The sequence below is a fragment of the Streptomyces sp. M92 genome (assembly GCF_028473745.1).
Lineage (GTDB): Bacteria > Actinomycetota > Actinomycetes > Streptomycetales > Streptomycetaceae > Streptomyces.
Genome location: NZ_CP101137.1, coordinates 3,290,854 through 3,348,524, shown reverse-complemented (window position 1 = coordinate 3,348,524; position 57,671 = coordinate 3,290,854). Strand labels below are relative to the sequence as shown.

At 69.7% G+C, this 57,671-nt stretch carries 31 protein-coding genes (2 of these 31 only partly in view); 15 read left to right on the top strand and 16 right to left on the bottom strand.

Features of this window, described 5'->3' with window-relative positions:
- On the top strand, positions 1–906 hold the 3' portion of the coding sequence (gene bla / locus M6G08_RS15285; RefSeq protein ID WP_272587721.1) for a class A beta-lactamase. 33 nt of this gene lie to the left of the window's left edge; the window shows 906 of its 939 coding nt (coding positions 34–939); its start codon lies off the left edge, out of view; its stop codon occupies positions 904–906.
- 82 nt (positions 907–988) lie between these two features.
- Here bla and M6G08_RS15280 read toward each other — a convergent pair whose 3' ends face one another.
- The 14 genes from M6G08_RS15280 to lat all read right to left on the bottom strand — a co-directional run bounded on the left by M6G08_RS15280 (position 989) and on the right by lat (position 29,561).
- The gene (locus M6G08_RS15280; protein WP_272587720.1) at positions 989–1,756 is read right to left on the bottom strand and encodes an AfsR/SARP family transcriptional regulator; all 768 of its coding nucleotides are present in this window, start codon (positions 1,754–1,756) and stop codon (positions 989–991) included.
- Between the two features lie 524 nt (positions 1,757–2,280).
- Positions 2,281–3,582 (bottom strand): NAD(P)/FAD-dependent oxidoreductase, encoded by a 1,302-nt coding sequence (locus M6G08_RS15275; protein ID WP_272587719.1) that lies wholly within the window; start codon positions 3,580–3,582, stop codon positions 2,281–2,283.
- Positions 3,583–3,614: 32 nt separating this feature from the next.
- On the bottom strand, positions 3,615–4,979 hold the full coding sequence (locus M6G08_RS15270) for a cation:proton antiporter (protein ID WP_272587718.1): 1,365 nt from the start codon (positions 4,977–4,979) through the stop codon (positions 3,615–3,617).
- Between the two features lie 27 nt (positions 4,980–5,006).
- Entirely contained in the window at positions 5,007–6,128 is a 1,122-nt protein-coding gene (gene metX / locus M6G08_RS15265) for a homoserine O-acetyltransferase MetX (protein WP_272587716.1), read from the bottom strand.
- A gap of 46 nt (positions 6,129–6,174) precedes the next feature.
- On the bottom strand, positions 6,175–7,776 hold the full coding sequence (locus M6G08_RS15260; protein WP_272587715.1) for a long-chain-fatty-acid--CoA ligase: 1,602 nt from the start codon (positions 7,774–7,776) through the stop codon (positions 6,175–6,177).
- Positions 7,773–8,516, bottom strand: coding sequence for an O-methyltransferase (locus M6G08_RS15255; protein ID WP_272587714.1), 744 nt, complete (start codon positions 8,514–8,516; stop codon positions 7,773–7,775). The genes M6G08_RS15260 and M6G08_RS15255 overlap by 4 nt, the downstream gene beginning before the upstream one ends.
- Before the next feature lie 54 nt (positions 8,517–8,570).
- Positions 8,571–9,512 carry a 2OG-Fe(II) oxygenase family protein gene (locus M6G08_RS15250; protein ID WP_272587713.1) on the bottom strand — a complete coding sequence of 314 codons (942 nt, stop codon included), beginning with the start codon at positions 9,510–9,512 and terminating at the stop codon, positions 8,571–8,573.
- Between the two features lie 44 nt (positions 9,513–9,556).
- Positions 9,557–10,429, bottom strand: a complete 873-nt coding sequence (locus tag M6G08_RS15245; RefSeq protein WP_272587712.1) for a CmcJ/NvfI family oxidoreductase — start codon at positions 10,427–10,429, stop codon at positions 9,557–9,559.
- 42 nt (positions 10,430–10,471) lie between these two features.
- Positions 10,472–11,170: a CmcI family methyltransferase gene (locus M6G08_RS15240; protein ID WP_272587711.1), complete on the bottom strand. Its 699-nt coding sequence runs from the start codon at positions 11,168–11,170 to the stop codon at positions 10,472–10,474.
- Positions 11,171–11,300: 130 nt separating this feature from the next.
- Entirely contained in the window at positions 11,301–11,693 is a 393-nt protein-coding gene (locus M6G08_RS15235) for a hypothetical protein (protein WP_272587710.1), read from the bottom strand.
- 104 nt (positions 11,694–11,797) lie between these two features.
- Positions 11,798–15,775, bottom strand: coding sequence for a golvesin C-terminal-like domain-containing protein (locus tag M6G08_RS15230; protein ID WP_272587709.1), 3,978 nt, complete (start codon positions 15,773–15,775; stop codon positions 11,798–11,800).
- Positions 15,776–15,870: 95 nt separating this feature from the next.
- Positions 15,871–16,860: a 2OG-Fe(II) oxygenase family protein gene (locus M6G08_RS15225; protein ID WP_272587708.1), complete on the bottom strand. Its 990-nt coding sequence runs from the start codon at positions 16,858–16,860 to the stop codon at positions 15,871–15,873.
- A 23-nt stretch (positions 16,861–16,883) separates the two neighbouring features.
- Positions 16,884–27,998 (bottom strand): non-ribosomal peptide synthetase, encoded by an 11,115-nt coding sequence (locus tag M6G08_RS15220; protein ID WP_272587707.1) that lies wholly within the window; start codon positions 27,996–27,998, stop codon positions 16,884–16,886.
- A 198-nt stretch (positions 27,999–28,196) separates the two neighbouring features.
- Positions 28,197–29,561, bottom strand: a complete 1,365-nt coding sequence (gene lat / locus M6G08_RS15215; RefSeq protein ID WP_272587706.1) for an L-lysine 6-transaminase — start codon at positions 29,559–29,561, stop codon at positions 28,197–28,199.
- A gap of 258 nt (positions 29,562–29,819) precedes the next feature.
- Between lat and M6G08_RS15210 the strand changes: the two genes are divergently transcribed.
- The 4 genes from M6G08_RS15210 to M6G08_RS15195 all read left to right on the top strand — a co-directional run bounded on the left by M6G08_RS15210 (position 29,820) and on the right by M6G08_RS15195 (position 35,430).
- On the top strand, positions 29,820–31,013 hold the full coding sequence (locus M6G08_RS15210; RefSeq protein ID WP_272587705.1) for an aminotransferase class V-fold PLP-dependent enzyme: 1,194 nt from the start codon (positions 29,820–29,822) through the stop codon (positions 31,011–31,013).
- A 42-nt stretch (positions 31,014–31,055) separates the two neighbouring features.
- Positions 31,056–31,991 (top strand): 2OG-Fe(II) oxygenase family protein, encoded by a 936-nt coding sequence (locus M6G08_RS15205; RefSeq protein ID WP_272587704.1) that lies wholly within the window; start codon positions 31,056–31,058, stop codon positions 31,989–31,991.
- Between the two features lie 12 nt (positions 31,992–32,003).
- Entirely contained in the window at positions 32,004–33,542 is a 1,539-nt protein-coding gene (gene amaB, locus M6G08_RS15200; protein ID WP_272587703.1) for an L-piperidine-6-carboxylate dehydrogenase, read from the top strand.
- A 163-nt stretch (positions 33,543–33,705) separates the two neighbouring features.
- Positions 33,706–35,430, top strand: a complete 1,725-nt coding sequence (locus M6G08_RS15195; protein ID WP_272587702.1) for a D-alanyl-D-alanine carboxypeptidase — start codon at positions 33,706–33,708, stop codon at positions 35,428–35,430.
- Positions 35,431–35,601: 171 nt separating this feature from the next.
- On the opposite strand, the gene M6G08_RS15190 is transcribed toward M6G08_RS15195, so the two are convergent.
- Positions 35,602–37,239 carry a penicillin-binding transpeptidase domain-containing protein gene (locus M6G08_RS15190; protein WP_272587701.1) on the bottom strand — a complete coding sequence of 546 codons (1,638 nt, stop codon included), beginning with the start codon at positions 37,237–37,239 and terminating at the stop codon, positions 35,602–35,604.
- A 144-nt stretch (positions 37,240–37,383) separates the two neighbouring features.
- Here M6G08_RS15190 and M6G08_RS15185 point away from each other — a divergent pair, with 144 nt between their 5' ends.
- From M6G08_RS15185 to M6G08_RS15160, 6 genes are all read left to right on the top strand, one after another.
- Positions 37,384–39,264, top strand: a complete 1,881-nt coding sequence (locus M6G08_RS15185; RefSeq protein WP_272587700.1) for an ABC transporter ATP-binding protein — start codon at positions 37,384–37,386, stop codon at positions 39,262–39,264.
- Positions 39,261–41,132: an ABC transporter ATP-binding protein gene (locus M6G08_RS15180; protein ID WP_272587699.1), complete on the top strand. Its 1,872-nt coding sequence runs from the start codon at positions 39,261–39,263 to the stop codon at positions 41,130–41,132. The genes M6G08_RS15185 and M6G08_RS15180 overlap by 4 nt, the downstream gene beginning before the upstream one ends.
- Positions 41,129–42,943 carry an ABC transporter ATP-binding protein gene (locus M6G08_RS15175; RefSeq protein WP_272587698.1) on the top strand — a complete coding sequence of 605 codons (1,815 nt, stop codon included), beginning with the start codon at positions 41,129–41,131 and terminating at the stop codon, positions 42,941–42,943. Before M6G08_RS15180 ends, M6G08_RS15175 begins: the two co-directional genes overlap by 4 nt.
- Positions 42,940–44,709, top strand: coding sequence for an ABC transporter ATP-binding protein (locus tag M6G08_RS15170; RefSeq protein ID WP_272587697.1), 1,770 nt, complete (start codon positions 42,940–42,942; stop codon positions 44,707–44,709). Before M6G08_RS15175 ends, M6G08_RS15170 begins: the two co-directional genes overlap by 4 nt.
- 294 nt (positions 44,710–45,003) lie before the next feature.
- The gene (locus M6G08_RS15165) at positions 45,004–47,049 is read left to right on the top strand and encodes a M4 family metallopeptidase (protein ID WP_272587696.1); all 2,046 of its coding nucleotides are present in this window, start codon (positions 45,004–45,006) and stop codon (positions 47,047–47,049) included.
- A 77-nt stretch (positions 47,050–47,126) separates the two neighbouring features.
- On the top strand, positions 47,127–47,636 hold the full coding sequence (locus M6G08_RS15160) for a DUF1990 domain-containing protein (RefSeq protein ID WP_272587695.1): 510 nt from the start codon (positions 47,127–47,129) through the stop codon (positions 47,634–47,636).
- 39 nt (positions 47,637–47,675) lie between these two features.
- On the opposite strand, the gene M6G08_RS15155 is transcribed toward M6G08_RS15160, so the two are convergent.
- Positions 47,676–50,294, bottom strand: a complete 2,619-nt coding sequence (locus tag M6G08_RS15155) for a glycosyltransferase family 1 protein (RefSeq protein WP_272587694.1) — start codon at positions 50,292–50,294, stop codon at positions 47,676–47,678.
- 311 nt (positions 50,295–50,605) lie between these two features.
- Here M6G08_RS15155 and M6G08_RS15150 point away from each other — a divergent pair, with 311 nt between their 5' ends.
- From M6G08_RS15150 to glgB, 4 genes are all read left to right on the top strand, one after another.
- A complete protein-coding gene (locus tag M6G08_RS15150; protein WP_272587693.1) occupies positions 50,606–52,705 on the top strand; it encodes an alpha-1,4-glucan--maltose-1-phosphate maltosyltransferase in 2,100 nt (699 codons plus the stop codon).
- Positions 52,702–54,402 (top strand): maltose alpha-D-glucosyltransferase, encoded by a 1,701-nt coding sequence (treS, locus tag M6G08_RS15145; protein WP_272587692.1) that lies wholly within the window; start codon positions 52,702–52,704, stop codon positions 54,400–54,402. Before M6G08_RS15150 ends, treS begins: the two co-directional genes overlap by 4 nt.
- Positions 54,403–54,509: 107 nt before the next feature.
- Positions 54,510–55,910, top strand: coding sequence for a maltokinase N-terminal cap-like domain-containing protein (locus M6G08_RS15140; protein ID WP_272587691.1), 1,401 nt, complete (start codon positions 54,510–54,512; stop codon positions 55,908–55,910).
- Between the two features lie 69 nt (positions 55,911–55,979).
- On the top strand, positions 55,980–57,671 hold the 5' portion of the coding sequence (glgB, locus tag M6G08_RS15135; RefSeq protein WP_272587690.1) for a 1,4-alpha-glucan branching enzyme. 729 nt of this gene lie beyond the right edge of the window; the window shows 1,692 of its 2,421 coding nt (coding positions 1–1,692); the start codon lies at positions 55,980–55,982; its stop codon lies off the right edge, out of view.

Genomic DNA, 57,671 nt, shown 5'->3' with positions numbered 1-57,671 from the left:
CTGGGGGCGGCAGCGGTTCTGTCACTGGCCGGGTGCACCAAGGAGGGCGCGTCCGCGTCCCCCACCTTCACCACTGCGGGAAAAGGGCCCGCCTCTTCCGTCTCCCCCTCGGCCACCCCCGCGAACAGGCGGCACGAGAGACTCGTTCAGCTCGAGCGGGAATTCGACGCACGGCTCGGGGTTTACGCCCTCGCCACCGGCACCGGCCGTGTCATCGCCCACCGGGCGGACGAGCGGTTCGCGTTCTGTTCGACGTTCAAGGGGCTGGCGGCGGCAGCAGTCCTTGACCGCAATCCGATCTCGCATCTCGGTAAGCTCGTCAGCTACACCAGTAAAGAGCTCATGCCGCACTCCCCGCTCACCCGGGAGAACGTGGACAAAGGAATGACCATCCGCCAGTTGTGCGATGCGGCGGTCCGCTACAGCGACGGCACGGCCGGAAATCTCCTTGTCCGGGAGCTGGGCGGTCCGGGAGAGATCACGGCGTACGCGCGCAGCCTCGGCGACACGGTGACTCGCATGGACCGCGTCGAGCCGGAGATCACGCAGGCCGTACCGAACGATCCCCGGGACACGTCCTCCCCCAGGGCCATGGGCAGCGATTACCGGAAGATCCTCCTGGGGAACGCCCTGTCGACCGACAAACGGGCCTTTCTCCGTGATCTCATGGAACGCAACACCACCGGGGACCAGCGCGTCCGGGCCGGTCTGCCGAAGGGGTGGCGGGTGGCCGACAAGACCGGGACCGGTCAGTACGGCACACTCAACGACATCGCCGTCGTATGGCCCCCGGGAACCGAGCCACTGATCATCGCGATCATGTCCAGCAAGGCCGCACAGGACGCCGAACGGGACCAGGCCCTGCTCGCCGAGACTGCCGCGTACGTGGCGAGAACGCTGCTCTGACCACACCCTTCCCTCCTCGGCCCTCTCACCGGCGTCACTCCGCGGGAGAGGGCCGACGCCACGACAACGTTGTGCCGGAGCCCTACGCCGGAGCGCCGGACAGAGCCTTCTCGTCCTGACGAAGGATGGCCTGCATGGCGGTCGTCATCCTCTCCCCCGGGCTGATCCCGATCTGCTCCCGCAGGATTTCCTTCGCCCGGTGGAAGACCTGGATCGCGTCGGTCTGCCGGCCCTCCGCGTAGTAGGCCCTCATGAGGCTGACGTACAGGTCCTCCCGGTAGGGGTCGCGGTGGACCAGGTCCGACAGCCGTGCGATGGCGTCGCTGTAGTGCCCGAGACCGAAGTCGACCAGGGCACGCAGTTCGGCCGCCGCCGTCCGCTCCTCTTCCAGGGACTTCGCCGTCACGTGCAGCCGACTGGAGGTGACGTCGGCGAAGGCCGAGCCCTTCCACCGGCTCAGCGCGCCGTCGAGCAGCTCGGACGCGTCCTCGAACCTTCCTTGCTTGTGTGCTTCGCGAGCGCTGCGCACGGTCTCCCGGAAGGCGAAGAGGTCGACAGACGCCGGCGGCACCCGCAACTCGTAGCCGCGGTCGTTCGAGCCGAGGGCATCACGGCCGACCCCGGCCTCCCCCAACGCGGTACGGATCATCCAGGCGGTGGTTTGCAGCTGCCCCGAGACGGTGACCGGCGGCTCGTCGCCCCAGGAGTCCTCGATGATCGTTTCCTTGGAGATGACCTGGTTGGGTCTCAAGGCCAGCGAGGCGAAGAAGCGGCGCTGCCGCTGTCCCCGGATCGGTATCCGTGCCGGTCCCTTCAGGAGAGTAACCGGCCCCAGAAGCTGGATCGTCACACCGTTCCAAGTGTTCACTGAGGTTCCCCCTTGTGAAATCATGCCGTTTCCGTTTTTGACGGCTACGCGGACAGGGCGGCGTCGAACATCGGATGGCGTGCAGGACTTTCTGGCCAGAAAATTACCCCCCGTAATCGGGCGAAATATTCGCCCGTGGGAGGAACGGTCCGGCAGCTTTCGCCTGCTGTGGCCTTCCATGGGGAGTTGTGGCTTGACAACCGATTCACCCGCGGAAGGTGGCACGGCATCAGAACCTGTGCCCTTGCCTACCTCCTTCTGTCGAGCACGGCTTCAGGGCATGCGTCGGCAGGCCGCCCAACGCGTCGAAGGCTCCGGCCGGGAGCTCATACCCTCCGAGACCTGGCCGGCAGCCTCCATGACAAAGATTTTGCTCACACACCTCAGATTAATCACATGTATCAGCCGGTGTCTCCCCCCGGCGGGGGCGCTTTCAAGACAGCGGAAGAGCGAGCCGTGTCCGACAAGCGAGGGACTGTGCCGATCTCCGTGCCGAGTCGCCCCTGTCAGCTGCCCGCTTCGGCACGCGACGCGGCCTCCAGCTCCGGGTACACCGGGCAGCCGTAGGAAGGCTCAAAAGGTTCGAACACCTCCCAGCGAGACTCTTTCCTCAGGTGTTCCGCGAGAGCGTTGCCCCGGCTCCAGAAGTCGCCGGAGAGCATCAGCGCCATGTCCCGCCTCTCGATGGTCTCCGGCAGCTGGTCGTGATACTTCCCGAGATCGAAGTCGAACTCGTAAAAGGCATGGATGAGACGGAAGTAGGTGTCGTAGCCCGTTTTGTAGAAGGACTCGTAGGCGTCCCTCGCCGCATCCTCCAGGGACGGGTTCTCGATGGCCTCCAGAACCTTGCGCCCCGCCGTCCGACCGGTCACCATCGCAAGGAACACACCGCTCGAGAAGATGGGGTCGACGAAGCAGCCGGCGTCGCCCACCATGAACCAGCCGGGGCCCGTCACCTGGTTGGACAGATAGCAGTAGTCGGTCTCGACGCTGACCTCGGTGAGCGCCTCGGTGCCCTTCAGTCGCTCCACGATCCGCGGGATGCGGTTGCGGTGGTCCTCGAAGATCTCCTCGCGATCGCCCTGCCGGAACGTCTCCTTGCGCATCACCGTGCCGATGCTGATGGTGTCGTCCCGGATCGGGATCGCCCAGACCCAGCCCTCGCTGTGGTTGCCGATCTGGATGTCGCCCAGGCGGCCGGGGTTGACGTCCTCGTCGAGCCCCGTGTAGTGCCGGTAGGCCGCGACCATACGCAACTGGTCGACGCTGCGGCGCAGGCCGAAGGCGTGGGAGATCTTTCCGCTGCGCCCGCTGGCGTCCACGACATAGGTGGAACGGATCTCGTAGGGCTTTCCCTTGTAGCGGTAACGCACCCCGACCGCCCGGCCGTCCTCGAAGACGACCTCGTCGACGGTGGCGGGTATCAGCACGTCCGCGCCTGCCTCACGGGCGTGCTCCAGCAGAGCGTTGTCGAAGTGGGCGCGCTCCACCTGGAACGTCTGATGATGCCGTCCCGGCCCCTGGGTCGTGAAGTCGACCTGCCAGAAATCGCCGGCGGTATCGGTGAACTCCGCCCCCCGCTTCGGCACGTACCCGTTCTCGGAGAACTTCTCCAGCAGGCCCATCCGGTCGAGAAGTCCCGCCACGTACGGCAGCAGCGATTCGCCGATGTGGAACCGGGGAAACGCCGTCTTCTCCAGCAGGAGCACGGACCGGCCCTGAGAGGCGATCGTCGCCGCGGCGGTCGAACCGCCCGGTCCGCCGCCGATCACGATCGCGTCGTAACTCGCACGCAGTTTCTCACTCATGTCCTTGCCTCTCTTTTCCGGCCCGTCTTCCGCTACCGCTGGGACTGCTCGAGATCTCGCGGCGGCCCCTCGAGAGCGGAGGGATCGAGCACATTGTCTTCTTTCGAGATCAATTCGCGTGTGGATGCATTCTTCTCAAGACGTTCGGGCAAAGACCATCGATACAGCGGTATGGCCGTCGCTGTGGTGATCACGGCGACCAGTACCAGCATGGAGAAGACTTCCTGGGTAATCATATTCTGGGCCAGGCCGACGTTGATGAAGATGAGGATCATGAGCCCGCGGGCGTTCATCAGACCCCCGACCGCAAACGACTCGCGCCAGGACAGGCCGATCGATCGAACGGCAAGCCCGCATCCGAAGTACTTGCCCACGAACCCAGCCAGCAGAAACAGCAGGAAGGGCATGATCATAGCCCAGCCGGCCAGGCCGTTCAATTGGGTGTTCAGGCCCGAGAAGGCGAAGAATATGGGGAGGAGAAGCACACAGACAATGTCCATCATACGGTCGTGCAGGGCGGTCCTGAACGCCGAGTTGCGCGGCATGGCAAGCCCGGCGATGAACCCGCCGAACACCGAATAGATTCCGATGTAGTCGGTGAACAGACCGGCGAGCAGAACGACGCCCATGACCAGATACATCTGGTCGAACCCGAATTCCTTGGTGCGTTCGACGCGGTCCCCGAGCGGCTTCAGCAGACGGGACACCCCGAAGAGCATGGCGATCACGAACACCACGGCCAGGCCGATCGTCCGCAGCGCCTCGGCGCTGCCGGCGTCGGCGCTCATGGCGGTCAGCACGGCAAGCAGGCACCACGCGAACGCGTCGTCGAGCGACGCCCCGAGCAGGGAGATCCGTCCCAGCCGGGAGTTCTGCAGATTCCGCTCGTAGAGGATGCGGGCGAGCATCGGGAACGCGGTGACGGACAGGGCTCCACCGATGAACAGGGCGAACTCGAGCTCGCTGACGTCGGGCCGGGACACCCTCTCGTGCAGCAGGTACCCGGCCCCCGCACCGAGCGCGAGGGGGAAGGCCACTCCCGAGACGGCCAGCACCCCCGCGTGTCTGGCCTCGCGCTTCGCCTCACTGCCGCCGGGCTCGAGGCCGGATCCGACGAGGAACATGAACAACGTGAGGCCGATGGTGCTCAGCACGTACAGGATCGGCTTCACCTCATCGGTGAAGATCTGCTGCTGAACCCCGGGGAAGAGCGCTCCGAAAAGGGTCGGGCCGAGAAGCACGCCTGCGACCATTTCTCCGAGTACCCGCGGCTGCTTCACCAGGATCGCCAGTCGGCCGCAGACGGCGGAGGTAATGAGGATCACGATGATCGCCGGAAGAACTTTCAGAACCAGTGCCAGGTTCTCGTCCTCGGCGAGGGTAACGGTTTGCGACATGCCTGCCCTCGTGTCAAAAAGGGTCCTCTACCCGAGCACAGTACGCAGGTGAGGCTCCAGCAACTTGGGAGAGAGAAGGAAACTGTAGTGCCCGAGTTCCGACTCCAGAATGTGTGCCTGCGCTCCTCGAATTCCGCTCGCCAGTTCGCGCTGTGTCTCACTGGGGTAGGCGCGGTCCGTGGAGAAGCCGACGACATGAGTGGGACAGGTGATGCGTGCGAGCGCTTCGGCGATGTTTCTGCGGCCGCGCGCCACGGTGGCACTCAGCGCAGTGCGGGAAAGCACCAGGAAGCAGTTGGCGTCGAAGCGCTCCCACACCTTGTCACCCTGCGCCAGTACGTATTCACGGAACTCGGCATGGCAGTCGTCCGATGCGTGGTACCACGCCTGTCCGCCGAACCGTTCCTGCCAGTAGGCCTCCGTTCCATAGCGAATGTGCGAGAAGCTACGGGCGAGCGAGAGGCCGGTACGGGGCCCGCACCCTTCGGGGAGATGGTAGAAATCACCTCCGTGGAAATGGGGGTCCTGCCGGATCATCTCCAGTTCCACCTGGGTGTGCCCGGCCTGTTCGACGCGGGTGGCCGCCGCCACGGCCAGGAGCAGGAGCCGGCCCACCCGCTCGGGACGCGAGACCGCCCATTCCAGAGCCCGTGCCCCGCCGATGGACATGCCGATGACGGTGTGCCAGCGCTCGATTCCCAGGGCGTCGGCCAGCGCCGCCTCGGCGTTGACCTGGTCCACCACGTCGAGCGCGGGGAACCGTGAGGCCCAGACTCTTCCCTCCGCGTCGAGACTGGCGGGCCCGGTGCTGCCGTCGCAGCCGCCGAGGTTGTTGACGACGACGACGTGGAAGCGGCTGGTGTCGACGGGTTTGCCGGGTCCGACCAGGCTGTCCCACCAACCCTCCGCGGGGTGTCCCGGTCCCTCCGGTCCCGCCGCGTGGCTGCTCATGCTCAGCGGGGGCAGGATCAGTACCGCGTTGCTCCGGTCCGCGTCGAGGTCGCCCCAGGCCTCGTAGGACATCGTCACCGGTCCCAGGGTCTCCCCGGAGATGAGCGTGAGCGGGTGGTCCGCCGAGTGGGTCGTGACGAAGCGTCGGTTGCCCTCCGGGTCGCCCGGTTGCCAGGCTCCGGTGTTGTGCAGTCGCATGCGCGATGCCTCCGTCGTCTACGGCTGAGCGGTGTGGCCGCCTGGGTCAGTGACCTGTGAAACGGCTGCGCAGCGCCTTCTTGTCGAACTTGTTGGTGGCGGTCTTCGGGATCTCGGACACGAACTCGAAACGGTCCGGCATCCACCACTTGATCAGCCGGTTCCGCAGGAAGGCCCTCAGGTTCTCGGCCGCGACCTCGGCGCCCGGGCGCGCCACGACCACGGCGAGCGGGCGCTCCTGCCACCGGTCGTCCGGCATCGCCACGACGGCCGCCTCACTCACGTCGGGGTGCTCCATGAGTGCGGACTCGACCGCGATGGAACTGATCCACTCCCCACCCGACTTGATGAGGTCCTTGCTGCGGTCGGTGATGCGAACGTACCCCTCGGTGTCGATGGTCGCGATGTCGCCGCTGCGCAGCCAGCCGTCGTGGAACCTCGAGCCGTCGACGCGGTCCGGGTTCTCGTAGCGCGTCGCTCCCCAGAGTGACCTGACCTCCAGTTCTCCCTGGGTCACTCCGTCGTGCGGCAGCACCTCGCCCGAGTCGCCGACCAGCCGCAACTCGACTCCCGGAACGGCCAGGCCCTGGGTGTGGTGCAGTTCGAGCCGCTTGTCCAGGGGCAAGGACGTATGGGAGCTCCGGACGTCCGTCAGGGCGACCAGCGCCATGTTCTCCGTCATGCCGAGCCCCTGCCGCATCGTCACGCCGCGGTCGGCGTACCGGTGGACCAGGCCCGAAGGAATCGCCGAGCCACCGCAGATGATGCGCTCCAGGGAGGCGAACACCTCTTCGGCGGGCTCCATCTTGTCCAGCGCCAGCCAGAAGCTGGGGACGCCGGCCGAAAGGGTGACCCCTTCGCGCTTCAGGGTCTCCCCGATGGCCTTGGGGTTCAGGTGGGGTCCGGCGAACACCAGGCCGGCGCCGGTCATGGCCGCCGCGTAGGGCATTCCCCAGGCGGCGGCGTGGAACAGGGGGGTCAGCGGGAGGACCACGTCACGCTCGGAGATCGCGTAGGCGTCGGCCGCGCACACGGCGAGCGAGTGCAGGACCAGTGACCGGTGCGAGTGCGCGACACCTTTGGGGTTGTCCGTGGTACCGCCCGTGTAGCAGACGCAGGCGACCCGGTCCTCTGCCACGTCGGGCGGCTCGACCGGCTCGGCTTCGGCCAACAGGCGCTCGTAGTCGACCGCGTCGGCGAACGCGGGATCCACCTCGCCCCCGTCCGGCAGCACGACGAACACGTGCACCGAGCCGAGGCGGGGCAGCAGCTTCGCCACCTGTCCGGTCAGCGAGGCATCGACCACCATCACCCGGGCGTTCGCGTGGGCCACGACCCACTCGATCTGTTCGTCGGAGAACCGGACGTTGACCGGCACCAGCTTGGCGCCCGCCATCGGCACACCGAAGAACCATTCGAGGTGACGTGTGCTGTTCCAGGCGAACGTCGCCACCGCGTCGCCCTCGTCGACGCCGAGACGCGACAGGGCGTCGACGAGCCGTCCCACGCGCTCTCGCAAGGCTCCCCAGGACTTCCCCATGGGTCTCCCGGCGAGGTCCACCTCGCGTATCTCCTTGCCGGGTGCCACAGCGCCCGCCCGCCGCAGCATCATGCCCACCGAAAGCCCTATACCGCCCTGCCCGGTCACGACGCCAGCTGAACGACGGTCATACCGTCGTGGACGGTGAGCAGCGCGGTGCGCACCCGCGGGTCCTGGACAATGTGCTTGTTGAACCTGACCACGTCGTGCGCCCAGCTGGCGAACATGCGGTCCACCCACTCCTCGCCGGACGTCGCCTCCTCGAGGGGCGGCAGCTCGCGCAGTTCGAGAACCTCACCGCCCCACATGGTGTTGTCGACGACGAGCAGGCCCCGCGGTCGCAGGAGACCGCGGGCGAGGATGGTCTCGAAGTACGTGATGTAGTTGGGCTTGTCCGCGTCGAGGAAGATGAGGTCGAAGTCTCCGGTGACGTTCTGGAGAGCCGGCAGAGCCTCCTCCAGCACGGTCTTGATCTTGTGCTGGTGCGGGCTACGGGCGAACGCCTGGTTCGCCACGTCCTGGGCGCGCTTGTCCGCCACGTAGTTGTCGATGGTGATGATCTCGCCGTCGTCCGGCAGGGCCGCGGCCATGGCGACCGTGCCGTGGCCGGTGAAGGTGCCCACCTCCAGCACGCGTTCCATTCGGCCCGTGGTCAGCAGCATCTGCAGGAAGGCCACCTGCGTGGGAGCCGTCGAGATGTCCGCCCACTCGGGAACGGCCCGCGCGGTCTCCGCGGCTATGTCCGCCAGCTCGGCCGAGAGCGGCGAAGAGGACCGCTCCGCGTACTCCCGTATGCCCTCCCTGAAGATCGAAGGCTTCCGGAAAACGGCATCGGACCTGTGCTCCATGTACTTGCTCCCTCAACGTGTGGCATACGGAGTGCGTGATCAGGAACGTGACCCTCAGGCCTTGGGCGTGGAGTGCATCGTGACGTAGTTGGTGCCGATCCAGTCCCCGAACGTCGCGGTCTCCGCGTCGAGACTGACATCGAGGCCGTACTGCCGGGCGTCGGGCACCGAGAAGGTGAAGTCCGTCGAGGGGCGCAGGAAGAAGACACTCGACGTACGGTCGCTGCCCTCGCGCCGGCCGGCGTCCGGGGAGCGCACATGGTGTTTGGGGGCGGGCACCGCGCCCTGGGTGACCAGGGGTGCGATGGCCCCGCACAGCACGACGACCGCATCCGGCACGGTCGGCAGGTCCACCATCTCGCCGCCGATCTCGGCCTGCAGACTCACGAAACCGTTCTCGCAGGGCGTCTGGTGAATCAGCGTCACGATGGACAGGTCGTAGTGCGGCGCCATCCGCCGAGGCTCCTGCTCGGCGGTGCGGTGCTCGGGGACCTCCGGGAAGTACCGCAGCCGCAGGACGGGGTCACAGTCCAGCAGCGTGTCCATGTCCCCCGCGTCGTACGTTCCGGTCGAGTTCAGCACGACGCGTGCCGTCTCCCGGGAGGCGGCGTACAGGAGGTCGAAGTAGCGCTGCCACGTGGACTGGAACTCCGTCGAGGGGAAGAGGTTGCCCGACCGCCCCATCGAGAACGACATGGAGTAGTCCGTGTAGTGACCGGTCCGGGTCACCTGGGCCGTGCTCTCCGCCTCCAGCGCGGAGTATCCACGGCGCATGGTCGGGTCCTTCGTGGTCACGGCCTGCTTCTGCTCCGGTGTGCCGTGCTCGAAGAACCGCATGGCCGTGTCCGTGGCCAGCCGATGGTCCGCGTCCGACGCACCGTAGTCGGTGAGGTAGAAGACCCCCGTCTCTGTCACACACTTTCGCAACCGCTCGTGCTCGACGCCCTCACCCTTCTGCAGATCGGAAAGGCTGAAGAGGGGTACCGTCGTTTCCATGGTGTCCACCTGTTCCTTCCTCGGCTCAACCACCGAAGAGACGGTCAGTCGTAGAAAAGCAAGGCGCGCATTTCCACCGAAGTGCGCAGAGTTCCGTCAACCGGTCCGCCGTCGTCGAAGAATGCCGTGTGCGGGCAGAGGCCGGCGACGTCGATCAGGTCACTGTGCTCCGGCCCTTCGGCCGGCGACGCCAGACTGCGGCTCGCGCTGTCATAGCACTTGAAGACCAGCACCTCGTCGGGTGACATTCCGTTCCAGTAGTACCAACGGTGGTCTGGGTTGTGCTTCACAGAAAAGGTCTCGCGGTCCTTCAACCAGTCCGGAAAAAGCAGCCGAGTCGGCACCAGATCGGCCGAAACATGCAATGACCGGTAGTCGCACACCGCGAGTGGGTAATTCCGGACCGGCCCGAACAGTGGCCGCCAGGCGTTGACGATCTGGACCCGGCTGAACCGGCGTCCCGGCTCGCCGTGACGCGCCGCGCGAGCCAGGGCACTCTTCGGACTCTGGTCGACGTGGACACGCTGATGCGGTGCCTGACTGGGCGAGCCCTTGACCCTGCCGTCTTCCTGTCGCCGCACGGTGACATCGAAGAACCGCACCAGATCGGCCCCGGTCAGCGCGGTCAACAGCTCGCTGAGCTCGCTGCGGTACCGCTCCAGCGACGAGTCGGACTTCGCCGCCAGAGCATGGTGGTCGACCCGCGTCGGAGACACGAGCTTCTCGAATCCCGTGCGGTCGAGCCCGGGCGAGAGTGCGCCGTTCCTCAGGTCGGTGACGGTCGCCTCGACGCCGACGACACGGAAGTTCAGGTGCACCTTGGGCGACTGGGAGACCGCGTCGATGCACCAGTCGTCGTCGCGGCCCGCCGGCTCAAGAGGCGCGCTGTAGTACAGAAGAGTCGATACGTTCGTCACGGTGCCCTTCCCGCGGCCCTGCCCCGCACGCCTGCTCACATGTCATGTCCGCCGGAACACACCGCGGTCCAGCTGCGCGCTCGCGTTCGCGTACACCATGTCCATCGTCAGTTCCTTGCGGAACGTCGAGAGGTACTCGACCAGCAGACGAGGGCTGCACTTGTGCCAGTAGGGAATCATGTCCTCGATGACGAAGTAGTCGCCCTGTTCGAGCAGGTGATCGACGGCCCACCTCATGACGTTGAACGTGTTGGCGTGGGCGTCGTCGAGGAAGATCATCGGATGCGCCGCGTCGCGGAGCGGTTCGTACGTCTCCAGGTCGGCGCAGTCGGCTTCACGCAGGGTGATGCCGGACTTCTCCGAGTCGGGGATCTGGCACCGGGAAAGGTCCCGGTCGATCCCGATGACCTGGCAGTCGATTCCCATGAGCCTGGTCAGGTCACGGAACCAGAGCAGCGAGCCTCCGCTGTACACGCCGAGTTCGACGATCGTGCGTGGCTTGACCTCGTAGACCAGATCGTGGAGTGCCGTCTGCGTGTCCGGGTCCTTGAGTATCCGCAGACCGCGCCAGTGATAGCGCGCGAACTCCGCGTACCCCAGATCACGGGGCGCGTCGGCCCACTGGTCCAGTGGCCAGTCGCGCGGCCGGTCCGTCAGCACAGGGGGGCGGTACACCGGGTCTTCCCCTACGCCACGGAACATGTTCAGGTCCAGGAACTCCTTATTGGCGTGGCCGCTCACTTCGTTCTCCTGTCTGCCAAAGCGTCGACGAACCCTGGCCCGTGAACTACATTTCGCAACTCAAATGCTAATCCGCACCACTCTTGACTGCCTCTTTAAGCTCTCTCCGAATTCTATTCGCGCCTTTCTCTCAGTCGTTACGGGCGGACTCGGGGTTGTGGGCACCGAGGAGTGCGCCCACCAGGACGAATACGACCAGGGCCGGCGCCGGCATGTGCCCGCCCGGGCGGTCGACATCGTCGACGTACATCAGGGAAACGACGATCCACAACAGTGCGGCGACGATGAACTGGAGTTGGGTGCGCCGTTCGCCGAGGACGCGCATCCCGATCCACAGCATCAGAGGCATCAGCATCCACGTGGCGAGGAGAGTGACACCGAATTCGACCGTGCCGGCCCAGTCGTTCGGATGGTCCGACTCCTGACCGCGGGCCCACGCGAGCCCGGCATTCATCGTGAGGTGGCAGGCCGCCGTCGCGGCAATCGTGACCACGGCGGCCTTCAGGGTGCGTACGTGATTCATGATCATCCAGAGAATCGGGAGAGCGGGCCTCCACCGCTGTTTCCGGCTGGTGGAGGCCCGCTCTGGGGATTTCACGGCCGGTCGGGCCGTGATGATCGTACGGTTCAGCCGAGGACGCGCTCCAGGGCGTCGGCGTAGAGCCGGGCCCCTGAGACCTTCGGGTGGAAGGACTTCATCGACGGCTCGACGCCGCCGTTGTCGTACGCCGCCTTGCCCGACAGCACGATCCCGTTGATGGACTCCGGGTCACCGCAGATGGCCTTGCCCTCGAACTCGGCGGCCGGGTTGACGAACGTCGCACCCACCGCAGCGGCCGCGTTGCCCATCTCGTCCGCCAGGTGCGGAGCCACTACGTCGTTCAGCCAGGGAGCCTCCTCGGTGCCGATGCCCGGGATGCACTGACCGTTGCCGCTGAGCAGCGGCGGGTAGCCCACCAGGACGATCTCGGCGTTCGGTGCCCTGGTCTTGATCTGGTTCAGCACCTTGACGATGCGCGGCTTGACCTGGTCGGTGATCCACCCAGGAAGGAAGTCCTTGAGCGGACCGGTCTTCTCACCGGTCTTCTCACCGGTGTCCGGGTCTTCCTTGTCGATCTCCGCGTCCTGGCACAGCTTCAGCCCGGCCGCGTAGATGCACTCCTTGATCACCGGAACGAACAGCGAGTCGTTGCCGCCGATGGCGATGGTCACCATGTCGGTGTTCTGGTCGAGGTAGCCGAGGTCCACCTGCGGCAGTGAGTCGCTGTTGTACTGCGTCTTACCGCCGGACCAGATGTTGTAGGTACGGGCTCCCGAACAGGCCACGAAGGACAGGTCGATGTTGCCGTACCGGTCGGCGACCGAACCGACGGACTCGGAGCGGCCGGGCAGCTTCGCCTGACGGACCCAGGCGTGCTCGGACCTGTGGCAGCCGTTGCCGATCTTCGATCCGACGTCCTCCCGGTAGTCCGTCTCCGGGTAGTAGCTGTCGCCGCCGTCCGGTGACGCGCCCTCGCCGGAGGCGAAGGAGTCACCCATGCCGACCACATGGGTGGGCTTGGAGCCCAGCGGCTGGAAGGCGACGGCGTCCCAGGCGATGTCCCGGCCGTCCTCCCGCGTGATGTTCGACAGGGACACCTTGGCCTGGCCGGTGAATTTGAACGCGCCCAGGGACCGCCACTCGTTGGAGCGGATGCGTTGCGGAGCGACGCGGTGGGGCGAGCTCGAGTCGGTCCCGTAGACCGTGTACTTCGCCTGCTGGGAGCGGGCGGCGATGCTCGGCATGTGGACCAGGACGCGGTTCCAGCCGGAGACGGAGGTGGGAGCGGTCCAGGTTCCGGTGACCTTCATCCGGCTCGCGTCGGGGTCCTGCGGTGTGCGGGTGGTGGAGAACCACAGATGGTTGCCGCGGCCTGCCCCGATCTGGTGGGTGTTCATCCGGCCGGACGCGGTGGAGAAGTCGAAGGCGAACGTGCCGTCGCTGTCCGCGTACGAGGAGCATCGTCGTGCGTTACTGCCGGCCAGCTGGGTACCGCTGTTGACGTTGTCGACGACCACGGTGCCGCTGGGCAGACCGTCCGAGCACCGAGGCGGGTGCGAGTTGCCGTCCGCCTCCTCGGGGTAGGTGTCGTTGAACCGGAAGAGTTCGTGCCCGCACTGGCCGGCTTCGCAGCTCTTCCACTCCACACTCGTGCTCCACCAGCACTTCCAGTCGGTGCGCTGGCAGGGGCCCGTGGCGGGAGAGTCGTTGGAGGCGCCGTCACCGATCTTGGAGGGGTCGCACTGGTTGCTGCCGGTGCAGAACAGGTCGGCCGGGGGCTTGACGGTCGTACGGTTCAAACTGCTGGTCCACCAGGCGGCGCGGTAGCCGTGGACCATCTTGCCGGGCTCTTCGAGGGCCTCCAGCGGGCGGGCCGCCCAACCGAGGACCTTCTCCGGGTAGGGCCAGTACTGCGGCTCGGCGGCGTGGCTGTAGTCGTCACCGCCGCCCGCGTTCTCCAGGAACGGCGTGCGGTTGGGCCGGTAGGTGGGGTTGGCGGGGTTGTTGGCCCAGCCCACGCCCCACTGTCCGTCGTTCTCCCCCGCTTGCGACTGGGGATAGAAGCCGGAGTTGTAGGCCCACAGTGCGAAGAACCAGTTCTCCAGGCCGGCCGGGTCGCCGTTGTTGATGACCATCCCCGCGTTGCGGGTCTGGTTCCACTTCTCGGCCAGGATGTTCACGCCGCCGGCGACGTTCGCCGTGTAGTCCAGCGCGACCGCCTCCTGGTAGGCCCGCGGCTTGGACGGCCTGACCGTGCCGTCCGGATACGGCTTGTTGGGCAGCCGCATCCCGTCGGTGACCTGCGTGATGCCGTAGCCGCAGTCCGCTTCTCGCCAGTTGATGGCCCAGGGGTCGTCCACCCCGCCGTGCGCGTCGTGGACCAGCCCGTAGTAGTTGCCGATCAGGCTGTTGGCGGTGGTGCCGGGGGCCGCGTAGCGGGTGGCCTGCCACATGTTGGATTCCTGGGCTGTGATGCCGAGGAACACCTGAGCCGGAATGCGTCCGCCGCCGGACAGCGGCGTCAGGCCGCCGACCAGGGCCTGCGGACGGTAGGAGCCCATGCCCATGTTCTTCCAGTCAGCGGGCCGGTACACGTGCTGGTCGAGCGTCCCCTCGATCGCGCGGTTCACCGCCCACTCGATCTGGCGGGGCTTCGGCTGGAACGCCTGCTTCTCCGGGTTGCCGCGCTCCACCGAGCAGGTGCGGACGCTCTCGGGCTCCGCGATGGATGTCGCGGAGGCGGCGGTGCTCACCCCGGACGTCGTCGCTCCGGACGAGGCCGACCCTTCGCCCTGCGCCTTCGCTCCGGGCTTCTTACCGGCGGTGGTGGGAGAGACACCGGTGCCGGCCGCCTCGTTGTCGTTGAGGGTGGCGGCCTCGGGGTGGGCCTCCATCACCGGCTCGTTGCCGGTCGGAAGGTGGTGCAGGCTGATCGTCGCCGACCGGGCCTTGTCGTACTCGTCCGCACGGATGCGGTGGTCCCGGCCGTCCGCCCAGGCGGACTTGGTCGCCGCGCGGCCCTTGGTGGAGGCGACGGCGTCCTTCTGGATGCCGCCGGGGTTGCGGACGCTCTCGGGCAGCGTGCCCACCGTCTTCGCCTTGCCGGTGACGATCGCGGTGCCGTCGGCGCTGCGAGTGAGGTCGAAGTCGGTGAGGTTCCCCTTCACCAGCACCCTGGGCTTGCCGCCGCCGGGCGGGAGGTACTTGACCTCGGAGGTGGACTTGAGGGCGCCGGGCCCGCCGTCCGCCGCCGCGGAAGCCGTCCTCGTGCGTTGCCGGTCGAGGAAGGCGATACCGCCCTCGGCGGTCAGCGACAGGTTGAACGGCACGTTGTCCGTTCGCGTCAGCAGCTCGGTCCTGCCGTTCTTCCCGACCTTCACGACCGCGTTGCCCTGGGCCGCGACGATGCCGCGCTCGGTGGGTACGGCGGAGGTCACCTGACCCTTGACCGTCGTCGGCTCGGACGTCTTGCCGGTCCGGGCGTTCACAGTGATCAGCCGGGTCTCGTTCTTGTCCGGCGTCGTCTTCTCGTCCGTGTACTGCGAGATGACGCCCTCGTCACCCGCGCCGCAGCCAGGGGAGAAGTAGGCCAGGCTGCCCTGGTGCCGCAGCTTGGTGACCTTGCCGTTCGTCAGGTCGACGGCGGCGGTGAAGGCACCGCGAGCCATCAGTTCCTGCTCGTTGGTGAACGTGCGTGGCGCATAGGCGACCAGCGCGTACTTGCCGGACCCGGTGACACAGGCGTTGCCGATCCAGGTGTCCGTGTCGAAGAAGCCGGGCTCCGACAGCGTCGCGGCGGTCTTCCACCGGTAGCCCTCCGCCTCCTTGGCGACGAGCAGATGGAAACCGGTCGCGTCACCGGTCGTGGTCCAGGCCAGGTCGTCGGACTTCTTGTACTGGGAGCCGAGGACCTTGGCACGCTGCTCGGCCGGGACGCGGTCCTTGTGCCCCTGCTTGTCCTCGGCGGGCTTCGGCTGCGGCGTGTCGCTCCATCCCGACACCGCTTTGTCGTCGGGCTTGTCGTCGGCCAGGGCCGGTGTGGCCGTACCGAGCGCGACCGCCATGGCGACGGCGCAGGTGACCGGTATACGCGCGGGTCTCAGTTTCCGGCGTAGGCGCATCAAGGGCTCTCCGTTCGTCTTCTGGTGGGGGTTCGCCATCACGTCTGGCCGTTCTTGACGATCAGCGCGCGCAAGCCGTGCTGAAGGTATTCGCCGTACGTCATGGGCCGGTTCTTCACTTCCTCGGTCGCGCCGGCCGGTACGAACGGCTCGATGACGCCGGTGTGCCCGCCGTTGAGGAAGAACGGCAGGGACAGCCGCTCCGCGTTCACGAACTTCACGCGATGGTTCGGCGCCGGGAAGTAGTCGTTGGTGATGTGGCTCATGTAGGTGCCGCAGTTCACGAGGAAGTTCTCCTCGGACGTCGGCAGGTCCTGCCAGCCGTCGACCGTCTCGACCTGCAGGTTCTGCACCTGGGTCTGGAACAGCACGGTGATCAGCGAGACGTCCAGATGGTCGTCGAAGCTCAGCTTGGTGCCGTCTTCCGCCGTTTTCACCGGCGGGTAGTCCTCGAGCCTGGGGTAGCGGATCAGCGACACGGAGGAGAGCGTGTCGGCCTCGGCCAGCAGGGTGTCGAAGAAGTGCTCGGGCCGGCCCAGCGCCAGCGCGACGCCGCGCATGATCCCCGTGGACAGCCGGAGCATGTCCCGGTAGTACTGCTCGCAGAACGGCCGGAACCGCGGATGCCTGTCCTCGTTGGGCCAGATGTTGACCTCGTGCATCGGCGTGCCGGACCTGATCATCGGATGGTCGTCGCTGAACGACGGGTTCAGGTAGCAGAAGGACTCGACGGCCTTCTTGCCCTTGACGGCCATGTAGTAGCCGTTGCGCACGTGGGGGTTGTCCCGGTTGTACGCGTGGATGGCCAGCTCGTACTTCTCCTGGTCGGTCATGTTCCGGTGGAACTCGTTGACCACGTCCTGCAGCAGTCCGACGTCGATTCCGTGGTGGGACGCGTAGAAGAACCCGGACTCGCGGCAGGCGTGGTGGATCTCCTCCGCGACGCGCTTCTTTCCGCTCGGGTCGTCGCCGAACAGCGGCGAGACGTCAATCGTCGGCACCTGCGCCGACCGCATCAGAACTGGCATGAAGCCCTCCATGGACTGAACACCTAGCGTCGGCGCTCGGTGCTGGTGATCGAGATGCGCTCGCACATCTCGGAGACCAGACGCTCGTTCCGTACCCACGAGTGGTGGGTGGCGTCGTGCAACACGTGCGTCTCGATCGACTTCGCGGGCAGGAGCGTGTCCAGGCAGTTGTACGGCGACCGCAGGTAGAACTCGTAGAGTCGGCGCTGCCGGTCGTCGCGGACGACGTCGTTCGGTTCACCCGCCTTGAACAGCACCAGGTCGTTGACCTGTTCGCCGAAGCGTTCCAGGTCCGCCCGGTCGGGGTCGTAGTAGTGGTTGATCGGGTCGAGGATGTCCTCGGCCTCGGGGAGTCCGATGGCGGCCGACCCGTGCCGCGCGTTGAAGTACGGGTCGATGAGGAACAGCCGCTCGACCGCCTCGCCCGCGCGGGCCAGCCGCAACGACACCTCAAGGGCGAGTACCCCTCCGAAACTCCAGCCGAGGAAGCTGTAGGGGCCCGAGGGAAGCAGCGTCCGGATGTGCTCCAGGTACCAGTCGGCCAGGGACTCGAAGGAGTCCATGGGAGTGTGCAGGTGCACGTTGTTGAACAGCACCAGCCGGTACTCGGGCAGACGCCGGGCGATATTGCTCAGGTAGCTTTCCGCGCCTCCCTCGCCGGGGGGAAGGACGAACAGCGTCCGCTCCACCGGCTGCTCTGCGTTGACCAGGATGTAGGGGTCGAATCCCCCCTCCGTGGTGACCGGTGGCATCGGCCGCGGCTGCGTGGCCGACTCACCCGCCACCGTCGCGGTGTGTGCCACCAGCCGCTCCAGCTCCCGGTGCAGCGCGTGGGCGAACCGCTCCGTGTCCGCCGGGCCGAGGCGGCTGTCGACCACGGTGACCAGGCGTCCGTCGGCGCACCTCATCGTCACGTCCAGGCCGAACTGGTCGGCCCCCCGGTTGCGGTCGGAGATGTTGCTGCCGGACAGCGTGGAGTCCAGCCGCCAGCCCGTCGGCCGGCCCGGCTCCGTCCGGCCGTCGTTCGCGATGTGTCCCAGATAGTTGAAACTGACCGGCGCGAGCGGCGCCCGCTCGCTGCCGTACCTGCCGAACAGCGCGCCGTAACCGATGCCGCGGTGCGGCACGCGGCGGATGGCGTTCCGCGTGGCGAGGACACTGCGCGCGAGGTCGTCCTGGTCCACCTCGACGGCGAGCGGGTACATGGTCGTGAACCAGCCGAGCGTGTCCCGGACCTCTGGGGCCCCCTCGAAGCTCTCGCGACCGTGGCCCTCCACCGTGATGTGGTTCGTCGCCCGCCCGGTGACCGACCGCAACGCCAGCCCCGTCGCCGTCAGGAGCAGGTCGTTCATGTCGGTGTCGTACGCCCAGTGGCTTTCGGTGAGCAGGGTCCGGGTCTGAGACTGACTGAGCGCGAACTCCTCGCGGCAGGTCGGCTCGTCGGGTCGGGCGGACAGTTCGTGGTGCTCCGCCGAGCCCAGGCCGGCGACGACGTCGCTCCACAGCCGTCGCTCCTCCTCGCCGGGTTCGTAGGCGCGCAGGGCCTGCACCCACTGGCGGTAGCTGCTCGTCTTCCGTCCCAGCTCACCCCCGTGGTAGAGGATCTCCAGGTCCTGCGTCAGGATGTGCCAGCTCACGGTGTCGACGACCAGATGGTGGAGGGCGAACCAGATCCTGGCGCTTCCGTCGTCGAAGCCGTGGAGGTACGCGGCGCAGGCGATCGGGCCGTGCTGGAGGTCGAAACCGCTCTGCCACTGGGCGAGCTGTCTGTCGATCTCCTCCTTGTCGAGGCTCCGCACGTCCAGTTCGTGCAGCACGATCGGCTCGTCATCGCCGGCATAGGTCTGCGTGACGCCGGTCCGTGCGGCGCCCTCGCCGTCGAAGCCTCCGTAGCGCAGGCTGAAGGCGTCGTGATGGGCGACCAGCCGGTCCAGCGCGGCACGGAGCCTGGGCAGGTCGAGCGGAGGTGTCGTGATGGCGAAGTTGTGGTTCCACCAGTGGCGGTCGGCGAGCGGTTTGGCGAAGAACCACTGCTGGACGGGCAGGAGCGGGCAGTCGCCGGTCAGTCGGCCCTGCTCGGGGGCCTCGCCCTCGTCCTCGGGTGCGGGCTCGGGGCCGGCCAGCACCTGCTCCACGAACTGCCGGACGGTCGGCGCGTCGAAGACGTCCTTGACACTGATCCTGCGCCGGGCCTCCCACTGCACCTGACCGGCCAGGTGCAGCGCGCTGATGCTGTCGCCGCCCGAACGGAAGAAGTCGTCGTCGATGCCGACCGTGGCGCCGCCCGGCAGCTGTGCGCTCCACAGCTGGCACAGGCGCGCCTCGGTGCGGGTGCGCGGGGCGACGTAGGCCGCCCGTTTCACCGGGAAGCCGACGTGGGGCAACGCCTTGGTGTCGAGCTTGCCGTTGATGGTCATGGGCAGCGCACCGGCGATCCGGACGAGGAACGACGGCAGCATCCCGGGTGCCAGCCTCGACCGGAGGGTCTTGTGGATCGCGGCCTCGTCCACCTCCGCGTCGTCGACGGTGACGTAGTAGCCGACGAGCCTCCTGCTGTCCGGCGTGCGCTCGTCCGCGGCGGCGACGACGGCGCATTCGTGCACCTCGGGACAGGCGGCCAGGGCGGCCTCCACTTCGCCCAGCTCGATGCGCAGTCCGTTGATCTTGACCTGTGCGTCGTTGCGCCCGACGTACTCGATCTCGCCGTCCAGGGTGCGCCTGACGACGTCCCCGGTCCGGTAGAGCGTCGCGAGCCGGCCGGCACGGCGCTCGGCCTCGGTCCTGAACGGGTTGGGCACGAAGCGCTCACGGGTGAGTTCGGGCCGGTTGAGGTACCCGTCCGTGACGCACTCGCCGCCCACGTACAGTTCGCCGACCGCGCCGGGGGGAAGCGGCTGCAGCCCTTCGCCGAGGACGAACAGCCTCGTGTTGCCCAGTGGTTCGCCGAAACTGTTGCGGTAGGGCTCGCCGGGCTCGAAGCGGCGGCCGGTGTTGTAGACGGCCGTCTCGGTGGTTCCGTAGGCGTTGACGAGGGGCCCGGAGTACTCGCGCCTGATCCGGTCGAAGTGGCGCTTGTGGAAGGCCTCACCCGCGACCAGGACACACCGCAGCCCCGGCAGCCGGGCGAGGTCGAACTGCTGGATCTGGGTCGGCGTGCCGCTCACGTAGGTGAGCCCGGCCCGGTTCGCGTAGGCGTAGAAGCCGTCGTCCTGTACCAGTGACGGCGGTGGGACGATGAGCGTGTGGCCCGTCAGGACCGACAGTGCCAGCTGCTCGATCGAGAAGTCGAACACGTAGTTCGACAGGAACAGCACACCCTCGCGTGAGGTGTCCGGGTCCGGGAAGTAGCGCCGGGCCACCTGCGCGCGGAAGCCGTCCACCGCACGGTGCGGGACGCGTACCGCCTTGGGCGTCCCCGTGGTCCCGGATGTGTAGATCGCGTACGCCAGGTCGTCGCCGGTGGCCGACGCGTCCGGGTTCTGCCGCGCCTGCTCGTCGGTCGGCGGCTTCTCGACGTCGAGGACCGCCGTCCCGTCCCCGCCGGCCAGGGCGCGCAGGCGTCCGCAGTGCGCCTCGCCTGCCAGCACCACGGCGGTGCCGGTGTCCTCCAGCATGAACGCGATCCGCTCGTCGGGGTAGCCCGGATCGATCGGCACGTAGGCCGCACCGGCCTTCCACACCGCCAGGATCGCCACGATCATCAGCTCGCTCTTGTCCAGCACCAGACCGACCAGGTCGCCCGGCCGCAGCGGAACCACGGACCGCACGTAGTGCGCCAGCTGGTTGGCGCGCGCGTTCAGCTCCCGATAGGTCAACCGGTTCTCGCCGTACACCACCGCGATCTCGTCCGGCCACGCCTCCACCACCTCCTCGAACACCGCGTGGAGCGGTCGGCGGCCCTCCTCGGGGGCCGGTGCGATGGCGGCGCCCGCACCGGGGGCGGCGACGCGTGTGACGTCGGACAGCCGGCTGTGGTCCGCGTGGGTCGCGAGCCGGACGAACTCCGTCAGGATGTGCTGGAACGAGGAGACGAAACCCTCGGCACCGGCGTCGTCGAACAGTGATGCGGCATAGGTCAGGTTGCCCGCGACACCGCCGCCGGACGTCTCGGTCAGTGTGGCCGACAGATCGAACTTGGTGGTGGTCCAGCCGCCGCTGTCCGGTTGGTAGGCGGACAGCGGGGACCGGTTCCCGGGCGTCGCCGGGTCGTCGGCACGAGGCTGCTCCGTCACGTTCTCCAGCGTGAAGTTGTGCTGCACAACGGGGTGGCGACTGGGGTCCTGTGCGACGTCGAGTTCCTTGACGAGTTGCTCGAACGGCAGCTCACCGTGGACCTGGGCGGCCACGACGCTCCGGCCGACGGCACGGACGTAGTCCATGAGTGTGGCGTCGGCGTCGACGTGGACGCGCAACGGCAGCAGGTTCGCGAAGAAGCCGATGGTGCGGTCGAACTCCGGGTGTCCGCGGTTGGCCGACGGCGTACCGACGACCAGGTCGTTCCGCCCGGTGTAGGTGTTGAGCATGAGACACCAGGCGCCCAGCAGCACGCTGTAGAGGCTCACCCTGGCCGACTGCGCCAGATCCCTCAGGGACTGGGCCGTCTCCTCGGGGATGACGAACTCGAACTCCCGGCCGCGGTGGTCGAACCGGGCGGGGCGCGGTTTGTCCGCAGGCATGTCGACCGGCTCGAACCCTTCCAGGGCGTGCGTCCAGAACTCCGTCAGCGCCGACAGCCTCGGCCCGGTCAGGAACTGGCGCTGCCACACGGCGAAGTCCGCGTACGAGGCACCGGCCCGGGCCGGCTCGGCCTCCGGCACTCCTTGGAGCAGGGAGAGCAGCTCCTGCCTGAAGACGTTCCACGACCACCCGTCGACGCAGGTGTGGTGGAAGACGATGCTCAGGTACAGGCATCCGGGTGCGTCGTCGACCTCGAAGAGGGCTGCGCGGAACGGCAGTTCCTCGTCCAGCCGGAACACGTGCCCGGCACACTCCAGCAGCATCCTGTCCAGCTCGGCGGTGTCGGCCACCTGATGAACGGGGACGTCGAACCGGTCCGCCAGGTCCTGTGTGGCCACCGTGTACTGCCGCCGGACACCGTCCTTGTCCCGTCCCAGCAGGGTGCGCAGCGCCGGATGGCGGCGCACCAGGGTCCCCAGCGCCTCGCGCACGTCGTCCCGCGTCAGCGCCTCGTGGGTCGTGATGCGCAAGGCGAAGGGAACGTTGTAGGCGTCGGTGCCGCCCTCGAACTCGTCGATGAACAGCAGCCGCTCCTGGGCCAGCGAGACCAGGGGGTGCGCGGCGCCGGCGGCACGCCCGGTCGCGGATGCCGCGAAACCGTCGTCGGCCCGTGCGGCCGACTCACGGATGTGCTTGGCCTGCGCCTGAAGCGTCGTGTGCTGGAGCACGGTCGCGACGCCGAGGCCGCGGCCGAAGCCGGTGGTGATGGCCTGTGCGAGCACCATCGCGCGCAGGCTGTCGCCGCCGAGGGCGAAGAAGTCGTCCCGCACGCTGACGCGGTCCGCGGCGATGCCCAGCACCGTGGCCCAGATCCCGCACAGCTTGACCTCGACGTCGTTGGAGGGCGGGACGTACTCGGCCCCCTCGCCGGAGCCGAAGTCCGTGGCCGGCAGCCGCTGGGGGTCGAGCTTCCCACTGGGGGTCACCGGGATGTCCGTGATCCGGATGATGCGGGAGGGCACGACGGCTTCGGGCAGCTTCCGGCGCATCCACCGCGTGACGTCCTGCTCGTCGAGTTCCCGGTCGCAGACGTAGAAGCCGACGAGGTACTTCTGCGCCACGCCGGTCATCGACGCCCGGTGCTCGCGGGCGATCACCAGCGCCCGGGTCACGCCCGGGTACGAGGACAGGGCCGTCTCGACCTCGCCGAGTTCGACACGCTGCCCACGGATCTTGACCTGCATGTCGGTACGGCCCAGGCACTCCAGCTCACCGTTGGGCAGCCAGCGGACCAGGTCGCCCGTCTTGTACAGGCGCGCGTTGTACCCCGCCTCCCGCTCCTGCGGCGTCCGGAACGGGTTGTCCACGAACCGGTCCGCGGTCAGCTCGTCCCGGCCCAGGTACCCGCGGGTGACACCGACACCGCCGATGAACAGCTCACCCATCCCGCCGACCGGCACGCGCTGCATCGACTTGTTGAGCACGTAGGCGGCGGTGTTGGCCACGGGGTGGCCGATGCTCTTGGTGGCGCGTCGCTCGCCCGGCTCGTAAGGCCTCTTGTGGCTCGTGATCGAGATCTCCGTGGGGCCGTACCCGTTGATGATGGTCCCACGGAACATGCCGCGGATCCGGTTGAAAACCGGCTCGGTGAAGTCCTCACCGATGGCGTCGATGCGGGTCAGGGACGTGGTCGTCGTGTAGTCGTACAGGGAGAGGACCGACGGCGTCCCGGAGAGGTAGGTGACGTTCTCGTCGTTGATGCAGCGGTAGAGGCGCTCGGCGTCCGTACGCATCGTGTCGTCGAGCACCACCAGCTTCTGACCGTTGAGCAGCGCGTCGGTCATCTGCTCGACGAAGTGGTCGAAGACGTAGTTGGAGAACGACAGGAACGCCTCGTCCCCCTCGCTCTTGCTCAGCCCGAACAGTTGCGCGAGGGAGAACTGGAGGTTGACCACGCCCTGGTGCTCGACGAGCACCGCCTTGGGCCTGCCGGTGGTACCGGAGGTGTAGATCGCGTAGGCCAGGTCGGTACTGGTGACCGAAGTGACCGGGTTCTCGGTCGACCGGTACCCCATCGGCAGTCGTTCGACGTCGAGCACCGTGGTCCCGGCCGGGCCCGTCAGGGCGTGCAGCCGCTCGCGGTGCGCCTCACCCGTGAGCACCAGACCGGCCCGGGTGTCCTCCAGCATGAACGCGATCCGCTCGTCGGGGTAGCCCGGATCGATCGGCACGTAGGCCGCACCGGCCTTCCACACCGCCAGGATCGCCACGATCATCAGCTCGTTCTTGTCCAGCACCAGACCGACCAGGTCGCCCGGCCGCAGCGGAACCACGGACCGCACGTAGTGCGCCAGCTGGTTGGCGCGCGCGTTCAGCTCCCGATAGGTCAACCGGTTCTCGCCGTACACCACCGCGATCTCGTCCGGCCACGCCTCCACCACCTCCTCGAACACCGCGTGGAGGGTCTTGTCGGCGGGGAACGCGCGCTCCGTGCGGTTCCAGCGGTCGAAGCGCTCGATCATGGCCGGCGAGACGAGTTCGAGCCGGTCGACGGCCTGGGTGATGTCCGCGGTCACCTGGTCGAAGAGTGTCCGGGTCACCTCCAGGAGCATGTCGATGACGGAGTCGTCGAAGAGTTCGCCCGCGTACCACAGGGCGACCGTCAGTTCGTCGCCCTCCTCGCGGGCCACGACGGCCAGGGGGTAGTCGACCTTGTCGGCGTCGTACGCCTTCTCGTAGCGCAGCTGTTCCTGGTGTGCGCGCTCCTCCTCCTCGTCCAGGAGCCGCGGGTAGTTCTCCAGCACGAGCAGCGTGTCGAACAGCCGGCGCTTCATGTCGCCGGTCTCCAGCCGGCCCAGTTCCACGGCGCTCTTGCCGGTCATGGTGTTCACGGCGGCCTGGATCTCGCTGATGGCCGTGCCGACACTCGTCGCCGACTGGTCGTCGTGGTTGACGATCAGCGGCAGGGTGTTGATGAACAGCCCGGCCGAGTTCTCGATCCCGTCGATGTGGGGGTTGCGGCCCGACACGATCGTGCCGACCACCGTCGTGTTGCCACCGCCGATGGCGTACAGCACCTTGTGCCACACGAACTGCAACACCGAGTGCAGGGTGACCCGCTGGGCGGCGCACACCGCCTTGAGCGCGTCGGTGGCCTCCGCGCCGAGGTGCAGCTTCCTCGTCCGGTGCTCACGTACGTGGTCGTACTCGCTCAGGGCGACCTGGTACCGGATCTCCTCCTTGACCAGACCGGCGAAGTCGCCGCGCACGTCGATGCGTTCGACCTGGCTCGTCCAGTACTCGATGTCGTCGTTCCGGTGCGCCTCCCAGTCCCGTTGCGCCGCCATGTACGCGCTGTCCACCACCGGGGCGATCTCGGCGCCTTGCAACAGACGCAGGTAGACGCGGTGCACGTCGTCGTGGAGCACGGGCAGACTCCACCCGTCCAGGATGATGTGGTGACAGCTGAAGAGCAGCGAGAACAGGTCCTCGCGCTGCTTGATCAGATAGACGCGGAACAACCGGTTGTCGGCCGGGTCGTAGGGCTCGGTCCGGTCGCGCTCCTGCAGCTCCTTGATGCGGGCGTCCTGCTCGGTGCGGTCCACCACGTCGGAGAGGTCGACGAATCGCCAGTCGTGGGGCTTGTCGTCGTGGTCGACGACCTGAAGGGGCTCCTCACCCCACTCGAAACGCAGCCTCAGCGTGGGGTACTTGCGTCGGGCGTGCTGCCACGCCTCCCTCATCAGGTCGGGACGGATGCGGCAGTGGTAGCGATGCACCGACTGCATGACGTATGCGTCGTCGCCGTGTCCGCGCTTGAGGGCGTGGTAGAGCAGGCCCTGCTGGAGGCCGTTCGCCACGAGCCTGACGGACTCGCCCTCGGCCGGCAGCTCCTCGACGGCCGCCGACGGCTGCCGCGGTGCCTCGTTCCGCCGCTGCCCCAGGTGGTGCGCGAGCGCGCCCAGCGTTCTGAGGCCGAACACGTCCTGGACGCTGACGTACACGCCCAGCCGCTCGCGCACCCGGGCGATGAGCAGGATGCAGGAGATGCTCTGACCGCCGAGCCGGAAGAAGTCGTCGTCGCCGCCGATCCGTGACGCCGGGACACCGAGGACCGTGCTCCAGATCTCGCGCAGCTCGTCCAGGACACCTCCGTCCCGCCGCCCCTGGCTGCCCTGCCCGGTCGCCTCCGCCGTCCCGCCGGGCCGGACGACGTCCACTTCGGGCAGGGCACGCCGGTCGGGCTTGCCGTTGACGTTCACCGGGATGGTGTCCAGGCGGACCATGCGGGCCGGGACCATGATCCGAATCAGCCGCTGCTCCAGGAAGGCCAGCAGCTCGCCCTCGGTGACCCGGGCCGAGGGGTCGGTGGTGTAGTACCCGACGAGGTGGCGGTCCAGGGCCCCGCCGGCCCCTTGCCGGGCCACGACGACGCACGTGCGGACCCCGGGATACTCGGTCGCGTGCGCCTCTATCTCGCCCGGTTCGACACGGACGCCGTTCAGCTTCAGCTGGAAGTCGGCACGGCCGAGGAACTCCACCTCGCCGGACGGCAGCATCCGTGCCAGGTCACCGGTCCGGTAGATCCGGCTGTTGAGCCCGCGTGCCACGTCGTGGTCCGAGGCGAACGGGTTCGGCCTGAACCGCTCGGCGGTGAGGTCGTCCCGGTTCAGATAGCCCGGCGCGACACCGCTTCCGCCGATGTACAGCTCACCGATGGCCCCGATCGGCAGCTGCTTCAGGTTCTGGCTCAGCACGTACCACTTGACGTTCCGCACCGGCCGGCCGAGGCCGCGGTCCTTGCGCTCCGCGACGCCCGGCGGGAACTCCTTGACGGCGGTGACGAAGGCCGCCTCCGTGAAGGCGTACTCGTTGACGACGAGCCCGGAGAACCTCTCTCGGAGCTGGCGGAGCCCTGCCGCCGTGAGCTCCTCCCCCACCAGCAGCAGCTTCTTGAGGCTCGGGCAGCGGCTCAGGTCGAAGTGCTGCAGGACGGAACCGGTGGCGTTGAGGTACGTCACCCCGTGGTGCTCGATGTACGCGGGGAACCGGTCGGGATCCAGTCTGACCTCGTCCGGGACGACGACCAGCGTCTGCTCGTTGGCGAGCGCGATCAGGGTCTGTCTCAGGTGGGGTTCGAAGACGTACGAGGCGAAGAGGGCGACGCGCTCCTCGCCGGGCCGGCGCATATCGTACCGCTCGGACAGGTCCACGATGCTGTTCACGACGCTGTCGTGGTACTTGGGTACGCCGTTGGGCGTGCCCGTGGTGCCGGACGTGTACGTGACGTAGGCCAGGTCACCGCTGCTCACCGGCAGCCGCGGGGCCTGGCGGACGGCGTCCGTGGCCGCGTCCTGCTCGGCGAGCACGGACTCGATCCCGATGACGCGCACGGCCGGTTGCCGAGGGCCCAGTATCTCCGTCAGCCGCTGTACGTGGTGGCGGTTGGTGATGACACGGCTCAGGCCGGTGTCGGCGACGATGAACCGCACGCGGTCGTCCGGGTAGGCCGGGTCGATCGGAACGTAGGCGGCGCCCGACTTCCAGATGCCGAGGGTGGCGAGGACCCCCAGGTCGCTCTTGTCGAGGTACAGCCCGACCAGCTCCCCCGGCCGCACCGCCGCCCGCGGGCCGAGCAGCCAGTGCGCGACCTGGTTCGACCGCTCGTCGACCTCCCGGTAGGTCAGGCGGGTGTCGCCGAAGACGACGGCAAGGCGGTCGGGTGATCGCCGGGCGGCCTCCTCGACCAGGTGGTTGAGCCGCTTGCCCGACAAGAACTCTCCGTCGGTGTCGTTCCACTCGCGCAGCTGCTCCCGCTGCGCACCGGAGACCAGCTCGATGTCGGCGACGAGACTGTCGGGACGGCTGAGGAACTGGGCGAACACTTCACCCAGGACGTCCAGGACGCCGGCGATCGTCGTGTCGTCGAACAGCATCCCCTCGTAGGCCAGTGTCCATCGAAGGCAGCCCTCCGCCTCGTCGTCCCGGACGACGAGGCAGAGCGGGGACGCGGGCAGGTCCCTCAGCGCCACTTCGCGGTCGGTGAGGACGAGCAGGGCGTCGAAGTGGCCGCGGCCCAGCAGCTCCGGCCCACTGATCCGGGCATCGGGGTCACTCAGTGCGTCGTCGAGCTCTCCGACGGCCGCGAGGCAGGTGAGCCGGGCCTGCCGGTCGTGGTCCACCACGACCGGCAGGACACGTGCCTGCCGCGGGTCCGGCGTCCGCACGGCGTCGATCAGGGCCGCGACCGTCCGGTTCCCGTGGCCGTAGGCACGCATGACGCAGTGCAGGGCGGCGAGGGCGTACGCGCCGACCGAGACCCCGTCGTGGTCACGCAGTGCGTCCCGCAGCGCGACGTAGTCCTGCCCCTCGACGAGCAGTTCCCTCTTCCGTGTGGCGCGCACGTCGGGGTCGTCGTCCCGCACGGCGATCCTGTTGCGCCACTCGTCCTTCAGGAGCATTTCCAGATCACAGCGCTCGCTCGACATCCCCTCAAGGCGGGTAGTCCAGTCCGCGGCGGTCTTCGGGTACCGTGCTGACATCATTCGTGGGCTCTCCGTCGTACAGGAAGTGTGCGAACGCGCCGTCGGCCCGGCGCGGCTGCCGGAGTGTGCGAGCACCTGGTGGCGGGGGTCTCCACGGGGAGGCCCCCGCCCGCATCAGGTGGTCGGCGATTCGACGCTCTGCGCCAGCGCGTCAAGGGCCTGATCGATCTCGCTCTCGCTGATCGTCAGCGCGGGGCGGAGCCTGAGGCTGCGCTCGCCGCAAGGCAGAGCGATGACATGGTGTTCCTGGTACATGCGGCGCAGCACGTCGTCACGCCGCGCGGCATCCGGAAGGTCGATCGCGCACATCAGGCCCCGCCCGCGGGCGTTGGAGTACTCGGGGTACTTGGCGGCCAGGGACGCCAGGCCCTCCAGGAGATACGTGCCGTGGCGCACGACCTGGTCCAGGAGCCGCGTGCCCTCGATCGTCTCCAGGATCCGAGTGGCCCGGACCATGTCGGCGAGGTTGCCGCCCCAGGTGGAGCTGATGCGGGAGGAGACGGCGAAGACGTTGCCGGGGACCTCCTCGACACGGCCACCGGCCATGACACCGCAGACCTGGGTCTTCTTGCCGAACGCCACCACGTCGGGCTGCACGTCCAGCTGCTGGTAGGCCCACGCGGTGCCGGTGAGGCCGCAGCCGCTCTGGACCTCGTCGAGCACGAACAGTGCGTCGTGCTCGTGGCAGAGCCGCTGCATCGCCTGGAGGAAGCCGGCGCTGAGGTGGTTGTCGCCGCCCTCGCCCTGGATCGGCTCCGCGACGAAGCAGGCGATCTTGCCGTCCGCTGCGCGGAACGCCGCCCTCGCGGCCTCCAGCGCCCGCCGTTCGGCGTCCTGGTTGGCGGTGGAGTGATCGGCCATGGGGTGACGCAGGGCGGGTACCGGGATGCGGGGCCAGGCGAACTTGGGGAACCTGTCCGTCTTCGCCGGCTCGGTGTTCGTCAGCGACATGGTGTAGCCACTGCGCCCGTGGAACGACCGCTCGAGATGCAGTACCTGGAGATCGCCCACCTCCCGCTCGTCGAGGCCCAGCTTCTGCGCCTTCCAGTCGAACGCGACCTTGAGCGCGTTCTCCACGGCGAGCGCCCCGCCGTCCACGAAGAACAGATGCGGCAGCCGAGGGTCTCCGAGCACCCGGGCGAAGGTATCGACAAACCTGGCGTAGGGAACCGAGTAAATGTCAGGGTTGGACGGCTTGTTCACAGCTGCCGCACCAAGTTCCCGCAAGAATTCCGGGTCGTCGACAATGCAGGGCGGATTGATTCCGAGCGGCGCCGATGCGAAGAAGGAAAAAAGGTCGAGATAACTTGTCCCCGTGACGGCGTCGACAAGTCGGCTTCCCGAACTCGCGGAAAGATCGACCACCAGGTCGTAGCCGTCCACAAGCACGTGACGCGCAAGCGTACTGTGCACTTCACGTGCCGCCAGGGGGGACGTTCCCGAGGCGGCGAGGTCGGACCGAGGCTCATGTGCATTCATGGCGAAGACTCCTACGAGCGGCACGACTTGACAGAACGGTCAAACACGGTCCGGGCATCATGTGCCCCGAGGGTTTCCCGGGAATACATGTTGCCCTGCGCTGCTCTTGGAACCCTCTTCCAGTCCTCTTCGGATCCTCTTCGCGATTTCGAAACGACGGCGGAGTATCTGTCGAAGACGGCACGACGGGTGCTAGCGTGCTGCACACCGATCGAATGCGGGCTCCTCTATTTACTGAATTTCCCGGGGGATCACGACATGAGCGTTGCCGACTGGGAGCATGCCCGCGGCCACATGATGCTCGACCGCACCTTCGTCAACCTCAACACCGGTTCGGGCGGCCCACTGCCCCGCAGGACCTTCGAGCGCGTCACCGAGCTGCGCACCCACCTGGCCGGCGCTCCCATGGACTTCCTCCTGCACGAGGTCCCTCCGCTGCTGTGGAACGCGCGTGAGCGTCTGGCCGGACTGCTCGGCGCAGATCCGCGCCGTCTGGCGCTGGCCACCAACGTGACCGGTGCGCTCAACCTGGTGGCGTCCTCACTCCGGCCGAGCGCACCCGGCGAGATTCTGCTGACCGATCACGAGTACACCCCGGTGCGATGGTGCTGGGAGCGGCTGGCCCGGCGCCAGGGTCTGGAGGTGCGCACGTTCCGGCTGCCGGCCCTGCCCGCCGGTCCCGACGAGATCGTGGCGGCCGCCGTCGAGGCGATGGGTCCGCGAACCCGGCTCCTGGCCTTCAGCCACGTGCTGGCGACGACGGGACTCGTCCTGCCCGCACGGGAGTTGTGCGAAGAGGCTCGCCGACGGAACATCGTGACCGTGGTCGACGGGGCCCACACGCCGGCGTTCGTCGACCTGAACCTGGCCGGCCTCCCTTGCGACTTCTATGTGGGAAGCGGTCACAAATGGCTCCTGGCACCGACCGGAACCGGCTTCCTGTATCTGGGCCGGGGGAGCGAGGACGTGCTGGAGCCGACCCAGGTGAGCTGGGCGTACCAGCCACCGCCCGGCGGCGGACCGCTCGACGAGCGGGACTCGTTCGGCAGTACCCCGCGTCTGCGCAGACTCGAATGCGAGGGCACGCGGGACATCTGCCCGTGGCTGGCGATACCGGAGTCGATCGACTTCCAGACCGGCATCGGGCTCGCCGAGATCCGGGCACGCCGACGTGAACTGGCCTTCCATGTGCGGCGACGCCTGGCGGGTGATCGGGGGCTGGAGCCCGCCACCCCCGCCGCGGAGGAGCTCTCCGGCGGAATGGTCGCGTTCCGGCTGCCGAGGACGCCGGGGACGGACCGGCTGCGGCAGGAACTGTGGGAACGCTTCCGGATCGAGGTCGCCGTGCCCGAACGGCCGGAAGGGCCATTGCTTCGAGTCTCGGTGAACTTCTACAACACCGAGGCCGAGATCGACGAACTGGCGGACGCTCTGAAGGAGCTGACGTCCTAGGATCTGCTGCTCGGCAGTGGGAGGAGAGCGAGAGGAATGGCGATGGACACGACAGTGCCGACGTTCGACCTGGGCGAACTGCAACAGGGTAACCACCAGGAGGAGTTCCGTCGCTGCCTGGCGGACAAGGGTGTCTTCTATCTGGCGGGCAGCGGTTTGGGTGAAGCCGACCAGAAGCCCGCCAAGGACGTGGCGGTGGACTTCTTCGAGCACGGCTCCGAGGAGCAGAAGCGCTCCGTCACTTCCCCGGTTCCCACGATGCGACGCGGGTTCACCGGACTGGAGTCGGAGAGCACCGCGAAGATCACCAACAGCGGCTCCTACACCGACTACTCGATGTGCTACTCGATGGGGACTTCGGGCAACCTGTTCCCCACCGACGACTTCGAACAGATATGGACGGGATACTTCGACCGCATGTACCGGGCTTCGCGGGAGGTGGCACGTCAGGTCCTGAGGACCACCGGCGCGGAACCCGAGGGCGGCGTCGACGCGTTCGTCGACTGTGAACCACTGCTCAGGTTCCGGTACTTCCCCGAGGTTCCCGAGCACCGCAGCCGCGAGGAGGAGCCGCTGCGGATGGCGCCGCACTACGACCTGTCGACCGTGACACTGATCCAGCAGACGCCGTGCTCGAACGGCTTCGTGAGTCTGCAGTGCGAGGTCGGCGGCACCTATGTGGACCTGCCGGCCGTGCCGGACACGGTGCTCGTCTTCTGCGGCGCCGTGGCCACACTGGTCACGGGCGGCGAGGTGAAGGCCCCCAGGCACCATGTCGCCGCGCCCGGGCGGGACCGGATCGCGGGCAGCAGCCGCACGTCCAGCGTGTTCTTCCTGCGCCCCAACTCCGACTTCCGCTTCTCGGTCCCACTGGCGAAGGAGTGCGGCTTCGACATCGGCCTGGACGGGGAAACCGCCACGTTCCAGGACTGGATCGGGGGCAACTACGTCAACATCCGCACCAAGACCGGCGCATAGGGTGGACAGCCGATGAACGCAACGACAGTAACCGAGACCGACGTCATCCGTGACCGGGCGCAGACCGCGCTGGCCCGGTGCGGGGTCGACCTGGCCGGACGCAAGGGCGACGATCTGGCCGCGCGGACGCCGGTCACCGGCGGACACCTGTTCGGCCTGCGGGCCGACAGCGTCACCGACGTCGACCGGGCGGTCGAGGCCGCCCATACCGCGTTCCGCCGGTGGCGCACGGTGCCGGCCCCGGTGCGCGGCGCTCTGGTCAAGCGGCTCGGCGAGCTGCTGACCGAGCACAAGGAGGACCTTGCCGACCTGGTGGCGGTCGAGGTCGGCAAGATCCGCTCCGAGGCACTGGGCGAAGTGCAGGAGATGATCGACATCTGCGATTTCGCGGTCGGTCTGTCCCGGCAGCTCAACGGACGCACCATGCCCTCGGAACGCCCTGGTCACCGGCTGATGGAGACGTGGCACCCGCTGGGTGTGGTCGGCACGATCACCGCGTTCAACTTCCCGGTCGCCGTCTGGGCGTGGAACACCGCTGTGGCGCTGGTCTGTGGTGACACCGTCGTGTGGAAGCCGTCCGAGGTTACCCCGCTGACCGCGCTGGCCTGCACCGCACTGCTCGACCGCGCCGTCGCCGAGTCCGGTGCTCCGGCCCACCTCAATCAGGTCGTCCTCGGTGCCGCCGAGATCGGCGCACGGCTGGTGGAGTCGCCCCTGGTCCCCCTGATCAGTGCGACCGGTTCGACACGGATGGGCCGTGCGGTGGGACCTCGCGTCGCGGCGCGGTTCGGCCGCAGCATCCTGGAGCTGGGTGGCAACAACGCCGCGGTGGTGACGCCGTCGGCCGACCTCGACCTCACCGTGGAGGCCGCCGTGTTCGCCGCCGCGGGCACGGCCGGCCAGCGGTGCACGACGCTCCGTCGGCTCATCGTGCACGAGGACGTCGTCGACACCGTGGTCGAGCGGATCGCTGACGCCTTCCGGCGGCTCCCGGTCGGCGACCCGTTCCAGGACTCCACCCTCGTCGGGCCACTGATCAACAAGGACGCGTACACCAGGATGCAGCGGGCTCTCGACCGTGCGGTCGAGGAGGGCGGCACCCTGTGCGCAGGCGGCGAGCGCCGGCTCTCGCGGGCCGCGGACGACGCCTACTACGTGCGGCCCGCCCTCGTGAGGATGCCCGCACAGACCGCGGTCGTACGAGAGGAGACATTCGCGCCGGTCCTGTACGTCCTGACCTACAACGACCTCGGCGAGGCGATCCGGCTGCACAACGACGTGCCGCAGGGCCTGTCGTCCGGCATCTTCACCAACGACCACAGCGAGGCCGAGCGGTTCCTGGCCGCCGACGGCGCCGACTGCGGGATCGTCAACGTGAACATCGGCACCTCGGGGGCGGAGATCGGCGGTGCGTTCGGCGGCGAGAAGGAGACCGGCGGCGGCCGTGAGTCCGGTTCGGATGCCTGGCGCGCCTACATGCGCCGTGCGACCAACACGGTGAACCACTCGGGACGGGTGGCCCTTGCCCAGGGCGTGGACTTCTCCGACTGAGAGTCGAAGGTCCGGCGGCCCGAATCCGGCGGGCCGAATCCGGCGGGCCTGGGACGGTGGCGGAAAGTCCGCGGCCCGTGACGCGAATCGAATGGGTTCTTCTCGGCCAAGCGGGAATCGGCGGACCGCGTCGCGCGTGTTCTGCGCATTAATGTGGGAGTCGATGAACAAGGACATATCAGCGACCGTGGGCCAGGAGACGCCCGGTCGTGGCGGAGCGCGGGCATCAGCCGTCGAACCATCCGAACGGAAGGACCCGCCGGCGGACGCCGAAGGGGCCGGACCGGCGAGCGGGACCACCGACCGGAAGGCCGAGTGCGACGCCGCGATGGCGGGAGAGTCGGCGGACACCCCGGACACGAGCCCTGCGCCCTCGACGGGCGACAACTTCGACGGCGTCACGGAACCTCCCGGCACGGACGTGGATACGGACGGCGAGGGGGACACGGAAGCGGCCGGAGACGGGGACACGGACGGCGAAGCGGAAGCCGAAGCGGACGGAGGGGCGGACGCCGACGCGAAGCCGGCGCCGCCCGTGACCGGGCGGGACCCGGACGACGCCGAAGGCGCGGCGGCCGCAGGGAGCACCGAGGCGGTCGGCGCGCCCCGCTCCGTCGCCCCGGAACCGGCCCGCTCCCTGGCAACCGGGGGCAGGCCCCGGGCCCTGCTCGCGGCGCCGCTGCTGTGTCTGGCCTTGGTGGCCATGGTGGTTGTGCAGGTACAGCGTCCGCTTCCGCACCCGGTGTTCACCCTTGATGTGGCCGCGTCGGCCTCCCGGCAGGCGGAGAGCGGGTTCTCCCTCCCCTGGCCGGAGAAGGGGCAGGCCGCCGTCGCCGTCGAGGGCCTGGGCACCGTCGGGACGTTCGGAGAGCAGCGGCCGGTGCCGACGGCGAGCATCGCCAAGATCATGACGGCCTACGTGATCCTGCGCGAGCACCCCTTGGCGAAGGGCGAGGCGGGACCCGCCATCAGGATCGACGCCCGGGCGGTGGAAGACGGCAAGGCCGTGCACGAATCGCGCATCACCGGGCTGGAGGTGGGCCAGACGTTCAGCCAGCGGGACATGCTGAAGATGCTGATGATCCCCTCCGGCAACAACATCGCCCGGCTCCTGGCCCGTTGGGACACCGGCGCCCAGGACGAGGCCGCCTTCGTCGACAAGATGAACGAAGCCGCCGAGGCGCTCGGCATGGCGAACACCACCTACACCGACCCCAGCGGCCTGGCGAAGGACTCCGTCAGCACGGCGGTCGACCAGCTCAAACTGGCGCACGCGGTCATGAAGTTCGAGGCCTTCCGCGAGGTCGTCGCCCTGCCCAACGCCGACATCGAGGGGCATGGCCGCATCTACAACAACAACGACCGCCTGCTCATGGCCGGACTCGGTATCAGGGGCATCAAGACCGGCTCCAGCACACCGGCCGGCGGCACGCTGGTCTGGGCGGCGTACAAGACCGTGGACGGCAAGGACCGGTTGATCCTCGGCGCGATGATGGCCCAGCACGTGACCGGGCCGGATCCGAACGGCGCCAACAGCCTCGTCCTGGCGCAGGACAACAGCAGGGAGATCGTCGAGTCGGTGCGCGACGCCCTCGCCTCCACCACCGTGGTCAGGAAGGGGGACGTCGTCGGCCACGTCGATGACGGATTCGGCCGCCGGACTCCGGTCGTGGCCGCCCGGGACCTCACCATGGTCTCGCTGCCCGGCCTCGCGCCCGAGTTCACCTTCGACGACGGTGGCGAGAACCTCGCCCACTCCGCGGCGGCCGGCACCCTGGTCGGCGAGCTGGTCACGGCTGTCGGAGACGCGGAGCACACCGTCCCCGCCGTCCTCGAAAGCGACCTCACCGAGCCTTCCTTCGGCGAAAGGCTCACCCGTATCGGGTGACACCCGAGGATGGGACCCGATGCGCCCCGGCCGTCCGCCGGTGGTCTCGGCACCGGCGGACCGTGGCCTTCACCGTCCGCCGGTGCCGAGCCGTCCCCGTCCGACCTCAGACGCTTCCGTCCGGACGGGATCGCCTTCCGCGGCCGGCTTCTCCCGCTCGGCCGCCGGACGTCAGCCGAGGTTGCGAAGGAACTTCGCCGCCACGGGACCCGCGTCCGAGCCGCCTGATCCGCCGTCCTCCAACAGCACGGCCCAGGCCAGGTCGCGATCCCCCTGGAAGCCGATCATCCATGCGTGCGTACGCGGCGGGTCCTCGTTGCCGAACTCGGCCGTGCCCGTCTTGGCATGGGGTTGGCCGGGGACGTCCCGCAGCTTCCCGCCCGCTCCCTCGGTGACCGTCGCCCGCATCATCATGCGCAGGTCGGCCACGACCGCCGGGTCCAGCGCGGCTGATGTCTCGTGCTTCTTCCGCACCGCGCCCGGCACCAGAACCGGCTGCTTGAACTCACCCTCCTTGACGGTCGCCGCGACCGAGGCCATCACCAGCGGAGACGCCTCAACACGCGCCTGCCCGATCATGGAAGCGGCTCTTTCGTTCTCATTCTTGGAGACCGGGACCGAGCCGTCGAAGGTCGCATCGCCCACATCCCACACTCCACCGATGCCGAAGGCCTTGGCTGTGTCCCGGAGGGCGGAATTCGACAGTTCGCTCCGTGCGTTGACGAAGAAGGTGTTGCACGACTCGGCGAAGGAGTCCTTGAAGGTGGAGCCCGCCGGCAGCGTGAACCGGTCCTGGTTCTCGAAACGCTGACCATTCACGTGGGCGAATTCGGGACAGCCCGCGACGTCCTCGGGACGCATACCCGTCTTCAGCAAGGCGGCTGTGGTCACCACCTTGAACGTCGACCCCGGCGCGTAGCGACCCGCCAGCGCACGGTTCATACCGCCCGGCACGTTCGCGGCAGCCAGAATCCGGCCACTGCTCGGAGCTATGGCAACGATGGCGGCGTTCTTGTCCACACCTTCCAGCGCTTCGGCAGCCGCGTTCTGGACGCGCGGGACGATGGTCGTCTTGACCGGCTCGCCCGGATCGCGCTTCTCGCCACTGAGTTGCTTCACCGCGCGGCCCGACTGCCGGTCCGCGACCACCACCGACTTCGCCGCGCCACCGCCCCCCGCCAACTGCTTGTCATAGCGGGCCTGGAGTCCCGAAACACCCTTGCCGCTCTTGGGGTCGACGGTGCCCGCCAGGGACGACGCCTGCAGCTCCGCGCCCGTCGAGTCGAGGATCTTCGCGCGTTCCCGCGACTGGAGGGCCAGCGTCTGACCGGGCTTCATCTCCGGGTGGATCATGGGTGTGGTGAATTCCACGGTCCACTCGGCATCCCCCTTGTTTTCCTTCAGTGCCACGGCGTTTGAGTTCCACGTGTACTCACCCACGCCAGGAATCTGCATTCCTACCCTGAAAGGAACCTTCACCTCACCCTCGACCCGCTCGGCGTCACCGTCGACGGCGATGTCGACCTTCGTTGGCTTCAAATTCGTCAGAACCGAGTCGATGAGCGAATTGGCGGCGTCCGGTGTATCTGTGTAAGAAGCTGCTTTGTCGGCGTTTCCGGCTTCCCACGCCGCCAGGAAATCCTCCACCCGTCCGGTCGCCGCCGTTACTTCTGCGTCATCTTGACCGCCCCGCGCGTTGTACACCCAGTAACCGGCGCCGGCCACAACGGCGACCGCGACTAAAATCCCGATGACCGGACGCCGGCGCGCAGACCGCCTTCGCTGTGGCGACTGAATCTCGTGTGTCATGCGCCCAGTGTAGGAGTCGCCTTCCAGGCTTCCATCGAATGCGTAATTTCAAGCCACCAGCACGACGCGCGACCGACGACGGGTCGTGTCCCTCCTGGAAAACCCAGTAGGCAGTGACAGTGGCGAACCGTAGGCTCGCTGCTGATGCCCGCGAAACCTGCCCCCGCCACGGATCTCGCTCCGCAAGCCGCGCCGGACACCGCACCGGTCGCCGCGCCGGACACCGCCGAGAAACGTTCCGCCGTACGTTCCCTGCTACGGCTGTGGCCCTATGTGCGTCCGGTGCGCGCGCGGTTGGGGACGGCCGCGGTGATAGCGATCCTCGCGTCCTGCGTGGGTCTTGTCATCCCGCTCGTCCTGAAGTGGATGGTGGACGGACCGGTCGCCGACGGGGATCCGGCGGGTGTGTGGCTCGGGGCGCTGTACCTGCTGCTCCTCGGGGTGGCGGAGGCGCTGCTGTTCGGGTTCCGACGGTGGCTGGTGGCCCGGCCGCTGGCGGGGGTCGAGGCGGGGATGCGTGCGGATCTGTACCGGCACCTGCAGCGGCTGCCGGTGGCCTTCCACGACCGCTGGGCGTCGGGGCAGCTGCTGTCTCGCGGGACGACCGACCTGATGCTGCTGCGCATGTTCCTCGCCTTCCCGCTGACGTTCTTGCTGGTCAACGGTGTGACGATCCTGGTCGGCGTGGGCATCATGCTGGTCCAGGACTGGACGCTGGGGCTGGTCGTCCTCGGGCCGGCCGTCCCGGTGATGATCATGTGCGGGATCTTCGAGAAGAAGTACTCCGCGGTGGCGCGGCGGGCGCAGGACCAGGTCGGGGATCTGACGACCGTGGTCGAGGAGAGCGTGCTCGGCATCCGGATCATCAAGGGCTTCGGCCGGCACCGCAGCCAGGCCCGCGCCTTCCACGACCTGTCCCACACGCTGCGGGGCACGGAGCTGCGCAAGGCGCGGCTGCTGGCCGCCATCTGGGCGGTCATCGTGACGCTGCCCGAGGTGGCGATCGGGGCGGCGCTGGTGGTCGGTGCGGTGCAGGTGGCGGACGGGGGGCTGTCGGCGGGGACGCTGGTGGCGTTCCTGTCCACGGCGCTGGCGCTGCGGTGGCCGGTGGAGTCCATCGGCTTCCTGCTGGCGATGAGCCAGGAGGCGGCGGCGGCCACGGACCGGTACTTCGAGGTGATGGACGCCAAGGTCGAAGCGCCGGGGAGTTCGCCCGCGCCGGCGCCGGAGGGCGGGGAGCGCGGACCGGCGGGGCGGACCGACGGGCTGAACTTCGAGGCGGTCACCTTCCGTTACCCCGACGCTCCCCCCGACTCCCCGCCCCTCCTCGACCGCGTCGACCTCCATATCCGCCCCGGCGAATCCATGGCCCTGGTCGGCGCCACCGGCAGCGGCAAGACGACGCTCACCGCGCTCGTCCCGCGCCTCCACGAGGTCACCTCCGGACGGATCACGCTGGACGGCGAGGACATCACCGCCCTCCCCCGCGAGGTGCTGCGCGCCCGGGTCGCCGTCGCCTTCGAGGAGCCGACCCTCTTCTCGGCGAGCGTCGGCGAGAACGTGCTGATGGGCGCCGGTGACGACGCGGGGGACGAGGCGCTGGACCGGGCCCTCGCCGTCGCGCAGGCCGACTTCGCGCACGCGCTGCCCCAGGGCACCGCCACCGAGGTCGGCGAGCAGGGCCTCAGCCTGTCCGGCGGCCAGCGCCAGCGCCTGGCGCTCGCCCGGGCGGTCGTCGGCAGACCGAGGTTCCTCGTCCTGGACGACCCGCTGTCCGCGCTGGACGTGCACACGGAGGCCGCGGTGGAGGCCGCCCTGCGGCAGGTCCTCGCGGACACCACCGCCCTGATCGTGGCCCACCGCCCCTCCACCGTCCTGCTCGCCGACCGCGTCGCCCTGCTCTCCGGCGGCCGGATCGCCGCCGTCGGCACCCATCACGAACTGCTGCGCACCAACGCCGAGTACGCCCACCTGATGTCCGGGCTCGACGGGCCCGAGGAGCCCGGAAAGGGGGACGGCCGATGACGGCGCCCACGGCCACCGCGCCGGACAGGGAACGGCCCGAGGACGAGCCGGCCGCCGAGAACCCGGCCTCCACGGCCGAGGACGCCTTCGACCGGGACGTCCTGCCCAGCCCACCGGGCGCGACCGGCATGCTGCTGCGTTCCCTGCTGGCCCCGATGAAGGCCCGCGTCGCCCTCACCACCTTCCTCCTGCTGCTCCAGCAGGCGGCCGTGCAGGCAGGCCCGCTGCTGGTGGCGTACGCCATCGACCACGCCGTACCGGCCCTGCGGGACGACGACCACGGTCCGCTGATCGCGGTCGGCGCCGGTTACCTGCTCTGCTCGCTGGCCGCCGGCGGACTGCAGTACGCCTTCGTCGCGGCCGCCGCCCGGGTCAGTCAGGACGTGCTGCTGGACCTCAGGGGCCGGATCTTCCGGCACGCGCAGGCGCTGAGCGTCGACTTCCACGAGCGCTACACCTCGGGCCGGCTGATCTCCCGCTCCACGACGGACGTGGAGTCGCTGCGCGAGCTGCTGGACGAGGGCCTCCAGGAACTGGTGACGGTCGTCCTGTCCTTCGTCTACATCGCGGCGCTGCTGCTCTGGCTGGACCTCGGGCTGGGCGGCGTCGCGGTGGCGTCGTTCGTGCCGCTGTACGCGCTGGTGCGGCTGTACCGGCGGCGCGCGGGGCGGGTGTACCGGCAGCGGTCCACGGCGATCGCGACGGTGATCGTGAAGTTCGTGGAGACCATGAACGGCATCCGCCCGGTGCGCGCCTTCCGCCGGGAGGCGGCCAACGACGCCGACTTCGCCGTACTCAACCGGCGCCACGAGCGGTCCAACGGCGACGCGCTGCTGGAGATGGCCCGTTACGTCGTCGGCTCGCGGCTGGTCGCCAACACGGCCGTGGCCGGGATCGTGCTGTGGGGCGCCTACCGGGTCGCGGACGGCACGCTGGCGCTCGGCGTGCTGGCGGCGGCGGTGCTGTACCTGCGGCGGCTGTACGACCCGATCGACCGGCTCGGCATGTTCCTGAACTCCTACCAGTCGGCGGCGGCCTCCCTGGAGAAGATCGCCGGTCTGCTGGCGCAGACGCCGTCCGTACCGGAACCGGCCGCGCCGAAGGAGCTGCCGCCGCGTCGGTCGGAGCACCCGGGCCGCGAGGTGGTCTTCGACGCCGTCCGCTTCGCCTACCGCACCGGCGGCGAGGTGCTGCCCCGCTTCGGTCTGACGATCCCGGCCGGGCAGACGGTCGCCGTCGTCGGCTCGACCGGCGCGGGCAAGTCGACGCTGGCCAAGCTGCTCGCCCGGTTCTACGACCCCTCCGACGGGCGCGTCCTGCTGGACGGCACCGACCTGCGCGACCTGCCCGTGCCGGAGCTGCGGCGCGGGGTGGTGATGGTGACGCAGGAGGCCTTCCTGTTCTCCGGGACCGTCGCCGACAACATCGCCATCGGCCGTCCGGAGGCGACGCGGGAGGAGATCGAGCGGGCCGCGAAGGCGATCGGCGCCCACGACTTCATCGCCGCGCTGCCCGACGGCTACGACACCGACGTACGCAAGCGGGGCGGCCGGATCTCCGCCGGTCAGCGGCAACTGGCCGCCTTCGCACGGGCGTTGCTCGCGGACCCGGCGGTGCTGATCCTGGACGAGGCGACCAGTTCGCTGGACGTCCCCGGGGAGCGGGCGGTGCAGCGGGCCATGACGACGGTGCTGAAGGGCCGTACGGCGGTGGTGATCGCGCACCGGCTGTCCACCGTGGAGATCGCCGACCGGGTGCTGGTGATGGAGCACGGCCGGATCGTGGAGGACGGCACGCCGGACGAGCTGATCGCCGGCAGGGGCCGGTTCGCGGACCTGCACCGGGCGTGGCGGGACAGCCTGGCATGAGGATCGACGCGTACGGGGCTCCCGGCACGCCGGACCGCCGGGGCGGCTGGCGGTACCTGGCGTGGCTGGTGCGGCGGCAGTGGCCGCGCTGTCTGGCGGGGGCGGTGCTGGCCAGTGCGTGGATGGTGCTGCTGGCGGCGACGCCGTACCTGATGGCGCGGGCGGTCGACCACGGTCTGACCCCCGGTGACCTGGGCGCGCTGGCGGGCTGGACGGGCGCCCTGGTCGCCGCGGGGGCGTTCAACGCCTGGCTGGGCACCCTGCGGCACCGCACGATGACGAAGGTGCGGATGGACGCCAACTTCCGCACGGTCAAGGTGGTCGTCGGGCACGCCGCGCGGCTCGGTTCGGCGCTGCGCCGGCAGGTGGGGGCCGGGGAGGTCGTCACCATCGGGGTGGGTGACGTGCAGACCATCAGCACCTCCCTGACGGCCGTGGGCCCCGGCGTCGGAGCCGTGGTCGCCTACGCGGCCGTCGGCGGACTGCTGCTGTCGGTGTCGACGCGGCTCGCCCTGGTGGTGCTGATCGGGGTGCCGCTGCTCGGCGTGGTGCTCGGGCCGCTCATGGGGCGGTTGCAGGGCAGGGAGACCGAGTACCGGGAGCGGCAGTCCGTGCTGACCGCGCGGATCGGCGACCTCGCGGGCGGGCTGCGGGTGCTGAACGGCCTGGGCGGCAAGGACCTGGTCGCGGACGCGTTCCGCCGGGACTCGGGGCGGCTGCGCGAGCAGGGCTACCGGGTCGGCGCGGTGACCAGCTGGATCCAGGCCCTGGGAGTGGGCCTGCCGATGCTGTTCCTGGCGCTGGTGACCTGGCTTGGCGCCCGGCAGGCGGTGCAGGGGCACATCAGCGTCGGCGAGCTGGTGTCGGTGTACGGGTACGTGGTGGCGCTGGGCTGGCCGGTGGCGTTCCTGATCGAGATGGGCCACCAGCTCAGCCGGGGCGTGGTGGCCGCCCGCCGGGTGGTGGCGTTCCTGCGCCTGGAGCCCGAGCCGGACACCGGCACGCGTGACGCCCCCACCGAGCCGTCGGTGCTGTACGACCCGGACTCCGGGGTACGGGTCCTCCCCGGCCACCTGACCGCCCTGGCCACCGCCCGCCCGGCGGACGCCGCCGAACTCGTGGACCGCCTGGGCCGCTACGCCCCCTCCGAGGTGACCTGGGGGGATGTGCCTTTGTCCGAGGTACCGCTCGCACAGGTCCGCGCCCGCATCCTGGTCGCGGAGGCGGAGGCCGACCTCTTCGCAGGCACCCTGCGCGAAGTGATCGGCGCTGAGCAGACGCCGCTGCTGAGGGGCGCGGGCGGTACCGACATGCGGCTCCGCCGCGTGGGCGCGACCAGCCACAACACACCCGCGGACGCCGGACAGCCACTCGGGGCGGACGATTCGGCGCACCTGAAGTCGGCCATCCACGCCGCCGCCGCCGATGACATAGTCCAGTGCCTCCCCGACGGCCTGGAAACCCGGGTCGCGGCCCAGGGCCGCGACCTGTCCGGCGGTCAACGCCAACGCGTCCGCCTGGCCCGGGCCCTGTTCGCCGACCCGGAGGTCCTGCTCGCCGTGGAGCCGACCTCCGCCCTGGACGCCCACACCGAGGCCACCGTCGCCCGCCGCCTGCGGGACGCCCGTGCCGGCCGCACGACGGTGGTGGCCTGCACCTCCCCCCTCCTGCTCGACACGGCGGACGTGGTGCACCACCTGGTCGACGGCAAGGTCGTCGCGACCGGCACGCACCGCGAACTCCTCGCCGGCGAGCCGGGATACCGGGCACTGGTCTCCAGGGAAGACAGCGAGGACGAGGTGCTCCGATGACGTCCGAAGGACAACTCCCCGTCGCCGGGCGCACCGGCGTCCGCCGCGCGGCGGCCGGCCTGGTCCGCGCCGACCGGCGGTCCTTCGCGGTCGTCCTCATCCTGAACGCGCTGGCGGCGCTCGCCGGGCTCGCGGGCCCGTGGCTGCTGGGCCGGATCGTCGACGAGGTCCGCGCCGGGGGCGGTGTCGGTGCCGTGGACCGGATGGCGCTCGCCATCCTGCTGTGCTCCCTCGCCCAGCTGCTGCTGGCCCGCTGGGCGCGGTACGTGGGCCACCGTGTCGGTGAGCGGACCCTCGCGCGGGTGCGGGAGCGGTTCGTGGACCGCGCCCTGGCCCTGCCGGCCTCGGCCGTGGAGCGGGCCGGCACCGGCGACCTGACGACGCGCGGCACCGCCGACGTGACCACGGTCGGCACGACGCTGCGCGACGCCGGGCCCGAGCTGCTGATCAACTCCGTGCAGGCGCTGTTCCTGGCCGCCGCCGTGTTCGTGCTCGATCCGCTGCTCGGCCTGGTCGGCGTGCTGGGGCTGACGCCGGTCTGGTTCGTGCTGCGCTGGTACCTGCGCCGGGCGCGGGCCGGCTATCTCGCCGAGGGCGCGGCGAACTCGGAGGTCGCCGAGAGCCTGACGGCCACGGTCGCCGGGGCCCGCACCGTCGAGGCGCTGCGGCTGACCGGGCGCCGCGTCGCGTCGAACCGACGGGCGCTGGAGGAATCGCGGCGTGCCCGGTTCCACACCCTGTACCTGCGCAGCGTCTTCTTCCCGGCGGTGGAGATCTCGTACGTCGTCCCCGTGGCGGGCGTGCTGCTGATCGGCGGTGTCCTGCACACGCACGGGTCGGTGAGCCTCGGCGCGGTGGTGTCGTGCGCCGTGTACCTCCAGCAGCTCGCCGGGCCGCTCGACGAGGTGCTGATGCGCGTCGAGCAGCTCCAGGCGGGCGGCGCTTCGTTCGCCCGGGTCGAGGGGCTGGCGCGGGCGCCGCGGGCGGCGACGGACGACTCGCCGGTCCCGGCGGACGACCGGATCGACGTGACCGGCGTGCGGTACGCCTACGACCGGGGCGGCGAGGTGCTGCGCGGCGTGGACCTGACCGTGCGGCCGGGTGAACGGCTGGCGCTGGTCGGGCCGTCCGGGGCGGGCAAGACCACGCTGAGCCGGCTGCTGGCGGGCGTGGACGCGCCGACCGGGGGCTCGGTGACGGTGGGCGGGGTGCCGGTGAGCGCTCTGGGGCCGGAGCGGCTGCGCCGTCAGGTCGTGCTGGTCACCCAGGAGCACCACGTCTTCCTCGGCACGGTCCGGGACAACCTGCTCATCGCCGAACCGGCGGCCGACGACGAGCGGTTGTGGTCGGCCCTGGCCGCCGTGGGCGCCGAGCCGTGGGTACGGGAACTGCCGGAAGGCCTCGGCACCGGACTGGGCACCGGCGGTCACCGCACCGACGGCTCGCAGGCCCAGCAGCTCGCCCTGGCCCGGGTGGTGCTCGCCGACCCGCACACACTGATCCTGGACGAGGCCACCGCCCTGCTGGACCCGGCCACGGCCCGGCACACCGAGCGCGCCCTGGCCGCCGTACTGGAGGGCCGCACGGTCATCGCCGTCGCCCACCGCCTGCACACCGCGCACGACGCCGACCGGGTGGCGGTGATGGAGGACGGCCGGCTCACCGAACTGGGCACGCACGAGGAACTGGTGGCGGCGCGCGGCGCGTACGCGGCGCTGTGGGACTCCTGGCACGGGGAGCCCTCCCCGGAGCCCCTTACTGACTGAGCGGGCAGTCAGTACCACACTCGGGCAACCCTTCCGTATATCGAACATGAACGCCCGGACAACGAACGATTTCCAGCCAACTTCCTGACGCGCCCCTGACAAACACGTCGCTCGCCTGCCACTCTTCCCCAGGTCGCCGCACAGCGCACCCACAGCATTCCCGTCAGCGCTGTACGAAGGCCAGCTCCACGCACGTGGTTTCTGCGTACCGAACCAGCACCGCCCGGCCGGCCCACCCGCCGACCGGTCTCCCCACCGGCCGCGCGATCCGCGGCCACGCAGAAGGAGTCAGTGTTGAGCAGCAGTTCTCCCCACAGACGCACCTCCCACACCGCGTCCCCGCACGCCACCCGCCGCCGCACCGCCGCCGCCGTCGCGCTGGCCGGTGCCGCCGCGCTGATCGCCACCGCGGTCCAGTCCTCGGCCGCCACCGCGGCGCCCGCCCCGGCGCCCGCCCCGGGTGCCGAATCGGTCAAGCTCAGCCCCGCCCAGCGCGCCGAGCTGATACGCGACGCCAACGCCACCAAGGCCGCGACCGCCGACGACCTCGGCCTGGGCGCCAAGGAGAAGCTGGTCGTCCGCGACGTCGCCAAGGACCGCGACGGCACCGTGCACACCCGCTACGAGCGCACCTACGACGGACTGCCGGTCCTCGGCGGCGACCTGGTCGTCGCCACCGACGGCGGCAGGACCGAACGGGTCGTCAAGGCCACCCCGAAGGCCATCAAGCCGGCCACCGTGACGCCGAAGATCTCCGCGGCGAAGGCGAAGTCGCAGGCCGTGTCCGCCGCGAAGGCCGCCGGTGCCCAGGCGCCGGACGCCGACCGCGCGCCGCGCAAGGTGATCTGGGCGGCGAACGGCACCCCGGTCCTGGCGTACGAGACGGTCGTCGGCGGCCTCCAGGAGGACGGCACCCCGAACGAGCTGCACGTGGTCACCGACGCGGCCACCGGCGCCAAGCTCTACGAGTACCAGGCGATCCACAACGGCACCGGCAACACCATGTACAGCGGCACGGTGACGCTGGGCACCGCGCAGTCCGGGTCGTCGTACACGCTGACCGACACGACCCGCGGCAACCACAAGACGTACAACCTGAACCGGGGCACCTCCGGCACCGGCACGCTCTTCTCCGGCCCCGACGACGTGTGGGGCAACGGCAGCCCGTCCAACGCCGAGACCGCCGCCGCCGACGCCCACTACGGTGCCGCGCTGACCTGGGACTACTACAAGAACGTCCAGGGCCGTTCCGGTATCCGCGGTGACGGAGTGGGCGCCTACTCCCGGGTCCACTACGGCAACAACTACGTCAACGCCTTCTGGTCGGACTCCTGCTTCTGCATGACGTACGGCGACGGCTCCGGCAACACCAACCCGCTGACGTCCATCGACGTGGCCGCGCACGAGATGACGCACGGCCTCACCTCCAACACCGCGGGGCTCAACTACAGCGGCGAGTCCGGCGGCCTCAACGAGGCCACCTCCGACATCTTCGGCGCGTCCGTCGAGTTCCACGCGAACAACTCCTCCGACGTCGGTGACTACCTCATCGGCGAGGAGATCGACATCAACGGCGACGGCACCCCGCTGCGCTACATGGACAAACCCAGCAAGGACGGCGCGTCCAAGGACTACTGGTACTCGGGGATCGGCAACGTCGACGTCCACTACTCGTCCGGCCCGGCCAACCACTTCTTCTACCTGCTGAGCGAGGGCAGCGGCACCAAGACCATCAACGGTGTCACCTACGACTCGCCCACCTCGGACGGCCTCCCGGTCACCGGCATCGGCCGCGACAAGGCCGCGAAGATCTGGTTCCGCGCCCTGACCACCAAGTTCACGTCGACCACCAACTACGCGGGCGCCCGCACCGGCACCCTCGCGGCGGCCGGTGAGCTGTACGGCACCGACAGCGCCGAGTACACGGCGGTGCAGCACGCGTGGGCGGGCATCAACGTCGGCTCCCGCCCCGGTGACGGCGGTGGCGGCGACGGCACGACCTTCGAGAGCGGCACCAACGTGAACATCCCCGACTACGGGTCGGCGGTGACCTCCTCGATCACGGTCACGGGCCGGGCGGGCAACGCGCCGAGCAACCTCGAGGTCGGCGTGGACATCGTGCACAGCTGGCGCGGTGACCTGCGGATCGACCTGGTCGCGCCCGACGGGACGACGTACCTGCTGAAGAGCAGCGGCTACGACCCGGCAGAGGACGTGCACGAGACCTACACGGTCAACGCCTCCTCGGAGACGGCCAACGGCACCTGGAAGCTGCGCGTCCAGGACCAGGGCCGGCAGGACACCGGGTACATCGACTCCTGGCGGCTGACCTTCCCGTAGGCCCTCCGCGGCCCCACGGTGTGACGGGCGGCACCCGGAACCAGTGGTTCCCGGGTGCCGCCCTACCCTTGGTGCCCATGTCCTTCACGTACGACGACGTCGGCGCCACCCGCGAGCAGGACGCCTGCCCGCCAGGCTTCCGCCCCATGCACGTACGCACCCGCCTCGGGGAGGGCGACCCGGTGTTCCGGCGGGCGGCCGAGGCCGTGCTCACCTGGGAGATGCACCGGGAGATGGGCGTCGGCATCGACGCGAGCGCGGAGCGCGCCGCGCCCGGCGTGGACGTCACCGTCACCCTGGCCGGGATGATCAAGGCGCCCTGCCGGGTGGTGTGGACGCTGGAGGAGCACCGCCGGGCCGGCTGGGCCTACGGCACGCTGCCCGGTCATCCGGAGTCCGGCGAGGAGGCCTTCGTGGTCGACCGGACGGGCGACGGCACGGTCTGGCTGACCGTGCACGCCTTCAGCCGCCCCGCCAAGTGGTACGCGAAGGCCGGCGGGCCCGCCGCCCGCGCCTTCCAGCACGCCTACGCCCGCCGCTGCGGCACCGTCCTGCGGCGGCTGAGCGGGGGCGACGAGGAGGACTGACCCGGCGGGAGGGTCCTCCGTCGCCGCCCCGGCGCGTGCTCACCGCATCAGCAGCCCCGCCGCCTGGGCCAGGTCGTCCGACGGCATGGCGACCAGCCCCGCCTCCGCGCCGGACGCCAGCAGCCGGTGCGCGGGCAGGATGCGGACCGTGTACCCGAAGGGACCGGTGCGGTCCAGGGCGAGCGGACCCTCGTACAGCCAGCGGCCCTCCAGGTCGGGGCCGCCCACCGGTTTCAGCGGCGCCGTCGTCGCGTCGGTGATCCGGTCCTCGGTGTCGACCCGGCCGGAGACCGCCTGCACCTCGACGTCGTCCGGCGCGAGTTCGCCGAGGTTCACCCGCACCCGCAGCCCCAGCGTCGTGCCGAGTTCGGCGCTGGCGGTGGCGGCGGACGTCTCGACGTGGTCGACGCTCACCCCGGGCCAGGCGGTGCGCACCCGGGCCTTCCACTCGGCCAGCGCCCGCGCGGCGTCCGGGTCCATCGCGCGGTGCGCCTCGGCCGCCGGGGTGTAGAGCCGCTCCACGTACTCGCGGACCATGCGGCCGGCCAGCACCTTCGGTCCCAGCAGGCTCAGCGTCCGGCGGACCATCTCGATCCACCGGTCGGGCAGCCCGCTCGCGCCCCGCTCGTAGAAGCGCGGGGTGATCCGCTGTTCCAGCAGGTCGTAGAGGGCGTCGGCCTCTATGGCGTCGCGCCGGTCGGGGTCGGTCCCGGAACCGTCGGCGGTGGGGATCGCCCAGCCGAAGTCCGGCTGGTACCACTCGTCCCACCAGCCGTCCAGCACCGACAGGTTGAGGCAGCCGTTGAGCGCCGCCTTCATGCCGGAGGTGCCGCACGCCTCCAGGGGGCGCAGGGGGTTGTTCAGCCAGATGTCGCAGCCCGGGTACAGCTTCTGCGCCATCGCCATGCCGTAGTCCGGCAGGAACACGATCCGGTGCCGCACCCGCGGGTCGTCCGCGAACCGCACCAGCTCCTGCACCAGCCGCTTCCCGCCGTCGTCCGCCGGGTGCGCCTTGCCCGCGACGACGATCTGGATGGGCCGCTCGGAGTGCAGCAGCAGGTCCATCAGGCGGTCGCGGTCGCGCAGCATCAGGGTGAGGCGCTTGTACGACGGGACGCGGCGCGCGAAGCCGATGGTGAGCACGTCGGGGTCGAGGACGTCGTCGATCCAGCCCAGCTCGGCGGTCCCGGCGCCGCGCTGCCGCCAGGAGACCCGCAGCCGCCGACGCACCTCCTCCACCAGTTGCTCGCGCAGGGTGCGGCGCAGCTCCCAGATGTCCTGGTCGGGGATGTCGGCGACCGAGTCCCAGCGGTCCGAGCCGCCGACGGTCAGCGCGTCCTCGGCCCGCTGCACGCCGATCTGCCGGGCGCCGAGCCGGAAGACCTCGGGGGCGACCCAGGTGGGGGCGTGCACGCCGTTGGTGACGGAGGTGATCGGCACCTCGTCGGCGTCGAAGCCGGGCCACAGTCCGGAGAACATCTCCCGGCTGACCCCGCCGTGCAGCAGGGAGACGCCGTTGGCGCGCTGGGCCAGGCGCAGGCCCATCACGGCCATGTTGAACAGGTTGGGCTCACCGCCGGGGTAGGTCTCCATGCCGAGGCGCAGGACGCGGTCGACGTCGATGCGCGGGAGTTCGGCGTCGGGTCCGAAGTGGCGGGCGACCAGCTCGCGGTCGAAGCGGTCGATGCCGGCCGGGACCGGGGTGTGGGTGGTGAAGACCGTCCCGGCCCGCACCGCCTCCAGGGCGGAAGTGAACTCCAGCCCCTGGTCGCACAGTTCGGCGATGCGTTCCAGCCCGAGGAAGCCCGCGTGGCCCTCGTTGGTGTGGAACACCTCGGGCGCCGCGTGGCCGGTGAGCCGGCAGTACGTGCGCACCGCCCGGACACCTCCTATGCCGAGCAGCATCTCCTGGAGCAGCCGGTGCTCGCTGCCGCCGCCGTAGAGCCGGTCGGTGACGCCGCGTTCGCCGAGGTCGTTCTCCTCGACGTCCGAGTCCAGCAGGAGCAGCGGCACCCGGCCGACCTGGGCCTGCCAGATCCGGGCGCGCAGCTCCCGGCCGCCGGGCAGGGCCAGGGCGACGTGGGCGGGGGTGCCGTCGGGCTCCTCCAGGAGCGCCAGGGGCAGCTCGTGGGGGTCGAGGACGGGGTAGTGCTCCTGCTGCCAGCCGTCCCGGGAGAGGGACTGGCGGAAATAGCCGTGCCGGTAGAGCAGCCCGACGCCGACGAGCGGCACGCCCAGGTCGCTGGCCGCCTTGAGATGGTCGCCGGCCAGGATGCCGAGGCCGCCGGAGTACTGGGGCAGGGCCGCGGTGATACCGAACTCGGGCGAGAAGTAGGCGACGGCGGCGGGCAGTCGGCCGGACTGGGCCTGGTACCAGCGGTCGCCGGTCATGTAGTGGTCGAGGTCGTCGGCCACCGCGGTGAGCCGGCGCAGGAAGCGCCGGTCCCCGGCCAGCTCCGCGAGGCGGGCGGGCGGCACGGTGCCGAGCAGTCGTACGGGGTCGTGGCCGGACGCGGCCCAGCACTCTGGGTCGACGGACTGGAAGAGGTCGCGGGTCTCCGGATGCCAGGACCAGCGCAGATTGCGGGCCAGATCACTGAGCGGCCGGAGGGAGTCGGGCAGTACGGGACGGACGGTCAGTCGACGGATCGCCTTCACCCGCACGACGTTACCGGCGCGATGTGTCCCTCGCCGGGGGCTTCGCCCGAAGATCTCCGATTCGGCCTGAACGGCGTCGTGTCCGGTCGCCGGACGGGCTAATTGCCACCGGCGTGTCGATCTCCCGGCGGGGAAGTCGTTCGGTCAGGACCGTCGCGTGTGTCGACATACGCGTGAGTAGTCATCAAAGTGCCGGATTGCCCACCCGAAGAGTGTGGGAAGGCTCCTGCGGTACGCCCCACACGCACCGCCGCAGGACCCACCTCCCCAGAGTCATCCGCCCACCCACGTTGACGCGGACAGGAGCGGTCATGCCCGCCACGCACCACTCGTCAGCACCCCCCGGAGCGACCCCCGGCGCACGCCCCGAAGCGCCACGCGGAGCCCCACGTGACACCCCGCCCGCGGCGCCCTCCGCGGACGGCGCCACCACCGTCGGACGCATCCCCGTCCTGGACGTCCGCCCCTTGGTCCATCAGGGTCGCAGGCCCGCGAAGGCCGTGACCGGCGAGTCGTTCCAGGTCTCGGCCACCGTGTTCCGCGAGGGGCACGACGCGGTGGCCGCCAACGTCGTACTGCGGGACCCCGAGGGCCGGCCGGGCCCCTGGACCCCGATGCGGGAACTGGCCCCGGGCACCGACCGCTGGGGCGCCACCGTCACCGCCGGCGAACCCGGGCTCTGGACGTACGCCGTTCAGGCGTGGGGCGACCCGGTCGCCACCTGGCGGCACCACGCACGGATCAAGATCCCGGCGGGCATCGACACCGGCCTGGTCCTGGAGGAGGGCGCCCGGCTGTACGAGCGGGCCGCCGCGGAGGTGCCCGGCGGCGCGGACCGGCGCGCGCTGCTGTCCGCAGTCGACGCGCTGCGGGACGAGGACCGGCCCGCCGCGTCCCGGCTGGCGGCGGCGTTGACGCCGGAGGTGGACGGGGTGCTGGCCCGGCACCCGCTGCGGGAGCTGGTCACCACCTCCGACCCGCTGCCCCTGCTCGTGGAGCGCGAACGCGCCCTGTACGGCGCCTGGTACGAGTTCTTCCCCCGCTCCGAGGGCACCCCCGCCCAGCCCCACGGCACCTTCCGCACCGCCGCCCGCCGCCTGCCCGAGATCGCCGCGATGGGCTTCGACGTCGTCTACCTCCCCCCGATCCACCCCATCGGCACCACCCACCGCAAGGGCCGCAACAACACCCTCTCCGCCACCCCCGACGACGTCGGCGTCCCCTGGGCCATCGGCTCCCCCGAAGGCGGCCACGACACGGTCCACCCGGGCCTCGGCACCCTGGAGGACTTCACCTGGTTCGTCGGCCAGGCCGCCTGCCACGGCCTGGAGATCGCCCTCGACTTCGCCCTCCAGTGCTCCCCCGACCACCCCTGGGTCCACAAACACCCCGAGTGGTTCCACCACCGCCCCGACGGCACCATCGCCCACGCCGAGAACCCGCCCAAGAAGTACCAGGACATCTACCCCGTCGCCTTCGACGCCGACATGGCGGGCCTGGTCACCGAGACCGTCCGCGTCCTGCGCTTCTGGATGGGCCACGGCGTGCGGATCTTCCGCGTCGACAACCCCCACACCAAACCCGTCGTGTTCTGGGAGAAGGTCATCGGCGAGATCAACCGCCACGACCCCGACGTCATCTTCCTCGCCGAGGCCTTCACCCGCCCGGCGATGATGCACACCCTGGCCCGGATCGGCTTCCAGCAGTCCTACACCTACTTCACCTGGCGCAACACCAAGCGCGAGCTGACGGAGTACCTCACCGAACTGACGGGGGACGCCGCCTCCTACATGCGGCCCAACTTCTTCGCCAACACCCCCGACATCCTGCACGCCTACCTCCAGCACGGCGGCCGCCCCGCCTTCGAGGCCCGCGCCGTCCTGGCCGCCACCCTCTCCCCCACCTGGGGCATCTACAGCGGCTACGAACTGTGCGAGAACACCCCCCTGCGCGAGGGCGGCGAGGAATACCTCGACAGCGAGAAGTACCAGCTCAAACCCCGCGACTGGGCCCGCGCCGCCCGCGAGGGCACCACCATCGCCCCCCTCATCACCCGCCTCAACACCATCCGCCGCGAGAACCCGGCCCTGCACCAGCTGCGCGATCTGCACTTCCACCCCACGGACAAGGAGGAGGTGATCGCCTACTCGAAGCGGCGGGGGTCGAACACGGTTCTGGTGGTCGTGAACCTCGACCCCCACCACACCCAGGAGGCCACGGTCTCGTTGGACATGCCGCAACTCGGCCTGGACTGGCACGAGTCGGTGCCGGTGCGTGACGAGCTCACCGGCGAGACCTACCACTGGGGCAGGGCCAACTATGTGCGCCTGGAGCCGGGCCGGACGCCCGCGCACGTCTGCACGGTTCTGCGACCGTCCAACCCGCAGATCGGAGGGTCACCCACCACATGATCTTCAACGAACCCGTGCCGGACACCTTCGAGGACACCCCGGCCAAGGACCGCGACCCGGACTGGTTCAAACGAGCCGTCTTCTACGAGGTCCTCGTCCGCTCCTTCCAGGACAGCAACGGCGACGGCATCGGCGACCTCAAGGGACTGACCGCCAAGCTGGACTACCTGCAATGGCTGGGCGTGGACTGCCTGTGGCTGCCGCCCTTCTTCAAGTCACCGCTGCGTGACGGCGGCTACGACGTCTCCGACTACACCGCCGTACTGCCCGAGTTCGGCGACCTGGCCGACTTCGTCGAGTTCGTGGACGCGGCCCACCAGCGCGGCATGCGCGTGATCATCGACTTCGTCATGAACCACACCAGCGACCAGCACCCGTGGTTCCAGGAGTCCCGGGCCAACCCCGACGGCCCCTACGGCGACTACTACGTCTGGGCCGACGACGACAAGCAGTTCCAGGACGCGCGCATCATCTTCGTCGACACCGAGGCCTCCAACTGGACCTACGACCCGGTGCGCAAGCAGTACTACTGGCACCGCTTCTTCTCCCACCAGCCCGACCTCAACTACGAGAACCCGGCCGTCCAGGAGGAGATGATCTCCGCCCTGAAGTTCTGGCTGGACCTCGGCATCGACGGGTTCCGGCTGGACGCGGTGCCGTACCTGTACCAGGAGGAGGGCACCAACTGCGAAAACCTTCCGGCGACGCACGCCTTCCTCAAGCGGGTGCGCAAGGAGATCGACGCCCAGTACCCGGACACGGTCGTACTGGCGGAGGCCAACCAGTGGCCGGAGGACGTCGTCGACTACTTCGGCGACTTCGCCTCCGGCGGCGACGAGTGCCACATGGCCTTCCACTTCCCGGTCATGCCCCGCATCTTCATGGCCGTCCGCCGCGAGTCCCGCTACCCCGTCTCGGAGATCCTCGCCAAGACCCCCGCCATCCCGTCCGGCTGCCAGTGGGGCATCTTCCTGCGCAACCACGACGAGCTGACCCTGGAAATGGTCACCGACGAAGAGCGCGACTACATGTACGCGGAGTACGCCAAGGACCCGCGCATGCGCGCCAACATCGGCATCCGCCGGCGCCTGGCCCCGCTCCTCGACAACGACCGCGACCAGATCGAGCTGTTCACCGCACTGCTGCTGTCCCTGCCGGGCTCGCCGATCCTCTACTACGGCGACGAGATCGGCATGGGCGACAACATCTGGCTCGGCGACCGGGATGCCGTACGCACCCCGATGCAGTGGACGCCCGACCGCAACGCCGGCTTCTCGTCGTCCGACCCCGGCCGGCTGTTCCTGCCCACGATCATGGACCCGGTCTACGGCTACCAGGTGACGAACGTCGAGGCGTCCATGGCCTCGCCGTCCTCCCTGCTGCACTGGACCCGCCGCATGATCGAGATCCGCAAGCAGAACCCCGCCTTCGGCCTCGGCACCTACACCGAACTGCCCTCCTCCAACCCCGCCGTACTCGCCTTCCTGCGGGAGTACGAGGACGACCTGGTGCTGTGCGTCCACAACTTCTCCCGGTTCGCGCAGCCCACCGAGCTGGACCTGAGCGCCTTCGAGGGGCGCCACCCGGTCGAGCTGTCCGGCGGGGTCCGCTTCCCGGCCGTCGGCGCGCTGCCGTACCTGCTGACCCTCGGCGGGCACGGCTTCTACTGGTTCCGGCTCCGCAAGGACGCCGTCTAGGGCCGTCCAGGCCACAGGGCCCGATCCCGGCGCGGGGCGGTTTCCGCCGCCCCGCCCGGGGCACGCATCAGTAACACCCCGACGACCCGGGGAAGGGACGCGACGCCATGTCGGAAGCCGTCACGAGCACCGTCACGAGCACGAGCCCACCGGGCCTCCTTGCGTCACTCGAACCACTCCTGCGGGACTGGCTGCCCCGGCAGCGCTGGTTCGCCGGCAAGGGGCGTCCGGTCACCGGGTTCTCGCTGGTCGCCGCCACCGACCTGCTCCCGTCCGAGGCCCGCCTCGGCCTCCACCACGTACTGGTCCGCGCCCGTCAGCAGCCCGTCGCCGACCCGGGCGCGCCCGAGGAGCCCGGCGACTGCTACCAGCTCCTCATAGGCACGCGCGAGGCGCTGCCGCCCCGGCTGGCGCCCGCGCTGATCGGACACGCGACCGAGGGCCCGCTGGCCGGCCGCACCGCCTACGACGCCCTGTACGACACCCGGCCCGCCGAGGTGCTCCTGGAGGCGCTGCGCACCAGGGCCCGCATCGGCGGGCTCCGCTTCGAGCGGGAGGGGGAGGCAGAGATACGCGCGGGGCTGGTGCCCCGGCTGATGACCGCCGAGCAGTCGAACTCCTCGCTCGTGTACGGAGATACGTTCATTCTCAAGCTGTTGCGCCGGATCGTGCCGGGCGTCAACCCCGATCTGGAGCTGCCCCTGGCGCTGGCCCGCGCGGACTGCCCCCGGGTGCCCGCGCCGACGGGCTGGATGGTCGCCGACCTGGCCGGCCGTACCTGGGTGCTGGGTGTGCTCCAGCCGTACGTGCAGGGCGCGACGGACGGCTGGGAGCTGGCCCTGCGGGAGCTGGCGAAGGGCGAGGACTTCGTCGCCGAGGCGCGAGCGCTGGGGCGGGCCACCGCCGAGGTGCACACCGCGCTGGCCCGCGCGCTGCCGACCGTCACCCTCGGCCTCGGCCAGATCCGGCAGCTCGCCGACGGCATGACCGGCCGGCTGGAGGAGGCGGCGCGGGCGGTGCCGCTGCTGCGGCCGTACGCGCCCGCGCTGCGTACGGCGTTCACCGCGCTGGGCGACCTGGCCGCCGAGGGTCGTACCTGGACCGCCCAGCGGGTCCACGGTGACCTGCACCTCGGCCAGTGCCTGCGCTCACCGTCCGGGCAGTGGTCGCTGATCGACTTCGAGGGGGAGCCGGCGAAGCCCCTGGCCGAGCGCCGGATGCCGCAGCCGCCGGTGCGGGACGTCGCCGGGATGCTGCGCTCCTTCGACTACGCCGCGCACTCGGCCGGTGCCCCGGCGCCCGGCTGGGCCGAGTCCTGCCGGGCCGCGTACTGCACCGGGTACGCGGAGGCCGGCGGGCACGATCCGCGCACCGACCCGGTGATGCTGCGTGCCTGCGAGACGGACAAGGCGGTCTACGAGGTCCTGTACGAGGCACGGCACCGTCCCGACTGGCTGACGGTGCCCCTGTCCGCGGTGCGCCGCCTGTCCACGCCCGAACCGGCATGACGGCCCCTTCTTGATCTCCCCCTGATCCCCGCTTGCTCCCACTGCGACTGCGCCCAGGAGGCCCCGCCCGTGACCCCCCGCCCCTCGTCCAGCGGTCCCGACCCGGAGAAGACGGCCGCCAAGAAGGCGGCCGCGAAGGAGACGACCGGCAAGAAAGCGACAGCGAAGAAGGCCGCGGCCAAGTCCATGCCGAAGAAGGCCGCGGCGAAGAAGGCCGCCGTCAAGACCGCGGCCAAGAAGACCGCGGCCAAGAAGGCGACCGGCACCGGGGCATCCGGCAAGAGGGCCGAGCCCCCCGGCTCCGTCTCCCCCGCCCTGGACGCCGCCGACCGGGAGCGGCTGCTCGCCGGCACGCACCACGACCCGCACTCCGTGCTGGGCGCCCACCCGGTGCCCGGCGGGATCGCCGTGCGGGCCTTCCGGCCGTACGCCCTCGCGGTGAGCGTTCTGTCCGGGGAACTGCGGGCCGAACTGCACGACGACGGGGGCGGGTTCTTCTCGGGCCTGCTGCCGCCGGGCGACGTCCCGGCCTACCGGCTGCTGGTGACGTACGAGGGCACGGCCGCGGAGGCGGAGGACCCGTACCGCTTCCTGCCCACGCTGGGCGACCTGGACCTGCACCTGATCGGTGAGGGCCGGCACGAGCAGCTGTGGCAGGCGCTCGGCGCGCACCCGGCGGTCCACCAGGGCGTGGCGGGCACCCGCTTCACGGTGTGGGCGCCGAACGCGCGCGGGGTGCGGGTGGCCGGCGGCTTCAACTTCTGGGACGGCACCGGTCACCCGATGCGGTCGCTGGGCGGCACCGGGGTGTGGGAGCTGTTCCTGCCCGGCATCGGCGCGGGCGAGCTGTACAAGTTCGAGATCACCCGGCCGGACGGTTCGCGCACCTTCCGCGCCGACCCGCTGGCCCGCCGCACCGAGGTGCCGCCGGCCACCTCCTCGGTCGTCCACGCCTCCGACTACACCTGGGGCGACGAGGAGTGGCTGGCCCGCCGCGCGGACGCGCCCGCGCACGAGGCGCCGATGTCGGTGTACGAGGTCCACCTGCCGTCCTGGCGACCGGGGCTGACCTACCGCGAGCTGGCCGAACAGCTCCCCGAGTACGTCGGCGACCTGGGCTTCACGCACGTCGAGCTGATGCCCGTCGCCGAGCACCCCTTCGGCGGCTCCTGGGGCTACCAGGTCACCGGCTTCTACGCGCCCACGGCGCGGCTCGGCGACCCGGACGACTTCAGGTACCTGGTCGACCGGCTGCACCAGGCCGGTATCGGCGTCCTGATGGACTGGGTGCCGGCGCACTTCCCGCGCGACGACTGGGCGCTGGCCGAGTTCGACGGGCGCCCGCTGTACGAGCACGCCGATCCGCTGCGGGCGGCGCACCCGGACTGGGGGACGCTGGAGTTCGACTTCGGGCGGCGCGAGGTGCGCAACTTCCTGGTCGCCAACGCCGTGTACTGGTGCGAGGAGTTCCACATCGACGGGCTGCGGGTCGACGCGGTCGCCTCGATGCTCTACCTGGACTACTCGCGCGAGCCGGGCCAGTGGACGCCGAACGAGCACGGCGGCCGGGAGAACCTGGACGCGGTGGCGTTCCTCCAGGAGATGAACGCGACGGTGTACCGGCGGGTGCCGGGCGTCGTGACGGTCGCGGAGGAGTCGACGGCCTGGGACGGGGTCACCCGGGCCACCCACCACAAGGGGCCGAGCGGCTTCGGCGGGCTCGGGTTCGGGCTGAAGTGGAACATGGGCTGGATGCACGAC

Coding starts and splice junctions, on each gene's coding strand:
- M6G08_RS15275 (WP_272587719.1), bottom strand. CDS start 3,582: ATGAGTGAGAAACTGCGTGCGAGTTACGACGCGATCGTGATCGGCGGC.
- M6G08_RS15270 (WP_272587718.1), bottom strand. CDS start 4,979: ATGTCGCAAACCGTTACCCTCGCCGAGGACGAGAACCTGGCACTGGTT.
- metX (WP_272587716.1), bottom strand. CDS start 6,128: ATGCGACTGCACAACACCGGAGCCTGGCAACCGGGCGACCCGGAGGGC.
- M6G08_RS15255 (WP_272587714.1), bottom strand. CDS start 8,516: ATGGAGCACAGGTCCGATGCCGTTTTCCGGAAGCCTTCGATCTTCAGG.
- M6G08_RS15250 (WP_272587713.1), bottom strand. CDS start 9,512: ATGGAAACGACGGTACCCCTCTTCAGCCTTTCCGATCTGCAGAAGGGT.
- M6G08_RS15235 (WP_272587710.1), bottom strand. CDS start 11,693: ATGAATCACGTACGCACCCTGAAGGCCGCCGTGGTCACGATTGCCGCG.
- M6G08_RS15230 (WP_272587709.1), bottom strand. CDS start 15,775: ATGGCGGTCGCGCTCGGTACGGCCACACCGGCCCTGGCCGACGACAAG.
- M6G08_RS15225 (WP_272587708.1), bottom strand. CDS start 16,860: ATGCCAGTTCTGATGCGGTCGGCGCAGGTGCCGACGATTGACGTCTCG.
- M6G08_RS15220 (WP_272587707.1), bottom strand. CDS start 27,998: ATGCTCCTGAAGGACGAGTGGCGCAACAGGATCGCCGTGCGGGACGAC.
- lat (WP_272587706.1), bottom strand. CDS start 29,561: ATGAATGCACATGAGCCTCGGTCCGACCTCGCCGCCTCGGGAACGTCC.
- M6G08_RS15210 (WP_272587705.1), top strand. CDS start 29,820: ATGAGCGTTGCCGACTGGGAGCATGCCCGCGGCCACATGATGCTCGAC.
- M6G08_RS15205 (WP_272587704.1), top strand. CDS start 31,056: ATGGACACGACAGTGCCGACGTTCGACCTGGGCGAACTGCAACAGGGT.
- amaB (WP_272587703.1), top strand. CDS start 32,004: ATGAACGCAACGACAGTAACCGAGACCGACGTCATCCGTGACCGGGCG.
- M6G08_RS15195 (WP_272587702.1), top strand. CDS start 33,706: ATGAACAAGGACATATCAGCGACCGTGGGCCAGGAGACGCCCGGTCGT.
- M6G08_RS15190 (WP_272587701.1), bottom strand. CDS start 37,239: ATGACACACGAGATTCAGTCGCCACAGCGAAGGCGGTCTGCGCGCCGG.
- M6G08_RS15185 (WP_272587700.1), top strand. CDS start 37,384: ATGCCCGCGAAACCTGCCCCCGCCACGGATCTCGCTCCGCAAGCCGCG.
- M6G08_RS15180 (WP_272587699.1), top strand. CDS start 39,261: ATGACGGCGCCCACGGCCACCGCGCCGGACAGGGAACGGCCCGAGGAC.
- M6G08_RS15175 (WP_272587698.1), top strand. CDS start 41,129: ATGAGGATCGACGCGTACGGGGCTCCCGGCACGCCGGACCGCCGGGGC.
- M6G08_RS15170 (WP_272587697.1), top strand. CDS start 42,940: ATGACGTCCGAAGGACAACTCCCCGTCGCCGGGCGCACCGGCGTCCGC.
- M6G08_RS15160 (WP_272587695.1), top strand. CDS start 47,127: ATGTCCTTCACGTACGACGACGTCGGCGCCACCCGCGAGCAGGACGCC.
- M6G08_RS15150 (WP_272587693.1), top strand. CDS start 50,606: ATGCCCGCCACGCACCACTCGTCAGCACCCCCCGGAGCGACCCCCGGC.
- treS (WP_272587692.1), top strand. CDS start 52,702: ATGATCTTCAACGAACCCGTGCCGGACACCTTCGAGGACACCCCGGCC.
- M6G08_RS15140 (WP_272587691.1), top strand. CDS start 54,510: ATGTCGGAAGCCGTCACGAGCACCGTCACGAGCACGAGCCCACCGGGC.